The sequence below is a fragment of the Vreelandella sp. L-25 genome, from assembly GCF_056857535.1.
In genome coordinates, this window is sequence record NZ_JBSXNH010000027.1 from 1 (window position 1) to 47,943 (window position 47,943).

The window sequence follows — 47,943 nt, forward strand, 5'->3', positions numbered from 1 at the left end:
AAACGCTGGAAGCGGATCAAGGGGTTTAACCAACTGAAGCTGGTCGTGAATAACGTTCAGTTTCGGGATGGAGAACGGGTGGATGATCAATCCGGCAGAGACGCCGCCTGATGCTCATACACCAGATTTGACAATAACTCCAGAATATTGCCTTTGGATTAAAGCAGGACAAGCTGCCTAAAGCTGAAATTGAAGCGCGGGTTGCCCAGATGCTCAAACTGGTGCATATGGAGCGCTTCGCTAAGCGTAAACCCCACCAGCTTTCTGGCGGTCAGCGCCAGCGGGTCGCCTTGGCGCGCTCGCTTGCCAAACGGCCCAAGCTGCTGCTGCTCGATGAGCCCATGGGCGCGCTGGATAAAAAGCTGCGCACCGAAATGCAGCTGGAAGTGGTCGAGATCATTGAGCAGGTGGGTGTGACCTGCATCATGGTGACCCACGACCAGGAAGAGGCCATGACCATGGCCGACCGTGTGGCGATCATGGCGGATGGCTGGATTGAGCAGGTTGGCTCGCCGGTGGATATTTATGAAAGCCCTGCCAGCCGGATGGTGGCCGAGTTCGTCGGTACAGTGAACTTGTTTGAGGGTGAGATCATTGAGGACGCCGCTGACCACTGCCGCATTGAGTCACCTGCGCTCTCACGGCCGATCTATATCGACCACGGCATTACCACCCAGGCAGTAGACCGCCGGGTGTGGGCGGCGCTGCGCCCTGAGAAAATCTGGCTAACCCGTGAGCAGCCGTCGTCAGAGTACAACTGGGAAGCGGGCAAGGTGGATGATATCGCCTACTTGGGCGGCTATTCACTTTACTACGTGCGCACTGCTTCCGGGCAGATGATTAAAGTGAGCATGGCCAACACCGAGCGGCGCGGCGACCGTCCAACCTGGGAGGATAGCGTGTACGTTTATTGGGAAAATCATAGCGCTATCGTGCTGAACCGCTAATGCCCAGGTGGCTGACAGGAGATTGCCCATTATGATGCCATCTCGCATTGCAGGCTTTATCAAGCGGTTGCATTTAGGCCGACGCGCCGTGATTGCGTTCCCGCTGGTGTGGCTGACGCTATTTTTCCTACTGCCCTTTGCGCTGGTGCTTAAGATCAGCCTTTCTGAATCGGCCATTGCCATTCCTCCCTACGGGCCGCTGGTAGAGTATGCCGATCAAACGCTGAACATCTTTTTGAACCTAGGCAACTATCTGTTTTTGTTGTCGGATTCGCTCTATGTCGCCGCGTACTGGGGGTCGATTAAAACCGCATTTGTGGCGACAGTGGTGTGTTTGCTGATTGGCTATCCGATGGCCTACGCCATGGCCCGTGCCCCAGGGCGCTTGCAGCTGATTCTACTGCTGTTGGTCATGCTACCGTCGTGGACCTCGTTTCTGATTCGGGTATACGCCTGGATGGGTATTCTTAGCAATAGTGGCCTAATCAATAACCTATTGATGGGGTTGGGGGTGATTGATTCACCGCTGCGGATGATGAATACCCAGTTTTCGGTAATTGTGGGCATTGTCTACGCCTACCTACCGTTTATGGTACTGCCGTTGTATGCCCACCTGACGCGTTTGGATAACTCGCTGCTGGAAGCGGCCTCGGATCTTGGGTCGCGTAAGCTCAATACCTTTTTAAAGGTGACGCTGCCGCTCTCGATGGGGGGCATTATCGCAGGCTCAATGCTGGTGTTTATTCCTGCGGTTGGGGAGTTTGTGATTCCTGAGCTACTGGGCGGCCCGGATACCTTGATGATTGGTAAGGTGCTGTGGGAAGAGTTCTTCCTTAACCGCGACTGGCCGGTCGCGTCAGCGCTCGCCATGGTCATGCTGCTGCTGTTGCTTGTCCCCATTGTGTGGTTTCACCGTTACCAGTCACGGGAGCTTGAAGAATGATGAGATCGCGTCGACGCCCAAGTTTTACCACCGTGATGCTGGTGTTGGGTTTGCTGTTTCTCTATCTGCCCATGGTCGTGCTGGTGGTTTATTCGTTCAACGAATCCCGCTTAGTGACGGTATGGGCCGGATTTTCCACCCAGTGGTACGGCGAGCTGTTCCGTGACCAGCAGATTCTCTCAGCGGTTTGGACCAGCCTGGAGATTGCTTTCTTTGCCGCCAGTATGGCGGTGTGCCTAGGCACGGTCGCTGCCTTCGTCATGACGCGCTACGGCCACTTTCGCGGCAAAACGGCGCTCTCCAGCATGGTGACCGCGCCGCTGGTGATGCCGGAAGTGATTACCGGCCTTTCGCTGCTACTGCTATTTGTGCAAATGGCGCAGCTGATCGGCTGGCCCGCCGACCGTGGCATGGCCACTATTTGGATTGCCCACACTACGTTCTGTAGCGCCTACGTGGCGGTGGTGGTGGCGGCTAGGTTGCGGGAAGTGGACCGCTCTATTGAAGAGGCGGCGATGGATTTAGGCTCTCCGCCGGTCAAAACCTTCTTCTTCGTCACGCTACCGGTCATTGCACCCGCCCTCGCTGCAGGCTGGCTGCTGGCCTTTACGCTGTCGTTGGATGACTTGGTGATTGCCAGCTTTGTCTCTGGGCCGGGGGCCAATACGCTACCGATGGTGGTGTTTTCCTCGGTGCGGATGGGCGTGTCGCCGAAGATCAACGCGCTGGCGACGCTGATTATTCTGACCGTATCGTTGGCGACACTTCTGGCGTGGTACTTCATGCGCCGCAGCGAGGCCAAGCGCCAGTCAGTGATACAGCAAGGGGAGGGGGTTTAAGCTTTTTAATCCAACGCTACAGCACGTCGTCGTCACGTCCAGTGATGACGGCGTCTAGCTCTCCGGTCATTGGTGACACAATGACCTGTAGCTGGATGGGCGCGCAGCACTGATGGCAATCTTCCCAGGTGTCGTGGCTACCCTGAGAGGTATCGATCACAAAGGTGAGTGGCGTATCACAGTAAGGGCAGTGGAAATCATGATTAATTAGTGCGTCGTCGTGCATGGTTGTTGCCCTTTTCAGCGTTACACTCAATGTCATTGACAGCTTAGTGTAGCAGTGCTGTTTGCAAGCAGGCACCTGATCAACGAATCAGGTAGGATAATGACGAGTTTTCCCGAACCACCTAGCGAGATAAAAGCGATGATGAAACGGTACATGGCAGTTGCGGCCTTAGCGGCCTTCCCGATGGTTGCCCAGGCGGAAACACCTAATGTTACGCCCGGCGAGTGGGAGTTTGTCAGCGTGACTAGCGTCAGCGGCGATATGCAGATTCCCGATCAAACGGAAACCGAGCGTCAGTGCATTACCCAGGAAGAGCTAGAGGGTGCTGATTTTGGTTTTATTGAAGAGGAAGAGGGCTGCGAACTGCTCAACCAGGATATGAGTGCCGACGGCCTCTCCTACAGCATGGTATGCCGCGCTGAGGGTGGCGAAGCGACCATCGACGGCGAAATGCGCTTTATGGGCGAGCAAATTGAAGGCACTGTGGATATTCTGACTCAGTCTCCCATGGGTGAGCTGACTATGAACACCGTGATTGAAGGTGAGCGTATCGGCGATTGCGAATAAGTACAGCCGTTGTGACGTTTAAACACTAAGGGCGCCTCGTTGGCGCCCTTAGTGTTTTTGGGGATGCGTTATCGCTCTGGCGTATCAAGCGGCGTATGTTGAGCCGTAGGCGCGTTGGCGATCTCCTCTTCGAGCTGGCGCTTCACTGCTCCAGGCGAGCCAGAGTGGCGGGCCAGCAGGTCGTACGCCACGGGCACCACAAACAGTGTGAAGACGGTAGCGGCGCCGACACCGGCCATAATCACCGTGCCGATCACCAAGCGCGACTCCGCCCCTGGCCCGCTGGAGATAATCAGCGGAATAGCACCGGCCATGGTGGTCACGGCGGTCATCAAGATGGGGCGTAGGCGGGTCACCGAGGCCTCAATCAGCGCTGAGCGAAATGCCTGCCCTTCATCCCGCAACTGGTTAGCGAATTCGACAATGAGAATGCCGTTTTTGGCCGCCAAACCAATCAGCAGTACCAAGCCCACCTGGCTATATATATTCAGCGACTGACCGCTGAGCAGCAGTGCAAGCAGCGCTCCGCTCATGGCTAGCGGCACCGTGAGCATAATCACAAACGGGTGGATGAGGCTTTCGAACTGGGCGGCCAGTACCAGGAATACCACCACGGCACCCAGCACCAGCAGGAACATCGTCGCACCGCTCGCCTGCTGGAAATCCCGGGATGGTCCCGCCACGTTAGTTTGTACTTCTTCCGGCAGAATGGTATCGGCGGTGTCTTGCAGGTATGCCAGCGCTTCGCCCAGCGGGTAGCCATCGGCGAGGTTCGCTTCAATGGTAATGGCGCGCACGCGGTCAAAGCGGTTCAGCGTGCTGGCGCCGGCAAAATCAGACAGCGTGACCAGGCTTGCCAGCGGAATGAGCTCCCCTGTGCGTGCTGAGCGCACCTGAATGTTATCCAGCGCGCGCGGGCTGTTTTGGCGACTACGGTCGCCTTCCACAATCACATCGTACTCTTCGCCGTCGTCCACATAGCGGGTAACGTTACGGCCACCCAGCAGCACTTCCAGCGTGCGGCCAATCTCGGTCACGGTCACACCTAGCGAGGCGGCACGCTCGTAATCGATATCGACCCGCAGCTGCGGCTGGGTTTCGTCGTAGTTGCTCTCGATGGCCGTCAAACGTGGGTTGTTTTCCCGCACATGATTAATCAGCCGGTCACGCCAGCGGGCTAGGTCTTCGTAAGTGCCGCCGCCCAACACAAACTGCACCGGCTTCTGAGTGCGCTGACCAAAGCCCTGGCGCATCACCGGGAAGGCTTGGACGCCAGGGAGCGAGCTGAGCTGCTGGCGCACATCGGCCATAATCTCCCAGGCGCTGCGACGGCTGCCCCAGTCCGCCATATTGACGATGATAAAGCCGCTGTTGAAGTTTTCGATATTACCGAAGCCACGCGGGGCACGAACCACCACGCGCTCAAGCTCGCCGCTCTCTACAAAGGGGGTGAGCCGCACTTCGATCTCATCCATGTAGTCCATCATGTAGTCGAACGTGGCTCCTTCCGGGCCGTTGACCAGCACGATAAAGTTACCGCGATCTTCTTGCGGAGTGTATTCATTGGGCAGCGCTGTGGCGAGCCACGCCGTTCCGGCAATGAGTAGGGCAAACAGGGCCACGACCAGCCATTTGGCCGTTAGTACGGCTTCTAAGGCTCGCTGGTAGCGGCGTTTGGTGCCATCCAGCAGCCACTGCACGCCTTTTCCAATGCGGCTATCGTGCATGCCGGGCTTGAGGATTTTAGACGCCATCATGGGCGTTAGGGTCAATGCGAGCAGGGTAGAGACGACCACTGCTGCTGCCATGGTGAGGGCGAACTCCGAGAACAGCCGACCAATATCGCCTTGCAGCATGCTCAGTGGCACAAAGACGGCGACTAACACTAGGGTGGTGGCGATCACCGCAAAGGCGATTTGCCGCGTGCCGCGAAAGGCGGCGACTAGCGGCGTCTCGCCATAGTCGTGCATGCGTCGGTTGATATTTTCGAGCACGACAATGGCATCATCAACAATCAGCCCGATGGCCAGCACCAGTGCGAGCAGCGTCAGCAAGTTGATGGAAAAATTCATGGCTGCCAGTGCTGTAAATGCACCGATGACGGCAATCGGCACTGTGACGGCGGGGACAAGGGTAGTGCGAAGATTGCCCAGGAACAGAAAGATGACCACCACTACGAGTCCCATGGCGATAAAGAGGGTCATGACTACCTGTTCAATAGCACCGGAAACGAACACCGAGGCATCATAGTTCAGCGTGAGCGACATCCCCTCGGGCAGGGTGCCTTGTAGCCGCCCAAGCTCTTCTTGCACTGCCTCAGAAAGCTCAATCACGTTGGCGGTGGACTGCATGATCATCCCCAGCCCCACCATAGGCACGCCGTTGGCTCGGAAAACGGAGCGGTCTTCCACAGAGCCTACTTCCACCCGGGCGACATCCGATAAGCGCACTAGATAGCCGTTATTGCTTTGGGCAAGCGCTAAGCCTTGAAAGTCTTCAGCAGTGGCGAAACTGCGCGGCAAGCGGACAATAAACTGGCGGTCATCGGATTCGATAGAACCCGCAGGCAGCTCGACGTTTTCAGCACGTAGAGCGTCCTCCACATCGCCCACGGTGAGGCCACGGGCTGCTAATGCGTTACGGTCCAGCCATACACGCATGGCGTAATCCTGGCCGCCGCCCACGCGTACTCGGGCAACGCCCGGCTGTACTGAAAGGCTATCGACGAGAAAGCGGTTGGCGTAGTCGGTGAGTTCGGCAATCGAGTAGTCCGCCCCCGATAGGCTTAGCCAAACAACAATCTCTTCGCTGCTGTCGGCTTTAGTGACTTCAGGATTGTCGGCGTCGTCCGGCAGGTTGCGCAGTGCGCCTGAAATGCGGTCGCGGATATCGTTCGCCGCAGCGTTGATATCCATAGTGATGGCGAACTCGATCTCGATCCGCGAGCGGCCATCCTCGCTTTGGGAGGTGATCAGCTCGATGCCCTCCACCCCGGCAATGCGGTCTTCTAATACTTGGGTAATGCGTGTTTCTACCACGCTGGCCGAGGCACCGGGGTAGCGGGTATCAATACTGACAATAGGCGGGTCAACCGTGGGGTACTCTTGCAGCGGCAAGCGGTTAAGGGCCAGCAAGCCAAAAGCAATAATCAGTGCGGCAATTACCATGGCCAGCACTGGCCGCTGAACGGAAATATCGGATAAACGCATTAGCGATCAGCCTCCAGCAGCGAGCGAATGTCCGTGCTGTCGTCGGCAACGCCTAGCAGGCGAACTTCTTGACCCTCACGGGCTAGCTGCAGACCATGAATCACCACCAAATCGCCTTCGCTAATGCCTTCTAGTACTTCTACTTCCCCGCTGCGGCGCTCGCCGATAGCTACTTCTCGGCGCTCTAAGCGTGGCGCATTCTCCTGCTGTTGAATCACCATCACAAAGTGGCGGTTGCCGCTAGGCTGAATCGCGGCTTCAGGCAGCACTAACGCATCGCGTACGCGCTGCTGCACGATGACTTCCATCAGCATGCCAGGGCGCAGCTTTAAATCAGGATTGGTCAACTCGGCACGCACGCTAACGCTACGGGATACCGGGTCAATCCTTGTGCCAATGCTGGCAACGTCGCCGCGAAATACCTCGTCTGGGTACGCCGCCGTGGTGGCACTAAGACTTAACCCGGCGGATAGCCGCCCCAAAAATACCGCTGGTACGGTAAAATCGAGTTTCATTACATCTAGCTTATCTAGCGTCACCAACGCCATGCCGGGGGTGACGAGGGTGCCCACACTGACGTCACGAAATCCTACGCGGCCGCTAAACGGCGCGTGTATTCGGTAATTTTCCAGTCTAGCTTCCAGGGCTTGGGCATCGGCTTGTGCTTGGCGCAGCTGGGATTGAGTGTCTTCTACGTCTGCTCTAGCCGCTAAGTTGCGCTGCTGCAGCTGCGAAGCGCGGTCAGAAGCGTTTCGCCGCTCATCGGTAATGGCCTGGGCGGCTCTTAGCAGTGCTTGCTCTTCGGCGTCTTCCAAACGAACCAGTAAACGACCGCGCTCTACCTGCTCGCCATCATCGAAGTTAATCTCTGCAATGGTGTCGGTTACGGTGGCCGATAAGGTCACGCTTTCATCAGCACGTAAGGTGCCTAGTGCTTCCAGCGGGTCGGACCAGGTCTCTGTCTCAACGTAATAACCAATCACAGGCGGCTTTGATTGTGCGCTGGCAATAGAAGCCCATCCAAGGAGTAGCACGAGGCAGCAAAAGGAGCGTTTAAAAGCGATCATAAGTGTCTCAGTATTATTGAAATATTCCGCAATCGGCGATGATAGTAAGTCATTACCTGCAACATTGTTGGGGCGAATGTTGAGGCGAATAGGTAGTATCTTGTGCATTTCTTATACATGAGTTTTTAAAATGTACAGTAGTTTGGCGCTTCTTACCTGTTAAAATGCCCGCCTTTTCACTCTGGGAGCCTCAGTTATGGTCTACGACGTCGTAGTCATTGGCGCAGGTGCCGCTGGTTTAATGTGCGCGGCACAGGCTGGCTATGCCGGGCGACGCGTTTTGGTGGTCGACCATGCGAACAAAGCGGGTAAAAAGATTCTTATGTCTGGGGGAGGCCGCTGTAACTTTACCAATCTTGATACAGCGCCTGGACACTTTTACTCTGAAAATCCTTATTTTTGCATTTCTGCATTAAAACGTTATCGCCCAGAACACTTTGTATCGCTGGTAGAAACCCATGGCGTTGAGTATGTGGAAAAAGCGCCAGGGCAGCTATTTTGCGCAGATTCCGCCAAAGAGATTGTGCGGGTACTCTTGGCCGAGTGTGAGTGGGCCGGGGCGGAGATTAAACTGAGCACATCCGTTTCTCGGCTGGAGCGGCAGGGCGAGGGCATGCGGTTGGCCACGTCTCTGGGCACGATTGATGCAGGGGTGGTGGTCGTGGCGACCGGAGGGCTTTCCATTCCTACCATGGGGGCGACCGGCTTTGGGTACGATATTGCCCGCCAGTTTGGCTTAGAGGTGCTGCCCACGCGCCCCGGCCTAGTGCCATTTACCCTAAGCGATAGCTGGAAAGAGCGGGCGGCGGGGCTTTCTGGCGTTAGCGTGCCCACGGCAGTGAGCTGCAAAGAGAAGCGCTTTGTCGAGCCGATGCTGTTTACCCATCGAGGGCTATCCGGCCCTTCTATGCTACAAATTTCCAGCGTATGGGAGCCGGGTAGCGCAATCTCCATCGACCTCTTGCCGGGCGAAGACGCGGCTGACGCTTTGCGCCATGCGCGCCAGGAAACCCCTAAGCGGCTGCTGTCGACCTGGCTAGGCGAGCGTTTCCCCAAACGCTTTGCCCAAGCGCTGCTGGAGTGGTATCCCGACTCTCACTTGGCCAGCCCGCTGGCGCAATACAGCAACGAAGCGCTCGAAGCTTGGGCCCAGCGGCTAAATCAGTGGCAGCTAAAACCAGCAGGCACCGAAGGGTGGCGCACGGCCGAGGTGACGATGGGGGGTGTCAGCACCGACGCCATTTCATCCAAAACCTTTGAAGTAAAGGATCTACCTCAACTGCGCTTTATTGGGGAAGTGCTGGATGTGACGGGCCAACTAGGCGGTTATAACTTTCAGTGGGCCTGGGCAAGCGGTGTGGCCTGTGGACAAGCGTGTTAGGTGTCATCGACACGCATTAAACAAGCCGCTGTGGTAAGTGAGCCGCAGCGGCTTGTCGGATAATCCTTGTCGCAGGCGTAGCGGTCAACGGACGATTATGTCGCCACTTTGGCAAGGAGCTTCAGCTTTCGAAAGAGCATGTAACCTGCCAGTGCCTTACGACCTAGCACCATGGCACCGCCTGGATGACGTGCAATGCGTAACGCAGCAATGCCGCCAATGGCGTAAAGCGGCAGTTTGACGCTTTTCCAATGACGTTCCAGCGGGGAAGAGGCATGTAGCAGCGTGTCGCTATCGACCAGTATGTCGATACGCTGCTGCTCCAGTTCGGCGAGCAGCGCCGCCTTGCGCTCTGCGCGACTGAGTGGTTTAACGACGCTATCGTGACGGGTCATCCTCATTCACCTCCAGCAGTGCACGGTCGGCGGCAAGCTGCTTTAACGTCTCTTTTAGCAGTGTATGGCGCTTGGCCTGACGCATAGCAATCACCGCTAGCAGTATGCTTAACGCGATGAGCACACCAGCACTGACGCTAATTGCCGTTAATCGATAAGTATCCCAGAAGAGAACCACCACCAGCGCCGTAAGCGTGGCAACGCCTAATAGCAGGAGCAGTAGACTGGCACCCGCAAGTAACAGCAAAACCAGTAAACGCGCGCGCTCTTCCTCTAGTTCCAAAACCGCCAAACGCAGGCGGGTCTCACTGTTGGCTACCAGTGATTTCAGCAGGCGTTTGGCGGCAGAAAAGACGCGTTGGGTGGGACCCAAAGCCATTAGCGACGCCCGAGCAGCATACCAACGACAAGGCCAGCAGCGGCGCCAATACCGATGCTGGTCCAGGGGTTTTCATGGACATAACGGTCACAACACGCTGCCTGTTCGGAGAGCGTTTCGCGGGTGTCTTCGTAGAAACGTTCTCCGCGGGCTTCTAGGCGAGTACGAGTATCTTTTAAACGTCGCTCGGCACGCTCACGCAGATCGCGCATTTCGCTGCTGGCGTCTTTGGAGGTTGCGTTCACCAGCTCTTCGACTGTTTCGCTGAGGTGACGCAGGTCTTCTTTCAACTGGTCAGCGCGTGCGGAGGTATCTGTATTACGTTTTGCCATGATGTCTTCCTTTGACGAGTAAATGAGTGACGACTTCAGCATAGCAGCCGCCACCTGATAGACAACCCTTGTCGTTTAACGGTTCAGCCCGGTGGCGCTAAATAGTGGGTTAAGACTAAAACCAAGGCTTAAACGGTGCACGCGATTATCGTAATCAATCATGCTTTCACCGTAGCCATAGTAGTACTGTACATGGGCGCGCACACCGTTAAACGCTGGCCAACTATAGTCAACCTGGGTGCCGTAGTTACCCGTGCTTGGATTGCCACGCAGTTGCCCCGCGAATTCATGGTTATTTTGTAAACGCTTGGCAAGACGAATATCCCCATAGCCGACAAAACGCTCGATATCCGGGTTGTTGTCGTCACCATCCGACTCCGGCACGCGCCAGTGCGGCGCCAGAGTCAGTGCCCAGTCGCCGCGCTGCAAGGTGCTTTCCAGGTACACACGGTTCCAGCTCCGTGACAGCGGGTCCGAACGGCCATTGGATTGGTGGTTGAAGGCGATGCGGTTGCGCGTATTCACCCAGCCCAGAGCGCTCCAGGCGCTGTCGAAGTCGATGAACACCTCGGGCTCGTAGTTGGTTTCCCGGAAAGGGGAGGAGGCGTCAGTGTTGTAGGCCTGCCACCAGCTTCGCTGAGTGTAGGCAAAATAGACGTCGCCAACGTTGCCAAAGATGTCTTCCGCCAGATTGAACTTGGCGCTGAACTGGAACTTCACTTCGTTATTGTTAGGCCCGGACGCATCGGTCACTTCACGAAAGTTGTTGGCGTCCTGGTTAGTGTTATAGCTCACCGGAAACAGGTAATTGGTACGGTGGGTGGTGATGGAAAACGGGTTACGCGACGACTCCTGCTCCCACTGGCGACGATCACTCAGGTCCTCCAGAGCAACTTCTTCCGGCAACTGCTTGGGAGGAACGCCTTGGGCTGCTTCCTCAGGTGAGTCAATTTGCTGCAGTTGCTGGCGCAGTTGATAAAGCTCGGTATTCAGTGCACGAATACGCGCTTCAATCTCTTCTTGGGTGTCGGCCTGGGCGCTCTGGCTGAGCATATCAGCACTTACCACCACCACTAGGCCGGTTAACAACAGTTTTTGGATAACCATCAACGTGGCTCACAAATTAAGGAATAAGGAAAGAGGTGCCAGCGTCGTTTCTATACATGCCGCTCGTACAAGTCAACTGTCGATATCCCGCTAGCTAACTGGATTGCGCAACGACTGCTAACCCCCGACAATGGGAATCTTGCCCGATTCGGCGGGCTTACATGTCAATGAGGCATAAGTAACGTGGTGAGAAATGCCATGAAAGCCGTCATTTGCTGCCTATACATGGTAGCGATGCTGGCCAGTCCCGCAACCGCTCAAACTATTGCGGTTGAGCGCGTCCCTCCTGAAGCAGAGCTAACTGAGCGCTTGGCGGCCATTGAGTCGCTAGATGCCGAATTAACCGCCGACCAAAAGCGTGACCAGGCGGCGCTGACCGCAGCACTGCAGGCCTATGAGCGCCTCAAGGCCATCGAAGAGCGCCAGCAGGCGTTAGAGCAGCGGGTGAATCAGGCACCAGAGTTATTGCTGCGTTTAGAGCGCGAGCTTAATGATGCCGAAGAGGAGAGCCAACAGCTTTCGGTCAATCACCTCAGTGATATGCCGTTAGAGGTATTAGAAGCCGAGCAGGCTGATGCTGTGATGGAGCTGCAGCAACTGCAGAGCCAGATGGCAGAGGTGAACTCCCAGCTGTTAGCTGCTCAGACGCTACCCGAACGGGCACAGCAGGCCATTTCCGATGCGCTACAGCGCGCGGAAACGCTACGCCGTGAGCATGATACTCGGGCTGCGCTGCTGGCGGATCGTCAGCTTTCGGCTCGCGAGGATGCACAGCTCATCCAGTGGCGCTTAGAGCGAGTGCTGGCAGAGCAAGAGGTCAGCCTGAATCAGCGTGAATTAAGTGCCAACAGCCGCCTGCGTGAACTGGCTCAACAGCGCCGTGACCTGCTGGCCCTGCAGATCGATCAGCAAGAGCAGCAGCTTAGCCTGCTGCAGGGCGTGATCGACCGCCAGCGACGCCTTCAGTCTGAGCAGGCCATCGCCGACGCCGCCAAAAATGACCCGCTCATCGCGGAAGGTCATCCCGTCGTGCTGAATGCTCAGCAGGTCAATCAAACGCTAAGCCTGGAGCTGCTGCGGGCGACGGACCGTGCCAATGGCATTGTGCGTGAAAACATCGAGGCGCAGCGTCAGTTAGAGCATGTTCGCCAGCTGCAGCGCAGCCTCAATGAGCAGATGGAAGCCATTCGCGGCAGCCAGTTGCTCTCTCGTATTCTCCGCGAGCAGCGCCAGTCGCTGCCTGCCGTAGTGCCCCGGCGCGATTTGCAGGATGAGATTGCCGACCTGCGCTTGAAACAGTTCGATCTTATTCGCCAGCGCGACCAGCTCCGCCAAGGGGAGCGGTTGGCTGCCCAGCGCCTTGAAGAGGCGGGGGTCGAGGTAACTCCAGGGCTGGTGGACTCGTTGACGCGGCTTTATCAGTCCCGCCGTGAGCTGGTGGAGCAACTCGAGCAGGCCTACGGCAGCCTGTTGAGTTCAGCCATCGAGCTACAGCTCAATCATCAGCAGCTGCTCTCCACTACTCATGATCTGCGCGCCACCATTGATGAGCAGCTGTTTTGGGTGGCCAACAGCCGCCCGTTGGATGTGAACTGGCTACGTCAACTGCCCAGTTATCTCACGCAGGAGTGGCATGAAGGGGAGTGGCGCGCGGTACTGCCTACCCGCTGGCGGGGGCTCTCTTGGGATATGCTAGTAGGCGCGCCGCTGCTGTTGCTGAGCGTGGTATTGATTGCGCTGCGCGGGCGTATCAAAAAGCGACTAGCGCTGATTCATTCACAAATTGGTCGTTTGAAAAGCGATACCCAGCTACACACCCCCAAAGCGGTGTTGCTCAATGCGCTGCTAGCGCTACCCGGGCCGTTAGCACTGGCGGGTGCGGGCGTTGCCCTGCACACGGCGGAGGGTGGCCTTGCGCTGGGGTTAGCGCCTGCGCTGCTGCAGCTTGGTTTGAGCTGGTTTGTGGTAGCCCTTGGGCGGCGACTGCTGGTGCCCGACGGCGTCGCCGAGCGTCACTTTACCTGGTCACCGGCGTACAACGCGCGGCTGCGTCGCTTGTTGATTGGGCTGGGCATGGCGCTGGTACCGGTCGTGGCCATTGCGGCCATGTCCGAGCAGATGGAAACACCGCTGGCTCAGCGCCCGGTGGCGATGGCGCTGTTCATGAGCGGGCTGCTTGCGATGGCCTGGTGGCTGGCGCAGCTTATTCTTGCCCATGTGCCGATTTTTGGTGTGCGGCTTTTTAGGCTGATATTGGGTCTGGCGATGGCGGCTGTGCCCTTGGTGCTGCTTGGGTTAGTGGCATGGGGATATGAGTATACGGCGCTCAGATTAGTGGCACGCTTTGCCATTACGCTCTATTTATTGGGGCTTTGGGTGGTTGTTGAGGCGACGGTGGTGCGCAGTTTGGCAGTGGCCGCCCGTCGGTTAGCTTATCGTCGTGCGTTAGCCCGCCGCCGTGCGCAAGTACAAGAGGGTGCTGAAGGCGGGCTCGAGGTAGTCGAAGAGCCGCCGCTGGATATGGAAAAGATCAACGCTCAGTCGCTGCGGCTCTCCAAGCTGATTCTGCTGATTGGTTTCAGTGCGCTGCTCTATTTGGTGTGGTCGGATCTGCTCTCGGTATTGGGTTACTTGGACCAGGTATCGCTTTGGGACGCGGGCGAAGGCGATCTGGTCGATGATGCTCTCTCCATTTCGGATTTTTTTACGGCGCTGCTGGTAGTGGCTGTCACGTTCATCATGGCGAGGAACCTGCCAGGACTACTCGAAGTCATGGTGCTCTCTCGCTTGGCGCTCAAGCAGGGCAGCGCTTATGCGATTAGCTCACTGCTCTCTTACACCATCGTAGGCACCGGGATCGTTATGTCGCTGGCGACCTTGGGGGTCTCTTGGGACAAGCTGCAGTGGCTGGTGGCGGCGCTGAGTGTGGGTTTGGGGTTTGGCTTGCAAGAGATCTTTGCCAACTTCATTTCGGGATTGATCATTCTGTTCGAGCGCCCCATTCGTATCGGCGACACCATTACGCTAGGGAACCTTCACGGCACGGTCAGCCGGATTCGCATTCGGGCGACCACGGTGACCGACTTCGACCGCAAAGAGATCATCATTCCCAACAAAACGTTCGTGACCGACCAACTGATCAACTGGTCGCTCTCCGATAACGTGACCCGCGTGGTGCTCACCTACGGCGTCTCCCACGGTTCGGATTTACCACTCGTGCATAGACTGTTACGTCAGGCTGCCGATGAGAACGCACGCGTATTGGATGACCCGGAGCCGCAGGTGTTCTGCCTAAGTTACGGCCCTCACAGCCTCAATTTCGAACTGCGTATTTTCGTCAATGACTTGTTAGACCGCCTGTTTGCGGCCGATGAGGTGAATTGCCGGGTGGATGAGCTGTTCAAGGAGGCGGGAGTGAAGATCGCCTTTGAACAGCTCGATGTTTGGCTGCATCCTGAGCAAGGGGAGTCGGTGAAAGTGCAGTCCAAGCTGACCCTCCCGCCTGCTTCGTTGAGCTAACCGCTAGGGCTTGCTGGCGAGAAGAAGAAACTCCCGATTGCCGTCGCTGCCGGTAATCGGGCTCTCTTGCCAGTGACTGATGACGAGGCCGCACTGCTCGCAGGCGGTGCGTATTTTTTGTTCCACCTCTGCGTAGCGACGAGGTTCTCGCACGACGCCGCGTTTATCCAGCGCACCGGGGTCTAGCTCAAACTGTGGTTTTACCAGCGAAAGCAGCTGCCCGCTAGGCGGCAGTAGGGCGGCAATCTCATGCAGAATCAGCGTCTGTGAAATAAACGATACATCCATCACCGCAAGATCAATCGGCCGTTCGGCAAGCGTGCTCAAAAGTGCCTCTGAGGTGCTCATATGACGGGCATTGAGTCCTTCCAGGCAGGTTACTCGTGGGTCGCTGCGTAAGTGGCTGGCAAGCTGGTCGTGGCCGACTTCCACGCCTACTACATGGCGTGCGCCAAATTGCAGCGCGCAGTCAGTAAACCCGCCTGTGGACTGGCCAATATCCAGCACGCCTTTATCCTCTAAGCGCATGGCTAACGCCTGTAGAACGCCTTCTAGCTTTAGCCCTGCGCGTGAGGCGTAGCGCTCTTCTGGGTCCTCCTCCACGCGGAGTGGGGCATTGGTCGGCCATTTTTCAGAGGGTTTGCTCAGCAAGGTGCCGTCGCTTAAAAAAACGCGCCCGTTTTTGATCAGCCGTTGGGCACGGGTACGAGAACTGGCCAGTCCTTGGCTGACCAGTAATTGATCGAGTCGTATCATCTTGGTCGTATCTGTAGTGTTTGGGAGGCCCCGTATTACTGGGGCCATTAGTCGGCCTGCAGCTCAGTAGGGGAAGCGTGTGGCTCCCCAGCTACGGTGCAGAAAGCCCTTAACGCGCTCTAGTTCTTCATCGGTCACCGTGGCCAGCTCGCCTCTTTCTAGAGGGGCGTAGTGGTAGATATAGAGCCGCGAAGTGAACTGCTCAAATGGCAGAGAGGCTTCGCCAAAGCGCTCGCCGTTGCCGGACGTGCTAGCTCGTTGAGCTTGGCATCTTCAGGTGAAGAGACCTCTTGGTGGTTTGTCACATAGACTCCTTACCCTTGCCGTAGCGGGGATTATACATAGAAGTCGAGATCCTCTTGGCGTTTTAAAAGATCACGGATGGTATGCGCGTCCTCACCTTTAAAGTAGATCAAGCCCCAGTGGGTACCATACACAATAGGCGCTACCACCGGCTAATTAGTGGCCTGTGAGGCTGTCAAATAAGGAAAGCGCCGTTTTCGATGATGTCTGCTAAAGGGGCAACCCCGGAGTATGGTAGGCTAGGCGCGGTAACGTTACCTTCAAGTGGCAAGAGGATTAGGCCAAGATGGCGGCCAAGCCGATCTACCGTGTGGTGGTTCACCAGCAGGGTGAAATTTGGGATTTATACGTCAGAGAGATCTTTCAGAGCGAACTCTGGGGCTTTATTGAAGTCGAGGAGTTTGTCTTTGACGATGCGTCGCGAGTGGTGGTGGATCCAGGAGCGGAAAAACTGCAGCGAACCTTTGAGGGTGTGAAGCGTAGTTACCTGCCTCTTAACGCCATTGTGCGGATTGATGAGGTAGAGCGTGAAGGCCCCCTGAAGGCCGTGAAAAGTGATGCTCGCGTCGCAGAGTTTCCTCGTCCCTTCCCGTTACCGCCCCGCGGGGAAGGGTAAGCGCTTTAGACACGCGCAACGCTTTGAGCGATACGCGCGGTGGCTTCGTCGGCCATGCGCGTTTTTATGATCAGGACATGACGTCATGCAAGTAGATAAATTTCGCAGTAATTGTTATGCCGCCGCAGTTGGCGTGCTGCTAAGCATGAGCAGCCAAGCGGCATTCGCTCAATCCGATAACCAAGCCTGGGTCAGCGATGAGCTAAGTACCTACGTGCGCAGTGGGCCGACAGATGGTTATCGCATTGTGGGAACGCTCAATGCAGGCGAGCAGGTGGAAGTGCTGGAAACCAGCGGTGATTACACCCGGGTGCGCAGCAATAGCGGCGATACGGTGTGGGTTTTGAGCAATGAGCTTCAGCAAACGCCTAGTGCTCGTCAGCAATTGCCCGAGCTGCAGGCCCAGGTGGAAGAGCTGACCCAAGAGCTTGACGGTATCAACGATACCTGGGAGCAGCGGGTCTCTTCCATGACCGCCACGCTTGATGTTCGCGAGCAGCGCATCGCAGACCTGGAAGCGAGGAACCTTGAGCTGGATAACGAGGCAGAGCAGTCACGCCAACAGGTGCGAGCGCTGCAGGCACGTCTGGACACTCAAGAGGAAGACTTGCTGATGCGCTACTTTATGTACGGTGGCGGTGTGGCGGGCGCTGGCCTGCTGGTGGGGCTGATTGTGCCGCACTTGCCGCGCCGTCGTAAAAAGCGTGACCGCTGGTTCTAAACAGTTAGGTTTTTAGGATAGTAAGAGGGCATGTCCATGGAGAATTCCTGGCGGCAGCGTTGGCAAGAGGGACGGATAGGCTTTCACCTGGAGGAGACCCACCCGGCACTGTTGAAGTATTGGCCAACGCTAGGCGTGCCCTCTGGAGCCAAGGTGTTGGTGCCGCTATGTGGGAAGAGCTTAGATATGCGCTGGCTCGCGGACCAAGGGCACCCGGTGTTGGGCATAGAGCTTGCCCCGGAGGCTATCGAGCAATTTTTGGCCCAGCGTAGTGGCGGTATCTCTCGTTATACTCAGGCAGGCTTTGAGGTGTGCCGGCAGGGTAACATCGAGCTCTGGTGCGGTGACTTCTTTCACCTGCATATTCAGCAGGCGGCTGAAGTGGAGGCTTTTTACGATCGTGCATCGCTGATTGCGCTGCCACCGGCTACCCGCGAACGCTACGCTTTCCACTTGGCTCAGTTGGTGCCACCGGGAGCGAAAGGGCTGCTGGTGGGGTTAACCCACGCCGATGGCGATGCCGGGCCGCCATTTAGCGTGCCGGATGAGGAAATTGAGCGCCTGATGGCGCCCAATTTCCGCATAGAGCGGTTAGCGCACCTGCCCGCCGATGCCCGTGGCCGAAGTGAAAGCATCTGGGCGCTTGAGCGGCGCGGGCCACGGGTTTAATTATCCCCCTTAACGGGCGAGAAGCCGACCCAGCTCTGGGTCGCTGAATGCCCGGTTTAGGCCATCGCTAAGCAAGTCGTTCAACATCCGCGTATTGGCATCTTCACCCGGTTTAAGCGCATAACCTTGGGTGCGACGTGACGTATATGTCCCGGTATACGTCGTGCCCTGGTTCTGCGCGATGGCCCGGAAAACCCCTTCAATGCGCGCTTCATCAATTAGCGGCTGCCCGCTGTCGCCACGGCCATAGTGCAAGCTGGCAAGTTCCAGAGTCAGGCTGGGGCGGCCTTGGGCGGCTTCGCGGGTAGGGGTAAACCCCATATCGCGTGCGGCACGCTCCGCTTCGGCCTGTAGGCGCGGAATCAATTCATGGCTGCTTACTATAATCTGCGCCGTCGACATGTTGCCGCCCGTGCGCGTACCAATGACTTCACTCGGCCGGGCGTCGACGGCCACCACGGTCACTTGCTGACCCGAGCCGGTTTGCGGCACGTTAGCGCTACGGGTGGGGTTTAGCTGTAGGTATTGAGGACTTGCACAGCCTGCCAGCAATAGGGTGGTTAACAACGCACCAGACGCGCGTAAAAAGTGACGCCGACGCATAAAACTCTCCGCAATCATTGTGGTTAAACGATAAACATACCTGTCGCAACAAGGTATTAAAAAGCAAAGCGTTAAGAAACAAGGCATTGCAATAATCGCGGCAGTATAGCGTTGTGCTAGCCTGCCGCGCTAGCAGTCCCTAAGCCACTCGTGCCTGCTGCTCAGGTGTTTTAGCGTCTTCTTTAAAGCGATGCCACTGGCGCGGGTGAGCAAACAAGCGCTGCCCCCGGCGCATGTGCAGTCGCTCGAAATCGGCGTGGCGAACGGTGGCTAGCCACGGTTTTGCCAGCCAGTCGGCCTCTAGCTCTACGCGTACTTCGGCACCGACCGGGGAGATAGCGGTAATCGTCACCGGCAGGTGGCTTTCAGCGCTGGGTTCTTCCGCCAGGCGCACCTCATGGGGGCGCAGCAGCAGCTCTTCATCGCCATCGGGTAAGTCCACGTTGAGGTGCGCATCGCCGCAGGTCAGCACGCCATCGCGAACGCGGCCCTCTAGGTGGTTCACATCACCCAAAAACTCAAATACAAAGCGGTTCTTCGGTGCGCGGTAGAGCGTATCCGGCGTGTCGATTTGCTCGATACGGCCGTTACTCATCACCACCACACGGTCAGAAAGCTCCAGCGCTTCTTCCTGGTCGTGGGTGACGAACACACTGGTAAAGTTCAATTCGTCGTGCAGGCGGCGCAGCCAGCGGCGAAGGTCTTGGCGAACCTTGGCATCCAGGGCGCCAAACGGCTCGTCTAGCAGCAGGACGTCAGGCTCTACAGCAAGTGCGCGAGCCAGCGATACGCGCTGCTGTTGCCCACCCGAGAGCTGGGCAGGCAAGCGGTTGGCTAAGTGCTGTAGCTGCACCATCTCAAGGAGCCTGAAGACTCGCGCCCGAATTTCACCGTTGGAGGGGCGGCGCTTTTTCGGCATCACCGTAAGGCCAAACGCCACGTTGTCATAAACGCTCATATGGCGAAACAGGGCGTAGTGCTGAAAAACAAAGCCGATGCGGCGGTCGCGCACATGCACGTTGGTGACATCGCGGTCGCCAAATAGAATCTTGCCGGGCTGCGGAGAGCGGTCGGCGTTCTCTAGGCCAGCAATGATACGCAGCAGGGTGGTTTTTCCCGAACCGGAAGGACCTAGCAAGCCCACCAATTCACCTTCGTGAATGTCCAGGTTGATGGGCTCAAGCGCCTGGGTGTTGGCAAAGTGCTTGGCAATATTCTGTAAGCGAATACTCATGTGTATGCCTCCCGGCGCGATGCGCGCCATTCAAGGCCTGCCTTGGCCGCAAGAGTTAACAGGGCAATCAGGGCCAGCAGGGCGGCGCTCGCAAACGCACCCACGGCGTTGTAATCCTGATAGAGCTGCTCAAGGTGCAGCGGTAGCGTATTGGTTTGCCCACGAATGGCCCCTGAGACAACCGAGACCGCGCCAAATTCACCCACCGCGCGGGCGTTGGTAAGGATGATGCCGTAGAGCAGTGCCCAGCGAATGTTGGGCAGCGTGACCCTCCAAAACGTTGTCCAGCCAGAAGCGCCCAGCGTTACGGCGGCTTCTTCTTCCCGTGAGCCTTGGGCCTGCATAAGCGGGATTAATTCACGCGCCACAAACGGGCAGGTGACGAAGATGGTGACCATCAAAATGCCCGGCCAGGCAAACATCAGCTGAATATCGTGGCTATCTAACCATCCGCCAATCCAGCCGTTGCGGCCATACAGCAGTAGATAAATTAAGCCAGCGACGACAGGGGAGACGGCAAACGGAATATCAATCAGCGTTTGCAGAATGCGCCGCCCTGGGAAGCTAAAGCGCGTCACCAGCCATGCCAGCGCAACGCCAAACACCAAGCAGATGGGGATGGTCATTAACGCGATGACCAGCGTGAGACCAATGGCGTGTAGGGTGAACGTATTGCTCACGTTCGCCCAAAACACCGCCACACCTTGGGAGAACGCCTGAGCAAAAATAGCCACCAGCGGCAGCAGCAGAAATAGCGCAGACAGCAGTAGGGCTGCGCCAATTAATAAGCGCCGCACTAAAGGCGCATCACCAATCCGGCGCATTATCCTTTACCTCCATGCAGACGACGCACAAAGCGGCCCTGCCAGATATTGATGGCGAGCAGCAGCGCCAGCGAGACAAACAGCACCACCGAGGCAATGGCAGACGCCCCGGCGTAGTCATACTCCTGCAGTTTGACGAAGATCATCAGCGCGGTAATTTCGGTTTCATAGGGCATATTGCCTGCGATAAAAATAATCGCCCCGAACTCACCCAGCGAGCGCACGAAGGCAAGCCCGGTGCCGGTGACGAGCGCTGGCCAAAGGTGCGGCATAATCACTCGGCGAAACGCCACGCCATCGGTGGCGCCCAGGGACATCGCGGCTTCGTCCACTTCGGCAGGCAAATCTTCCAGCACCGGCTGCACCGTGCGCACCACAAAGGGAATACTGGTGAAGGCCATCGCCAGGGCAATCCCCACCCAGGTGTAAGCGACCTGAAGCCCCATGGGCTCGATGATGTTGCCGACCCAGCCATTGCCCGCATAGAGCGTCGCCAGAGTAATGCCCGCAACGGCGGTGGGCAGGGCAAAAGGCAGATCCATCAAAGCATCGAGTAGGCGTTTGCCAGGGAATTCATAGCGCACCAGCACCCATGCCAGCAGTAGGCCAAACACTGCGTTCACCAGCGCCGCCACGGCTGCCGCGCCGATGGTGACCATATAGCTGGCGACGACGCGACCTTCGGTGATGATGGCAAAGTACTCGGCCAGGCTCAGTTCAGAAAGCTGGCCAAATAGTCCGGTAATGGGCAGTAGCAGTACCAGCGAAATAAATAGCACGCTGATACCCATAGATAGGCCAAAACCCGGCAGCACGCGCGTGCTGCCGGATCGCCAAAATGCTAATTGGCTCATGGGGTTCCGTTAACGACGTTGCAGTTGATCAAGCAGAGCACCGCCTTCGAAGTGGTTCTCCATCGCTTCTTCCCAGCTGCCGAACACGGTTTCGACTTCAAATAGCTCGGTGTCGGGGAACTGGTCGGCAAACTCTTCTACCACAGTGTCGTTATGGACACGGTAGTTAAAGCCTGCCAACTGACGCTGGGCATCTTCGCTGTAGAGATACTCTAGGTAGCTTTGGGCTAAGTCGCTGTTGCCGTTACGTTCGGCGTTTTCACCCACCACCGCGACCGGGAATTCCGCCAGAATGCTCACCGGCGGGACGATTACTTCGTAGTCATCGCTGCCGTATTCGCTGCGGATGTTGTTCACTTCAGACTCAAAGCTGATCAGTACGTCGCCAATGCCGCGCTCGATAAAGCTGGTTGTGGCACCGCGACCGCCGGTGTCGAACACCGCTACGTTGCGCAGGAAGGTGCGCATGAAGTCTTGGATCTTCTCTTCATCGCCGTCGAATTCATTCTCGGCGAAGCCCCAGGCAGCCAGGTACGTGTAGCGGCCGTTACCGGAGGTTTTCGGGTTCGGGAAGACCATTTGTACGTCTTCTTTAACGAGGTCATCCCAGCTTTCGATGCCTTTCGGGTTGCCTTTGCGCACCAGGAAAGCGGTGGTGGAGTAGTAGGGCGAAGCGTTGTTCTCAAACGCATCCTGCCAATCCTCAGCCACCAAGCCTGCATCGGCTAGTGCTTGAACGTCGGTGACTTGGTTAAACGTCACTACGTCCGCACGTAGGCCCTGCATAATGGCGCGCGCCTGGGCAGAGGAGCCACCGTGGGACTGGCTGATAGCGATCTCTTCGCCATGCTCCTCTTCCCACCACGCCTGGAACTCCGGGTTAATCGCGGCGAACAGCTCGCGGGCGATGTCATAGGAGGAGTTCAGCAGCTCGCGCTCCTGAGCAACGGCGGCGCTGGAGAAGGTCATGCCAGAAACGACGGTGCCAACGGCAACGGCCAGTAGGCTACGGCGAAGGCCGGTGCGGAAAGAGGAGGGTAGCGTCATTATAGACTCCTTGATTCTGGGGGCGATTTAGTCGCGATGACGCTAAGGTTAAACCTAGGATTGTGGAATTACAATCGTGTTTTATATTCTATTTGGAAATATCTGTTTAAGGATATGCATTGACGGCAAGCGTGCTGCATGGCCGTCACGTGTAATAGGGCTTCGTGTGTGGCTCTGGTAAGATGGCCCCTTTATTTTTATTACCTGAGGACCCCTTCATGAGCGCTGCACAGGATTTTTTGATTGCCCCTTCGATACTCTCCGCTAACTTTGCGCGGCTGGGCGAGGAGGTTGATAACGTGCTGGCGGCCGGCGCCGATGTGGTTCATTTCGACGTTATGGACAACCATTACGTGCCGAACCTGACTATTGGGCCGATGGTATGTAAGGCGCTGCGCGACCATGGCGTGACGGCACCCATTGATGTGCATCTGATGGTGAAGCCGGTGGATCGCATGATTAGCGATTTTATTGAGGCGGGTGCCAGCTACATCACTTTCCACCCCGAAGCCTCTGAGCATATTGATCGTTCGCTGCAGCTGATTCGTGATGGTGGTTGTAAAGCGGGGCTGGTGTTTAACCCGGCCACGCCGCTTTCGTATCTTGATTACGTGATGGATAAGGTTGATATGGTGCTGCTGATGAGCGTCAACCCCGGCTTTGGCGGCCAGTCGTTTATCCCCGGCACGCTGAACAAGCTGCGTGAGGCACGTGCGCGTATCGACGCTTCGGGCTTGCCCATTCGCTTGGAGATTGATGGTGGCGTCAAAGTCGACAATATCGCGGATATCGCCGCCGCCGGTGCCGATACCTTTGTAGCGGGTTCAGCGATCTTTAACGCCCACCAGGCAAGCGACCCCCACGGCTACGACAGCGTGATTCAGCAGATGCGCGCGGAGCTGGCCAAGGTTCGCTGATAGTTATCGGGTTTACCTACCCGTTATGCTGAGTAAGCCTGAGTGGGAGGCCGCTTTAGCGGGCGAATGGCGCCGCTAGGCGCCTTAGCAGAGCCCCCGTCGCGAGCTGAAGCTCCCTCCCATGACCGCTAACTATGCTTAACTGAATGGTATTAGGGTAGATCTCCCGCCCTTTGCATGTCTTTAGTGAAGTTTCATGCGTGGTTTGAGGTAGCGGTTTAATTTATCCACCAACCATGCAAGCCCGGTTTTTGGCGCACCGTGAATAGAGAGTTGATGCATGCGGTAGAGCGATGCATAGGCTTGGCGCGCCAGCCAGCCCTCCAGAAAAAGCCCGCGAGAGGCGGAGCTGCGCATGAGGTTACCTACCGCGTCGTAACGGGCCAGGGATACAAGCGAGCCGTGATCGCGATAGTGAAATTCGCGCAGCGGCTTCTTCTCCAGGCAATGCTCCAGGTTTTTAGCCAATAGCTTGGCCTGCTGATGGGCGGCCTGAGCGCGAGGCGGCACCGTTGCATTATCGCCTTGGGGGCAGCAAGCGCAGTCGCCCATTGCAAAAATATGCGGGTCGTCTACGCTCTGCAGTGTCTGCTTGACGTTGATCTGGTTGCGCTTGTTGGTGCTTAAGCCCAGCTCAGTAAGAAACGGCGGCGCTTTAATGCCAGCGGCCCATACGTTGAGATCGGTTTCGATCACCTCACCGTCGCCTGTGACCAGCTGATACTCCTGAGCTTCTTGAATTGCCGTGCCCACATGTACGGTGACCCCCATGCTCTCCAGCTCTTGCTGAACGGTTTGGCTGATGCGCTCAGATAAACCGGGGAGCAGACGCGGTGCCGCTTCAATCAAATGCACGCTAATGGTTTGGTGATCCACCGCCGTGACGCCGTAGGCATTGAGCAGGCGCGAGGCGTCGAGCAGTTCGGCAGAAAGCTCCACCCCTGTTGCACCGCCACCCACAATCCCAATGGTGAGCTGGGTGTTCTGACGCAGCTTGGGGTCGGTATAGCGCAGGAAGGTATTAATCATATCCCGCTGGAAGGCTTTGGCCTGCTGGGGAGAGTCAATAAAATGGCAGTGCTCTGCGACCCCCTTGGTACCAAAATCATTCGAGATACTGCCAAGTGACAGTACTAAATAGTCATAAGTGAGCTGGCGGGCGGGCAGTACCTCCACGCCATCTTCATCTTCAATAGGTGCCAGGTGAATGACCTTCTGTTCCCGATCAAGACCGTTGAGCGAGCCGCGCTGGTAGCGGTAGTAGTGGGCTGAGGAGTGCCCGCGATAATCCACTTCATCCATGCTGGAGTTTAGCACCCCGGTGGCTAGCTCATGCAGCAGCGGCTTCCATACGTGGGTGGCGTTGCGGTCAAGCAGGACAATCTCAGCGCGCTTTTTTTTACCTAGCGTGTGTCCAAGACGGGTGGCTAGGGCTAGCCCGCCCGCGCCGCCGCCCACAATCACAATTCGGGGAATGGCCATTACTCTCTCCTTGGCAAATATAGCCACAGCATAGAACTTTATGTGGTGTATGACGAAGGGCTAAGTAGGTAAGATGATCAAATTAATCGACACTGTTGCCAACTAGCAGCCTAAGCACATAAGTGAGGCCACGCGTGCATACCATTTTGCAAGCAAAGCGGTTAATCGCCTTTGATTTAGACGGCACGTTAATCGACTCAGTGCCCGATTTGGCCGTTGGCGTGCAGCGGGCGCTGCAAGAAGTTGGGCTGGCGCAGCCGAGTGAAGATCAGGTGCGCGATTGGGTGGGCAACGGCGCACAGGTACTGGTAGAGCGAGCGCTGTCCTGGGCACTCAACGCCGCACCGGAGGCAGCGTTGCAACAAAACGCCTACGAAGCGTTTATGCGCCATTACGGGGCCGCGCCCAATGCATTAACCAAACTCTACCCGGACGCGTCTGAAGCGCTTCATGCGCTGCATGAGGCGGGTTTTGTGCTGGCCTTGATTACCAATAAACCCGAGCGGTTCATTGCGCCTATTTTAAGCCACTTTGGTGTGCTGGCGCTGTTCACGTCTACCGTGGGCGGCGACTCGCTAGCCGAGAAAAAACCCAGCCCGTTGCCGCTTCTGCATGTTGCCCATACGCTGGATATTGCCCCCTCGGCGAGCGTGATGGTGGGGGACTCTCGTCATGATATCGCGGCGGGTAAGGCGGCGGGCTTTACGACGGTGGCACTGCCATATGGCTATAACCACGGCGACCCCATCGAGCAGAGCCACCCGGATCTGATAGTGGCATCGCTTCGCGAGCTGGTTAGCTAGCGCCTACTCCTCGGCCCTGGCACCTCCCAGCGCTTCATGCAACAGCTCGGCATTGTGGCGCAGCATTGCCGGGTAGTTGTAGGCGGGGCCATCGGTATCACTCAGCGTATCCACATAGAGCGGGCCTGCTAGCGTAAGGCCAGCCTCTCGCGCTAGGGCATCCATATGGATATAGGGCGTCGTGCTTTCATAAAACAGCGCGGGCGGACGTTTGTCGGTTAAGCGTTTGCTCATGATTTCCATAGCCTGGGCGCTGCCCAGTGTCTCGCTGCCTAGGCCCCAAATCGCGGCATACTCAAAGCCGTAAGCGTGGGCAAAATAGCCAAAAGCCGCTTCACTGGTAGTGAGTATACGATTGGTTTGCGGAATCCCCTCCAGGCGCTCTTGTATCTGCTGGTCGAGTAGGGTAAGCGCCTCCCTGGCTTGCACCGCTCGAGCCTGAAAAGCGGCTGCTTTGTCGGGATAGCGTACGCTTAGGGTGTGAGTGATTACCTCGATATAAGCGGCAGCTCCTTTGGGGTCCATCCACATATGGGGGTCCGGATTGCCTTTATGCTGACCCACTGGAATCGTCAGCGGCGCATAGTTGGCGCTTTCGGCCAGAGCCATTAGCGTTAGCGTGTCGTTGGCCATCGCTTCTACATGACGGATCCATGGCTCTAGCCCGTGGCCGTTGTAAAACACAATATCGGCCTCTTCCACTGCAAGTACGTTAGGGGGCGTCAGCTCCCAGCGGTGAACATCATCGCCCTCCGGTACAATCGTCGTGATGCTGATATCATCGCCTGCGACACGCTTGACTAAATCTTCGATGACCGAAAACGACGCTATCACTTTAATCGAAGTGGCCGCGAATGCCTGGGGGGTGATGAATGTCGCCACTAATAAGAGCGTGATTATCCAGGGTGCCCGCTTGTCCATACCACGCTCCTAACCTATTAAAATGACGGCAAATCATAAAGAGTGTCCTGCTTTGTTGCTAGAGCCATTGCCGCGCTTTGCTTTAGAGCAAAGCGTAGTGCCAACTCCTGCAAACGAAGTGGTTTCACCCACGCCTGTTAACCTCTATGCTTTAAAAAAATGCCGCTTAATAACGACATGGTGGACAAAATAGCTACTATCTATGTTCGCCTAGCCCTAAGCCTAGTCCTCTTTTGACAAGCGTAGCTTTTTTTAAATCACTCTTTTGAACAGCTTTCTGGATAGCGTGTCATGACCCCTCAAAATGGTATGTCCTCTCGCCGCCGCGGGTACCCTAAAGGGCGTGATGTAGCGCCTGTCGCACTGGCGGCGCTGCGTGACCTGTTAGGCGATGAGCGCCAGACGCCAAGCCTAAAGCGTCGCGACCTGTTGATAGAGCATCTACACGCCATTCAGGATGCCCACGGCCACTTATCGCTTGTGGAACTGCGCGCCCTGGCAGCCTATATGAACCTGCCCATGGCAGCGGTGTACGAGACGGCGACGTTCTATGCCCATTTCGATGTGGTGCACGACCACCAAGCGCCCCCGCCGGATACCACAATTCGCGTCTGTGATTCTCTTTCCTGCCAATTAGCGGGGGCCAGTGCGCTGCACAAAGCATTAGAGGCCCGCGTTGATCCTGACTGTGTACGGGTGATCCGTGCGCCCTGCATGGGCCGCTGCGATACCGCGCCGGTGGCAGAAGTGGGCCATCACCATGTGCTGTATGCCACCGCAGAAGGCGTCGAGGCCGTGGTGGATACCGGCCACTTTCACCCTGAAGCGATTTTGTGGCAGCGCCTTGACGCCTATCAGCAGGCAGGCGGTTCCCAGTTACTGGCCCATGTGCGCAGCGGTAAGATCAGCATTGATGAGGTGCTGCAGGCGCTTGAAGCGTCGGGCCTGCGAGGCTTGGGAGGCGCGGGCTTCCCTACGTTTAAAAAGTGGCAGGCGGTGCGCCAAGCCGCCGGGCCGCGCTACTGCGTGATTAACGCTGATGAGGGCGAGCCGGGGACGTTTAAAGACCGCTACTATTTAGAGCGCGCGCCGCATCAGTTTCTTGAGGGCGCGCTGATTAGCGCTTGGGCGATAGAGGCCGAGGCGCTCTATATCTATCTGCGCGACGAATACCCCGGCCTTCACCGTGTGCTCCATGAAGCGATTGCAGAGCTTGAGCAGTCGGGCATCGTCGCGCCTGGATTCATCATCATGCGCCGGGGCGCGGGCGCTTATATCTGCGGTGAGGAGTCGGCGCTGATTGAATCCTTGGAGGGCAAACCGGGTAAGCCGCGCCACCGCCCGCCTTACGTAGCCCAGCAGGGGCTGTTGGGCCGCCCCACGCTGGTCAATAACGTTGAAACCGTTTATTGGATTCCTGCCATTTGGCACAAAGGGGCTGAGTGGTTTGCTGGGCATGGGCGCAATGGTCGACGAGGCCTGCGCAGTTTTTCTGTCTCCGGGCGAGTGAACAAGCCCGGCGTGTACTTGGCGCCAGCAGGCATCACGCTGCGCGAGTTGATAGAGGAGTATGCAGGCGGCATGGCGGAAGGGCATACGCTGGTCGCTTATCTGCCCGGCGGCGCCTCGGGTGGCATTCTGCCCGCCAGTAAAGCCGATGTGCCGCTGGATTTCGACACGCTGCAGGCGCACGGCAGTTTTATTGGGTCAGCGGCGATTATCGTGCTCTCTGAGCAAGACAATCTTCAGGCGGTGGCCACCAACCTGCTGGCTTTTTTTGCCGATGAATCCTGCGGGCAGTGTACGCCTTGCCGGGTAGGCAGCGAGAAAATGCTCAGCTTGCTAGAGCAACCCACATGGGATGTGCAGGCGCTCACTCGACTGGCACAAGTGATGCAGGACGCCTCGATTTGCGGCCTGGGGCAAGCGGCTCCAAATCCTGTATTGGGGCTACTCAAGGATTTCCGCCCTGCGCTCGCCCAACAGCAGATTATTGTCAGCGATGCCGCTGAAGGGAGTGCACCATGACCGCTTCGTTCACTATTGTATTGGATGATCAAGAAGTCACTGCCTACCCCGGAGAAACCCTTTGGCAGGTGGCCAAGCGCGCTGGAGAGAGCATTCCCCACCTCTGTTTCAAAGACGCCCCTGGCTACCGCGCCGACGGCAACTGCCGGGCCTGTATGGTGGAAGTGGAAGGCGAGCGCGTGCTGGCGGCAAGCTGTATCCGCGAGGCCAAACCCGGCATGGTGGTACACAGCGCCCACTCGCCCCGTGCCACACAAGCGCGTGAAACGGTATTGGAACTGCTGATGGCCGACCAGCCCAGCCGCGCCCAAAGCCCTGACCGCTCCAGCCACTTCTGGGAAGTAGCCGACCAGTTAGCGGTCGACGAAGCGGCCGTTAAGTCGTGGCTACCGCCACGCCGTAAAGCAGCCGTCAACCATGCAGCGGCTGCGCCAAAGGTGAGCCAGCCAGATACCAGCCACCCGGCGATGCACGTTAACTTGGACGCCTGCATTACCTGCAACCTATGCGTGCGCGCCTGCCGCGAGGTGCAGAGTAACGATGTCATCGGCATGGCGCAGCGGGGCGCCGCCGCCACCGTGGTATTTGATTTTGCCGACCCGATGGGCCAGAGCACCTGCGTAGGCTGCGGCGAGTGCGTGCAAGCATGCCCCACCGGCGCATTGATGCCCGCCACCGTGGTCAATGCCGCAGGTCAGGGCGATTCTCAAAGCCAGCGGCAGGTGGATTCCGTGTGCCCCTACTGCGGGGTGGGCTGCCAGCTGACGTACCATATTAACGACGATGCCCTGGCCTATGTGGAAGGGCGCAACGGCCCCGCTAACCAGAACCGCCTGTGCGTGAAAGGCCGATTTGGGTTTGATTACGTGAGCCACCCGACACGCCTGACCAAGCCGCTGATACGCTTACCTGGGATTCCCAAGGCGCTCGACTCTACCTTTGACCCTGCCAATCCATTTAGCCACTTCCGCGAAGCCAGCTGGGACGAAGCGCTGGAAATCGCGGCAGGCGGCCTAATGGCGATTAAACAGGCGCAAGGCCCCAAAGCGTTGGCGGGCTTTGGCAGCGCCAAATGCTCTAACGAAGAGGCGTGGCTGTTCCAGAAGTTGGTGCGTACCGGTTTTGGCAGCAATAACGTGGATCACTGCACGCGGCTTTGCCATGCCAGCTCCGTTGCGGCGCTGATGGAGTGCTTAGGCTCTGGCGCGGTGACCGCTTCGTTTATGCAGGCGCTGGAGGCTGATGTGGTGATCCTTACCGGCTGCAACCCGGCGGTGAATCACCCCGTGGCGGCGACGTTCTTCAAGCAGGCAGCCAAGCGGGGTACTGAGATCATCATTCTCGACCCTCGCGGGCAGTCGCTGGACGCTTACGCCAGCATGAGTGTGCGCTTTACACCGGGGGCGGATGTATCGCTGTTCAACGCGCTGCTCCACGTGATCATCGCGGAAGGCCTGTATAACCAAGCCTACATCGACGCCCACACCGAAGGCTTTGAAGCGCTCAAGCAGAGCGTGGCTCACAGCACACCGGACGCCATGAGTGCGCTGTGCGGCGTAGCCCCCGACACTATTCGTGAGGTGGCGCGCCGCTACGCCAACGCCGAGAAAGCGATGATTTTCTGGGGTATGGGTATTTCTCAGCACACCCACGGCACCGATAATGCCCGCTGTTTGATCTCGTTGGCACTGGCCTGCGGCCACACCGGTCGCCCCGGCACAGGCCTGCACCCGCTGCGCGGTCAAAATAACGTGCAGGGTGCCTCGGATGCGGGGCTGATTCCTATGATGCTGCCGGACTACCAGCCTGTGGGCGATAGCCAGCTGCGTGCCGCGTTTGAAGAGCTATGGAACACGCCGCTGAGCGATGAGCCTGGGCTAACGGTGGTGGAAGTGATGAATGCGATTCACGCAGGCGAGGTGCGTGGTATGTACATTGTGGGTGAAAACCCAGCGATGTCCGACCCGGATCTTACCCACGCCCGCGCCGCGCTGGGTAAGCTTGAGCATTTGGTGGTGCAGGATCTGTTTATCACTGAAACTGCCCAGTTCGCCGACGTGATTCTGCCTGCTTCTGCGTGGCCCGAAAAAGACGGCACCGTGACCAACACTAACCGCCAAGTACAGCTGGGCAGGGCGGCATTACCGCTGCCAGGAGAAGCTAAGCCGGACTGGTGGATCATCCAAGAGATCGCTAACCGCTTTGGGCTGGGCTGGCGCTATCAGCACCCGCAAGACGTGTTTGCCGAAATGCAGCAGGGAATGCACTCGTTCAACCACATTAGCTGGGAGCGGCTAGCGCGGGAGAACTCCGTCACGTACCCCTGCCCAGCCGAGGATGCCCCCGGCCAGGACGTGGTCTTTAGCGACACCTTTCCGCGCGCTGGCGGGCTGGCTAAATTCGCCCCCACGCGCCCGCTACCGCCGGACGAGCCGGTGGATGATGAGTACCCGACGGTACTGACCACCGGTCGCCAGTTAGAGCATTGGCATACGGGTACCATGACGCGGCGTGCTCAGGTGCTCGACGCCCTAGAGCCAGAAGCGGTCGCCAGCCTCTCACCGGGCGAGCTCAACCGTCTGGGGGTAGTACCGGGCGAGAAGCTCACCATAACCACGCGGCGTGGAACGATTACGCTGACCGCCCGAGTGGACGATAAAATCCCCGATGGGATGGTGTTTGTGCCGTTTGCCTATGCCGAGGCCGCCGCCAATCTGCTCACCAACCCGGCCCTGGACCCCTACGGCAAAATACCCGAGTTCAAGTACGCCGCCTGCCGACTGGAGCGGGCAGCGGTGCCGCAGCCCCACTAAGCGCGCGCTGCCCCTGCAAGGAGCGTCTGGGTTGGGGTATCATCTCGCCTGTGCGGTTTTATTTATGTGATGGAGTAAGCGGGGCGATGGCGCAAGCGCAGGCAGTGCAACGGGTGTTGATGCTGGATAACTACGACAGCTTCACGTTTAACATCGTCCAGTACCTTAGTGAACTGAATGCCGAGGTGGTGACCTACCGCAACGATGAGATTACCCTGGAGCAGATGCGCGCCCTGGCGCCTACCCATCTGGTGATTTCGCCCGGCCCGTGTACGCCCAACGAAGCGGGCATTTCGCTAGCGGCCATCGAGCATTTTGCGGGCAAACTGCCTATTTTGGGCGTTTGCCTGGGGCATCAGGCCATCGGCCAGGTGTACGGCGGCAAAGTGGTGCGGGCAACCCAGGTGATGCACGGTAAAACCTCGGCCGTGGTGCACCGTGGGCAGGGCGTGTTCAGCGGGCTGGAAAACCCGCTGGAAGTGACGCGTTATCACTCATTAGTCGTTGAGCAGGAGAGCCTGCCCGACTGCCTAGAAGTGACCGCCTGGACCGCCGAGGATGACGTAACGCCCGGGCTGATCATGGGCTTTCGTCATCGTACCCTTGATGTGGAAGGGGTACAGTTTCACCCTGAGTCGATACTCACGCGCCAGGGCCATGCGTTATTGGCCAATTTTTTACAACGCGGCTGATCGCCAAATTCATACGCTTTAGGGGCTTTCCTGCTCATGCAAATGCGAGACGCAATTAACGCGGTGATGCGCCGCGAAGACCTCTCTTTCAATGCGATGCACGCACTGATGCGCCAGATCATGACCGGCGAAGCCTCCGACGCGCAAATTGGCGGCCTGCTGGTGGGGCTGGCCATGAAAGGCGAAAGCGCTGAAGAGATCAGCGCCGCCGCCCAGGTGATGCGCGATTTAATGAAACGCGTCGAGCTACACACCGAGAACGTGGTGGATATCGTCGGTACTGGCGGCGATGGCGCGAACCTGTTTAATGTGTCCACGGCGTCTAGTTTTGTGGCCGCCGCTGGCGGTGCCCATGTGGCTAAACATGGCAATCGCAGCGTCTCCTCTTCTTCTGGCAGCGCTGATTTATTCGATATTGCCGGCATCTATCTCGACCTCAAGCCTGAACAAGTGGCGCGCTGTATTGAGCAGGTCGGCGTTGGCTTTATGTTCGCACCTAACCACCACCCCGCCATGCGCTATGCCATTGGGCCACGGCGGGAAATGGGCGTACGTACGCTGTTTAATATTCTTGGCCCGCTCACCAACCCCGCCAGCGCGCCCAATCAAGTGTTGGGCGTGTATTCTGCGGAGCTGGTGCCGCTGATGGCCGAGGTATTGCGCAAGCTGGGTAGCCGCCATGTCATGGTGGTGCATTCTGAAGATGGACTGGATGAAATCTCTCTGGCAGCGCCCACTCTGGTGGCAGAGCTAAAAGATGGCGAGATTACCCAGTACACCATTACGCCGGAATCCCTGGGCATCGAGCGCCAAAGCCTCGCCACCCTTAAAGCATCCAGCGCGGAAGATAGCCTGCGTTTGGTGAAAGCCGCACTTAGCGGTGAAGGAGCGGCGGCAGATATGGTGGCACTCAACGCCGGGGCGGCGCTCTACTGCGCGGGCGTGGCCGATAGCTTGAAAGAGGGCGTGATGGTGGCCCAGGATGCCCAGGCCTCCAAACTACCGCTTGAAAAGCTCAGAGAGCTTTCGCACTTTACTAGCGTCTTTAAAGGGTAAAACTTCCAATGAGTGACCAGGCAACGCCGACTATTTTAACGCGCATTTTGGCCCGTAAAGACCAGGAAGTCGCTGAGCGTCAGCAAGCAGTATCTGAAGCGGATCTGCTAGCGCTAGCGGAGAAGCAGAGTGCGCCCCGTGGCTTTATTGAAGCATTGAATCAGCGTATTGCGGCAGGCGACGCGGCAGTCATCGCCGAGGTGAAAAAAGCCTCGCCCTCTAAAGGCGTGATGCGTGAAGAGTTTCACCCAGCGGATATTGCCAAAAGCTACGCCCAGGGCGGCGCAGCGTGCCTTTCCGTGCTGACTGATGCCGACTTCTTCCAGGGCCACGAGGATTACCTAATTGCCGCTCGCGATGCCTGCGACCTGCCGGTGATCCGCAAAGACTTTATCACCCACGGTTATCAGGTCACTGAAGCGCGCGCCATCGGTGCGGACTGCATCCTATTAATTGTGGCGGCGCTCAATGACGCTCAGCTGCGCGACCTGCACCAGCAGGCCAACGCATTGGGGATGGATGTGCTGGTGGAAGTTCACGATGCAGAGGAGCTAGAGCGTGCCCTGGCGCTGAACCTAAAGCTGGTGGGTATTAACAACCGCAACCTACACACTTTTGATACCAGCCTGAATACCACTCTGGATCTGCTGCCGCGTATCCCTGAAGGCGTGACCGTGATCACCGAGTCAGGCATTCACACGCGTGATGACGTAGAGCTAATGCGTGACCACGAGGTCAATGGCTTTTTGGTCGGTGAAGCGTTTATGCGCGAAGAGGACCCTGGTTTGGCCCTCAAGCGGCTGTTTTTCTAAACGCCCACACGGATATCAGCAAGCCCCAGCAGGCCAGCCGCGTTAGCGGCTGGCCTGTTTGATACTGGTCAGCAGAGCTTGCAGCGGGTGGGGCAGGGTTTGCGCTGAGTAGCGCTTCACCTGACTGCGGCAGGAGTAGCCGGTGGCCAGTAGCTTACCGCTGTTCTCCTCTGCTTCGACCTGGGGCTGCCACGACTGAGCGTAGATTGTTTTGGAGGTAGCGACGTTACGGGTCTCATGGCCGTAGGTACCGGACATGCCGCAGCAACCGGTAGCCATCAGCTCAAGCTCTAAACCAAACGCCGCAAACACCTGCTGCCACGCTTTCGGGCTGCCCGGCGCGTTGGTTTTTTCGGTGCAGTGGGAAAGCAGCTTAAAGCCTGGGTCTTTGAGCGTTAGCTGGCCGGGGGCGAGGGTGTTGACGCGGGTGGCTAGCCACTCCTGCAGCATCAGTACGTTCGGCACCTTATCGCCGCCCAGCGCTTTAACGTACTCCTGGCGGTAGGTCAGCGTCATGGCTGGGTCGATGCCTACCATGGGCACCTCGAACTCACTAAGCGCGCGAAGGCGTTTGGCCTGCTTCTCTGCCGTGCGCTCAAATGCACCCAAAAAGCCCTGTACGTGCAGCGGCTTGCCGTTGGCGGAAAACGGCATGACGAACACGCGCAAGTTTAGCCGCGATAGTAGCTCTACCACATCCATCACCAGCTTGGCTTCAAAGTGGGTGGTGAAGGCGTCTTGCACAATCACGACGCTGTTGGCCCGCTGCGGCTCGGTGAGTAGCGCAAGCGATGTGGGCGTGGCTTCCGCAACGCCCCAGGCGCGCAGCTGCTTTTTCACGCTAGCGCGAGATAGCGCGGGGGAGTCGCTAATGCCGAGCCCTTTCTGCATGAGTTGCTCTACCCAGCGCTGGCCAAGGGCGGCGTTATACAGCGGAGCCATCTTGGTTAACGCAGGCAGCATAAATTCAGTGCCGCCAATCACGTAGTCGCGTAGCGGGCGCAGATAGCGGCCGTGATACACCTCTAAAAACTGTGAGCGGAACTGCGGTACGTTGACTTTGATCGGACACTGGCCCGCGCAGGACTTACACGCCAAGCAGCCCGCCATGGCGTCGTAGACTTCATGGGAGTAGTCGTGGTGCTGCTGGCGGCTAACAGTGTTCATCACCCGCTTGGGGAAGCTTTTGATAAAGCCCCAGGTGCGCTCGGCTTTCTTTTTGCGCGACTCTTCCACCACGTCGATGCCCGCTTGCGACTGCAAGCGCAGCCACTCACGAATCAAGCTGGCGCGGCCTTTAGGGGAGTGGCGGCGGTCGCGGGTGGCCTTCCACGAGGGGCACATGGGGTCGTCCACATCGTAGTTGTAGCAAGCGCCGTTGCCGTTGCAGTACACCGCTGCGTCATAGGCCTGCCAGGCCCGCTCGTCAATGGTGCGGTCGAGCTGGCCGCGCATGGGCACGCCGTCGACAGTGAGCAGTTCCGGGTCGCTCTCTTTGGCGATCAACGTGATACTTTCAGAAGGTGAAGCGATCTTGCCGGGGTTGAGCTGGTTGTGCGGATCGAAGGCCGCCTTGACTTGCTGCAGGCAGGGGTAAAGCTCACCGAAAAACTTCGGCCCGTACTCGGAGCGCACGCCTTTACCGTGTTCGCCCCACAGCAGCCCGCCGTACTTCTGGGTGAGCGCAGCGACTTCGTCAGAAATCTCGCGAATCAGCGCTTCCTGGGCGGGGTCTTTCATATCCAGCGCCGGGCGCACGTGCAGCACCCCCGCATCCACATGGCCAAACATGCCGTAGGAGAGCTTGCGTGCATCTAGCGCGGCGCGGAACTCGGTAATGAAGTCGGCCAAATGTTCCGGCGGAACGGCGGTGTCCTCCACGAACGGCAGCGGACGCTTCTCCCCCTGCACGTTACCCAGCAGACCTACCGAGCGTTTGCGCATGGCGTAGACTTTCTGAATCTGCGGGCGGCCTTCCGCCAGGGTGTAGCCTAGCCGCTCCACGGTGGCATCCTGGCTCAGGTGCTGGGTAAACGCTGTTACACGCGCTGCGAGCTGTTCGGGGTCATCGTCGTTGAACTCGATCAGGTTGATGCCCTGAATGGGCGTGCTGCCCGCCGGGAAAAATTCCGCCACGCTGTCCCAAACGAAGTCTTCCATCGCCAGTTGCAGCACGGTGTCGTCGATGGTTTCAATGGAGGTGGGCGATGCGCTGGCGGTCATCAGCGCCTTGGCATCCCGCAAGGCAGCCATAAAGCTGGGATAGCGCACGTTGACGAGCGTAGAGTGCTTGGGAATCGGCAAGACGTTGAGCACGGCTTCGCTCAAAAAGCCCAGGGAGCCTTCCGAACCGCACAGCAGGCTATTCAGGTTGAGCCGCCCATCTTCGCGCAGGTGGGCCAAGTCGTAGCCGGTCAGGCAGCGGTTGAGCGGCGGGAACGTCGCCTCGATCAGTTCGCGCTGTTGGTCGATAATCGTCGCGGCGGTTTGATGTACTTTACCCAGCACACCTGCTTGCGCTAACGCCTGCTGCTCCTCATCGGCGCTCAGCGGGCGGCTGTGTAAATGCTGCCCGCCGAGCAGAATCGTATCCAGCTCTAACACGTGGTGGCGAGTTTTGCCGTACTGGCAGCTCCCCTGGCCGCTGGCATCGGTAGAGATCATACCGCCAATGGTGGCGCGGTTAGAGGTGGAGAGTTCAGGGGCGAAAAACAGCCCGTGGGGCTTCAGCGCGGCGTTGAGCTGGTCTTTGACCACGCCTGCCTGTACCCGCACCCGGCGGGCTTCCACGTCAATCTCAATGATTTGGTTCATATGGCGGGAGACATCCACCACGATGCCATCGGTCAGCGACTGGCCGTTGGTGCCGGTGCCGCCGCCCCGCGGGGTGAGGACGATATCCCGGTGGGGCAGCTCGGAGGCGAGCTTGGCAAGGCGCTCTAAGTCTTCGGCGTGTTTGGGAAACACCGCCGCCTGGGGAAGGCGCTGGTAAATCGAGTTATCCGTCGCCAGCACAGTGCGGTTGGCGTAATCCGGTGCTATTTCACCTTCGAACCCGCGCGCGCGGAGGTCTTCGATAAAACGCACGTAGTGGCTGCCAATTCGTTCGAAAGGGGCCGTGCGAGAATCCAAGGATGCAATCATAGGAGGTTGAGCCGTCACTGCTGGAAGCGGATAGGGGATAGCGCTACTTTACCGCAGCTACTGCGGCGGTGCATCTTGATGGGGCATCTCAGTGGCTGTCTAACGCCTCTTTGACGAGCGTTGCACAGGCGTCGTTCATGGGCAGTGTCAGGGCCAGCGCATGCGCTTGCGGCGACATCTTGCCCCAGGTCTTTTGCACAATGCGCACCATGTGCTCGTGCTCCACCTTGCGGGAGAAATCGGCGAAGTAGTTTTCTAAGAACACTAGGCAGGCGCAGTCCTCTAGGGCTTGCACATCGCTATCGCGCCCCAGGCCTTGCTTGCGAATCATGCTGGCGACGCGTTTGGCCTCCTCTTGGGAATAGCCCGCCTCTTCCATGATCGCTGCCGTGGTATCGCCTGCCTGGGCACTTTGGTCCCGCCGCCAAGTTAAGTAGCCAATACGACCTTCTGGGTAATCGCTTCGCGGCAGCTGCCAGCGCTGCAGATGCTGGGCGCGCACGGCAATGCGCAACAGTTCGCTCGGCGTCTCCTGCAGTCGCTCTAGCCACTGGCTCATACGCTGGGCATAGATAAGTTCTTGTGGCTGAGAAGTGCCATCTGCGAGAGTGGTTGGCCGTGGGTCTTGAGCATGGAGCGCATCAATAGCGGCAAGGGTGTGTTCAAAGGCAGAAGACATATCGGCTCGCTTGGTTCAGTGGTCAGAGTGACATCCTAGCAGCTTGTAGTTCGGTATAAAAAAGCGCCCGCTACCAAGGGGAGCGGGCGCGAGGGATAGCCTAATCGATTATTAAGAGCGGCTGGTGTTGTAGATTTCTTCGTTGAGTTCGCCTTCGCTTTTACCTACCAGCGTGGTGACCATCAGATCGCCTGCGACGTTAACACTGGTACGCGCCATATCCAGAATGCGGTCAATACCCGCAACCACGGCAATAGCTTCAAGGGGTAGGCCAATTTGTGCCATCACGATGGAGAGCATAATCAGGCCTGCACCAGGAACGCCTGCAGTACCAATCGAGGCCAGCGTGCCGGTGGCTACGATCATGCCGTAATCCATCATGCTCAAATCAGTGCCGGTCATCTGAGCAATAAATAGCACCACCACGCCTTGATACAGTGCGGTGCCATCCATATTGATGGTGGCGCCTACGGGCAGTACAAAGCCGGACACCCCTTCCGATACGCCCAGGTTTTTCTGTGCGCAGCGAATTGAGACGGGCAGGGTGCCTGCTGAGGAAGCAGAAGAAAACGCCACCACGATGGCATCCAGGCTGCCTTTTAAGTAGCGCACCGGGTTCAAACGTCCCATCAGAGAAATAAAGCCAGAGTAGATAACAAGCACATGTAAAATGCTGGCGAGATAGACCACGCCGATCAGTTTGGCGAGTGGGAGCAAAATTTCTAAGCCATACTGGCCCGATACATGGGCAATCAAACCAAACACCCCGAATGGCGCAAACGCCATCACGAGGCCAGTGAGTTTATACATGGCTTCCGCGAAGCTATCGAAGACCTTCATCACCGGCTCGCCTTTTTCACCGATAAGCGTTAGCGAGATGCCCAAGCCAATGGCAAACACAATGATCTGCATAATGTTGCCATTAGCCAGGGCATCAATCGGATTGCGCGGCACGAGATTAATGAGAATCGACATTAGCGATGGTGCTTCGTTAGCCGAGACTTCAGCGTCGAAACTTAGCCCGACACCCACCCCAGGCTGCAGCAGGGTAGAGAGCACAAGGCCAATGCTGATGGCAAAGGCAGTGGTCACCAAGTAAAGGATAATGGTGCGAGCCCCAATACGGCCCATCTTCTGTGGATCGCGCATGGAGGTAATACCCACCACCAGCGTCGAAAAGACCAGCGGCACAATCAGCATCATAATGGCGTTGATGAAGATGTCGCCCAGTGGCTTAAATACACTCGCTGTTTCGCCGAGCAGTGCGCCTGCCAACACCCCGAGCGCCAAACCTGCCAGGATTTTCTGCCATAGAGCGATACGTCGCCACCAACCAAATTTTTCTTGCGTTGCGGTCTCCTGCATAAACTTTCTCCTTTTCTATAACCCGTTGTTAGTGATTCTTGCTTTAAAGCGGCGGGCACTCTATCACTTTTGGCTAATAAGGGGGGATATGCGTAAGGGTCATGGTGCATACCCGTCAACGACTAAGTTCAGCATGGTGGTGCGCTGCCATAGCCCCAACTCGCGCTTTTGCCTACAATAGACCCCTTTGTCACGGCCTTTGAGAGCCGTGTTTCACTGAATTCTGGCCAAGGGATAACTCATGCTCGATCCGAAACTGCTGCGCGGCGATCTTGATGCAACTGCGCAACAACTGGCCCGCCGGGGCTTCGAACTCGATAAAGCGGCACTGCAGGCGCTAGAGTCGCGCCGTCGTGAGTTGCAAACCCAGACCGAACAGTTGCAGAACGAGCGTAATATGCGCTCCAAAGCGATTGGTAAGGCCAAAGCCAATGGCGAAGATATCCAGCCGCTGCTGGATGAGGTGAGCGACTTAGGTGACCGTTTGGATGCTGCTAAGCGCGAGCTGGCCGAGGTACAGGCTGAGTGGGATGACGCGATTAGCGGTATTCCCAACCTGCCCCATGAGAGCGTGCCGGAAGGCAAGAACGAAGACGATAACGTGGAGCTGCACCGCTGGGGCACGCCGCGTGAGTTCGACTTTGAGGTGCTGGACCATGTGGATTTGGGTAAGAAGTCCGGCTATCTCGATTTTGAACTGGCGGCCAAGCTGACCGGCGCGCGCTTTGCAGTGATGCGCGGGCCCATCGCTCGCCTGCATCGCGCGCTGGCGCAGTTTATGCTGGATACGCAAACCCAGCAGCACGGCTATGAAGAGTGCTATGTGCCTTACATGGTGAATCGCGATTCGCTGATGGGTACGGGCCAGCTGCCCAAGTTCGGCGAGGATCTGTTCAAGCTGAACGACGAGCGGGAGTACCACTTGATTCCCACCTCAGAAGTACCGCTGACCAACTTCGTGCGTGATGAGATCGTCGAGCTGGCTGCGCTGCCGATGAAGCTCACGGCGCATACTCCATGTTTCCGTTCGGAAGCTGGCGCTTATGGGCGCGATACCCGTGGCATGATTCGTCAACACCAGTTCGATAAAGTCGAGATGGTGCAAATTGTGGAGCCGGAGAAGAGCTATGAAGCGCTGGAAGAGATGCGCGGCCATGCAGAAGCCATTCTGCAGGCGCTTGAGTTGCCGTATCGGGTGGTGACGCTGTGTACGGGCGACATGGGCTTTGGCGCGGCAAAAACCTACGATTTGGAAGTGTGGCTGCCGAGCCAAAACACCTACCGGGAAATCTCCTCTGTGTCTAACTGCGAAGATTTCCAGGCGCGTCGGATGCAAGCCCGTTACCGCCACCCTGATTCCAAAAAGCCTCAGCTACTGCATACGCTCAATGGTTCGGGTTTAGCAGTAGGGCGTTGCCTGCTGGCGGTGCTCGAAAACCACCAGCAGGCGGATGGGTCGATTACTGTTCCGGCTCCCCTGCAGCCCTATCTAGGCGGCCTCGAGCGTCTTGCCCTCTAAGCGCCCACTCGACGTTCACCCCGGCATCGATGCGAATGGTGCCGGGGCGGTAGTCGCTGGCTGAACCGCTGCCCATAGCGTCACTTTCGGCGCGCATGGCCATCATGCGGGGTTGAAAAACCGGCGCTTGGGTCTCTTCAATGTGTTGAACAGGGCCAAGCGTGACATCTAGCGTGCTCGCCATAAGGTCGGCTTTATGGCGGGCTTTTTCTAACGCTTTTGTCAGTGCTTCGTCGGTGGCGGCGTCGCGATCCTGCAGGTCAAACTGCACACCATCTAACGCATTTACACCAGCGTCAATCAAAGCGTCCAGCACATCGCCTAATTGGTCTATATTAGTTAGCTCAACGCTGAAGGGGCGTTCTAAGCGGGTGCGCATCAGCGTCTCTTGTTCGCCGTTGTCGTTGCGCGGGCCTGCGACATGCTCAGGATACACGTTCAGGGAGCCTGCATTGATGGCGCGTTGCTCAATGCCAATCTCTTCCATGGCGGCAATCAGCTCGCTGGCACGCTGCTCAAGCCGCTCGCGGGCGCTGCCCAGGGCTTCGCTATCGGTGTCTTCTAAGGTTGAAACCGCTGGGGTGTTTTCCCACAAACGTGCAGAGAGCGTGGCTTTATCGGGTTCAACTTCCACCCATGACTGCGCCTGAACGTGAAGGCTTGGCGGAGCAGGCGGCGCGGCGTAAGCCATAGGGGTAGTCAATAGGGCAAACAAAGCGCTACCCACGAGGCCGTAGCGGAGGCGTTTAAAGTGTTGCGTTGCTGTATTCATAGGTCACTTCCTTGCTAAGAGAGCCAATGAGCAGAGTAGGCTAACTAATATTGTGTATCGCTGTTTGGAAGGAAAGGTTGCCATAAAGTTCGCTGGCAAAGAGTAGACGGAAAACAGTTGCTTTTTGTGGATGACGCTTCGAATTCAAGTTCATTTTAACCTTTTCACTTACTATCCTAGCCTGTTCCTACTTTGTCATGGACGCCTCGCGCCCATGAATTGTGGCTATTTACCCCTTCGGGAGAAAGTCGATGAAGGCAAGCAAGCACTCGCCCAGAGCGTTGCTGTGTTCAGTACTATTGTCCATTCCTCTGTTCGGTCAAGCGGAGACTGTGAATTGGACAAATTGGCTCACTGGCCAGATAAGCAAACATCCGGATGTTATGGCGGCGACAGAGCAGGCGGCAGCCCGGAATCAGGATGCTGAGGCAAGCGAACAACCGCTGTATAACCCGGAGCTGTCTGTTGGAGCAGACAGAACGGGCAGTGACAACAACTTTGTGGCAGGGCTATCACAAACGATCGATTGGTCTGATCAACAGGGTGCGCTAAAGGACAAGGCAAAGCTGATCAGGCTTTCCGCTGAAGCTGATTTGAACGAGGCGGTTTTGGCACAAACGTCCGAGTCGCTGTTTGCGCTTGTCGAGTGGCGCGCGGCGACGCGTGCCGAAGAAATTGCGGAATCCCAGCAACACCGTCTGAATGCCTTGCTGGAGCAGGTTGAGCAACGCCAGCAGGCGGGCGACCTGGGGAGTACCGATGCAGAGTTGCTTTTTTTAAGCCTTTCTCAGCAGCTCAGTGAACTCGCCCAGGCAAAGGCCGCAGTTGATCGAGCAGAAACTCAAGTTAGAGAACGTCTGCCGGACTGGAGGCCTCAGGATGGGGGAATCCCCGGGCACATTTGGCCGGCTCTTGCTTCCAGGGTCGATAACGACAATTTGCTGGATCATCCGTCAATTGCTGCTGCCCGCGCGAGGTGGCAGGTGCTGCGGAGCGAAGCCGAGGTGGTCAGTCGCAGAGCGACGGCATCTCCCACGGTCGGGCTGAGCGGAGGGCGTGATGGCGGTGGGAACCTGGTTGGCCTGACGTTCTCGATCCCTCTGAACGTCCGTAATAACTACAGCGCTGAAACCCGGGCTGCGAATCGACGGGCTCTGGAGGCCGAAGCGCGGTTTCAGGCGCTCTACCGGAAACGACAATATGACCTGGCAGGCGCTCGCGCTTCCTGGAAGCGATACGACAAGCAACTCCGTCGATGGAAAGAACTATCCCAGGGGCGTGTACAGCGAAGTGCCGATTTGCTTGAGAAGCAGTGGCAGGTCGGCGACCTCTCCACCTCTGAGTATCTCCAGGCGCTGGGCCAGCGCGCGGAGAGCCTGAAAACCGGTATTGAACTGGAAAAGCAGGCGCAGTTGGGTCTGATTGAGCTCTTGAGCCAGTCTGGCGAACTGATCACCCTCTTCCAATACTAGTCTGGAAACTGGATATTCATTATGAAAAAAGCTCTGATTTCAGTATTCGCATTGACGTTGCTTACAGCCCCACTTTCTTTTGTACAGGCAGAGGAAGATGCTCATCAGGAAGCCGGTCATGATCATGCTGCCAGTGGCGACGATCATCAGGAAGTCACCGGTGAGGAGGGCGAGTATAAGGAAGATCATGGTGAAGAAGGTGAGCATGAGGAGGAAGGTGAGCATGAGGAGGAAGGTGATCATGAAGAGGAAGGGGGGCACGGCCACGAAGACGAGAACGGTGGCCATGAAGAAGCGGCCACCGCAAGCATCAATGCCAAACAGAAAGAGCTCGCCGGCATTGAAGTAGCAACCCTTGAGAGCAAGCGCGTTGACTATGAAATCTACGCTCCCGGTGAGCTGCTGACCAACGGCTATACCAGCTATCACGTGTCCCCCCGGGTTGCCTCAGTGGTGCTGCGGCGTCACGTGGAACTGGGTGAGCACGTAACCAAGGGCCAGCCGCTGGTAACCCTGTTCAGTGAGACGGTGGCACAGGCGCAGGCGGATTACAGGAAAGCTTTTCCTGAATGGAAGCGAATCAGCGGGCTGGGTCGTTCCGTGGTTGGCGATCAGCGGTTCAATACAGCGAAAGCCAACATTGAAGCAGCAAGGGCGACTCTGCTTGCTTACGGGCTGAACGATGATGACATTGGTGCGTTGAAGGCCAGCGGGGTGGATAGTCTCGGTGAATACATGCTCAGGGCTCGCGTGGATGGTGCAGTACTGACCGATGAGTTTGAGCAAGGACAAAGAGTTGAGGCTGGCCAGCCGCTGGTGACTCTTGCTGATGAGAGTGAGCTTTGGGTAGAAGCCCATCTGCCAGCAAGCTCCGACATTGTTCTAGAGAAGGGCGCGGAAGCCGAAGTCAGGGCAGCGGGTCGTGTGGGCGTGGCAACGGTGTCCCAGGAAGCCCACACCATTGATCCTGTGACCCGCACGCGGATTGTCAGGCTGGAGCTGGACAATCCTGAAGATCGTTTTCATCCAGGAATGTTCGCAGATGTGTATTTTCGTTTTAAGACCAGCGAGCCGGTGCTTGCCGTGCCGGAGACTGCATTGATGCGTGGCGCGGACGGCGACTGGACGGTCTATGTGGAAGAGGCCGAAGGCGAGTATGAACCCGTGGAAGTGGAACTGGGCCGCTCAATAGGCGGGCTCCGTGAGGTTTCCGGCCTGGCTGCGGGCCAACGAGTCGTTTTGCGGGGCGCATTTTTTGTGGCCTCTGAGATTGCCAAAGGCGGCTTTGATCCGCACAACCACTGATTCCGGGAGTCATTATGTTCAACCGAGTAGTCGACTGGGCGGTTCAGAACCGCCTGTTGGTTCTTATTGCGCTTGCAGTGCTTATCGCCACGGCCGCGTTTCAGATACCAAAACTGAATCTTGATGCTTTCCCCGACGTTACAAACGTCCAGGTCGCTGTTAATACAGAGGCGCCCGGACTTGCGGCTGAGGAAGTCGAGCAGCTGATCACCTATCCCATTGAATCGGTGATGTATGCGTTGCCGGATGTTGAGGAGGTTCGGTCCATCTCCAAAACCGGGTTGTCTGGTGTCACCGTGGTCTTTAAAGAGGGCACGGATATCTATTTCGCGCGCCAACTGGTTTTCGAGCGGTTGCAGGCCGCGCGGGAGCTGATTCCGGACGGGGTCGGGGTGCCTGAAATGGGGCCGAATTCGTCCGGTCTTGGCCAGGTCTACCAGTACTTGCTGATAGCGGACCCGGATTCGGGGTACGACGCAATGGAATTGCGCAGCTTGCACGACTGGCTGGTCAAACTGTTGCTGATACCGGCTGAAGGGGTTACGGAAATCCTGTCGTTTGGCGGAGAGGTCCGCCAGTACCAGGTTAACCTGAACCCGGCGCGAATGCTGTCCTATGACTTATCACAGAACGATGTCATGGAAGCCCTGGAGAACAACAACTCCAATGTTGGGGGCTGGTATATGGGCCGCGGGCAGGAGCAGTTGGTTATTCGCGGTATGGGCTGGCTGGGTAATGGCGAGCAGGGGCTCGAGCAGATCCGTCAGGTGCCCGTTAAAACCAGTGATGGCATTACAGTGACAGTGAACGATGTCGCCGAGGTAGCGCTGGGCACTGAAATTCGCCAGGGTGCGGTAACCATGACCCGGAAGGATGAAGCCGGTCAGGTTGAACAACTGGGTGAAGTGGTTTCTGGCATTGTACTCAAACGAATGGGGGCCAACACAAAAGCCACCATCGACGGCATCGAGGCCCGCATTGATCGCATAAATCAGGCGCTTCCGAGTGGGGTTCGTTTTGAGCCCTATTACAACCAGGCGGATCTGGTGACCAAGGCCGTAGAGACGGTGACCAATGCGCTTTTGTTGGCTTTTGTGTTTATTGCGATTGTGCTTGCCCTGTTCCTGATGAATCTGCGGGCAACAACGCTGGTGCTGCTTTCAATACCGATTTCCATCGGGATTGCCCTGATGATCATGGCCTGGTTCGGTCTCTCGGCCAACCTGATGTCTCTGGGCGGTATTGCTGTGGCAATTGGCATGCTGGTGGACGGCTCTGTTGTTATGGTCGAGAACATGTTCAAACATCTGGCGCATCCCGATGCTGAGCATGACGCCCACCGGAATGAGTTGGCTGAAGGCGACCCCGATCCGCTGGATGCATCGCACGATGATCATGGCGTTGCGCTTAGACTCCAGGAAGCCGGTCGGGAAGTGGCGCGGCCGATCTTTTTCGCGACGGCGATTATCCTGGTCGTTTTCATGCCTCTGTTCAGCTTTGAAGGTGTGGAAGCCAAGCTGTTCCAGCCAATGGCAATCAGCATCATGCTGGCTATCGTGTCGGCGGTGATCGTCGCTCTGGTGGTTGTACCCGCGCTGGCGTCATACATGTTCCGTAAGGGTATCCGGGAGCGGGAAAGCTTCATTCTAAAACCCCTGGAAAAGCTCTATCGCATGGGGCTTGCCTGGTCACTGAAGCATAGCCGCGTGGTTGTTGGCGCGGCGGCGGTTCTTGTTGTGCTGGCGGCGCTGGTTGTTCCACGACTGGGCACGGAGTTCGTGCCTGAACTGGAAGAGGGAACGATCAACCTCCGGGTGACTCTGGCTCCCTCATCAAGCCTCGATACGGCGCTTGAAGTGGCGCCAAAACTGGAGGCCATGCTGATGGAGTTTCCAGAGGTGACTTACGCTCTGTCCAGGGCTGGCCGAGCAGAAATAGGCGGCGACCCGGAGCCAGTTAACAACATAGAGATCTATATTGGCTTAAAACCAACTTCGGAGTGGACCAGCGCCAGTAATCGCTATGAATTGCAGGCTCTGTTTGAGGAGAAGCTCGAACAGCACCCGGGACTACTGTTTAACTTTTCTCAGCCTATCGCGACTCGGGTTGATGAATTGTTGTCAGGTGTTCGTGCGCAGTTGGCCATCAAACTCTTTGGCCCGGATCTCGACGTACTGGCGGAGAAAGGCCAGCAGATTGAAGCGGCGGTCCGAACAGTTCAGGGAACACGGGATGTGGCCATGGAGCAGATTGCCGGTGAAGCGCAGTTGGTGGTTCAGCCAGACCGTCAGGCACTTTCCCGGTACGGACTCGCCGTGTCTGATGTGATGAGTGTCGTCCGGGACGGACTGGGTGGTGCCGCCGCGGGCCAGATCATCAACGGAAATGAGCGGTACGATATCTATGTGCGCCTGGCCAAACGTTTCCGGGAAGACCGGGATGCCATTGCTGATCTCAGGTTGCAGGCGCCTTCCGGAGCCTGGGTGAGACTCGGTGATGTGGCCGATGTGTCTATTGAGTCTGGCCCGCCCCAGGTGCGCCGCGACGACGTTCAGCGCCGTGTGGTCATTCAGTCTAATGTGCAGGGTCGTGACATGGGCAGTGTGGTTGCCGATATTCAGGATACCATCGCGACAGAAGTGAACCTTCCCCCCGGCTATTCGGTGGATATTGGTGGTCAGTTTGAAAACCAGCAACGAGCTCAGAAGCGATTGACCATTGTGGTACCTGTATCTCTGGGCCTGATCGCGCTGTTGCTGTACTTTGCTTTCAGTTCGGTTGGTCAAGCGCTGTTGATTCTGGTCAACGTGCCGCTTGCCGTTATTGGTGGCGTCTTTTCACTCTGGATCTCCGGCCAGTATCTTTCAGTGCCCAGTTCCGTTGGATTTATCACACTGTTTGGTGTGGCGGTGCTTAACGGGGTCGTTATGGTCGAAAGCATCAATCAGCGAATACAGGATGGGTTGAACGTGGATACTGCGGTGTTTGAAGGTGCCGTCTCCCGTTTGCGTCCTGTCTTGATGACAGCAATAACCTCGGCACTCGGTTTGATACCGATGCTATTGTCGACGGGCGTGGGTGCGGAAATCCAGAAGCCATTGGCCAGCGTGATTGTAGGTGGTCTCGTGACTGCAACTTTCCTGACACTCTTTGTTTTGCCGGTTCTGTTCGGTCGCTTTTCAAGAGCCAAGGTGAGTGATATCCAACGGTAAAAAATGGGAGAAGCCGCGCTGCGTCATCGACGGTTGCCTTTCTGGAGGTTTTCTAATCCGGAAGTGGCAGTAGAATGACAATGCTGGCTCCTCCGTTTTTTGAGGTACCCATGTTCATCTGTCCGAGGTTGTCTTCGACAATCTCGGACACGATGGACAATCCGAGCCCAAAACCGGCGACCGTTTCATCCAGCCTGGTACCCCTGTTCATGACAGTGGCTGCCGCCTCGGGAGAAATTCCGGGGCCATCGTCCGCTACTTCTATGGAGAGTCCTGATGACGTGCGGGCGATTGTAACGTCGACGGTTGTCTGGCACCACTTCCCGCCATTTTCGAGTAAATTGCCAAGTAGCTCTGAAAGATCCTGTCGCTCCATTGGCCAGCTGAAGTTTTCAGGTAAGTTGGTGTGGAGG

At 57.4% G+C, this 47,943-nt stretch carries 39 protein-coding genes and 1 pseudogene; 20 read left to right on the forward strand and 20 right to left on the reverse strand.

What is annotated here, in order from left to right; genetic code table 11:
- Positions 1-140: 140 nt before the first annotated feature.
- The 3 genes and pseudogenes from AC13CN_RS01650 to AC13CN_RS01660 all read left to right on the forward strand — a co-directional run.
- A pseudogene (locus AC13CN_RS01650) lies at positions 141-947 on the forward strand (TOBE domain-containing protein); the annotation flags it as partial.
- Positions 948-978: 31 nt separating this feature from the next.
- Positions 979-1,890: an ABC transporter permease subunit gene (locus tag AC13CN_RS01655; protein ID WP_062359153.1), complete on the forward strand. Its 912-nt coding sequence runs from the start codon at positions 979-981 to the stop codon at positions 1,888-1,890.
- Positions 1,887-2,729: an ABC transporter permease subunit gene (locus AC13CN_RS01660; RefSeq protein WP_054644978.1), complete on the forward strand. Its 843-nt coding sequence runs from the start codon at positions 1,887-1,889 to the stop codon at positions 2,727-2,729. Before AC13CN_RS01655 ends, AC13CN_RS01660 begins: the two co-directional genes overlap by 4 nt.
- 16 nt (positions 2,730-2,745) lie before the next feature.
- Here the strand turns inward: AC13CN_RS01660 and AC13CN_RS01665 are convergent, their stop codons facing one another.
- Positions 2,746-2,955 carry a zinc ribbon domain-containing protein gene (locus AC13CN_RS01665; RefSeq protein WP_054644977.1) on the reverse strand — a complete coding sequence of 70 codons (210 nt, stop codon included), beginning with the start codon at positions 2,953-2,955 and terminating at the stop codon, positions 2,746-2,748.
- Positions 2,956-3,108: 153 nt separating this feature from the next.
- Between AC13CN_RS01665 and AC13CN_RS01670 the strand changes: the two genes are divergently transcribed.
- Positions 3,109-3,522, forward strand: a complete 414-nt coding sequence (locus AC13CN_RS01670) for a DUF3617 domain-containing protein (protein WP_228168693.1) — start codon at positions 3,109-3,111, stop codon at positions 3,520-3,522.
- 68 nt (positions 3,523-3,590) lie between these two features.
- Here the strand turns inward: AC13CN_RS01670 and AC13CN_RS01675 are convergent, their stop codons facing one another.
- Both AC13CN_RS01675 and AC13CN_RS01680 read right to left on the reverse strand, forming a co-directional pair.
- A complete protein-coding gene (locus AC13CN_RS01675) occupies positions 3,591-6,731 on the reverse strand; it encodes an efflux RND transporter permease subunit (protein WP_172515631.1) in 3,141 nt (1,046 codons plus the stop codon).
- On the reverse strand, positions 6,731-7,798 hold the full coding sequence (locus tag AC13CN_RS01680) for an efflux RND transporter periplasmic adaptor subunit (RefSeq protein WP_172515632.1): 1,068 nt from the start codon (positions 7,796-7,798) through the stop codon (positions 6,731-6,733). Before AC13CN_RS01680 ends, AC13CN_RS01675 begins: the two co-directional genes overlap by 1 nt.
- Before the next feature lie 196 nt (positions 7,799-7,994).
- On the opposite strand from AC13CN_RS01680, the gene AC13CN_RS01685 reads away from it, so the two are divergent.
- Entirely contained in the window at positions 7,995-9,179 is a 1,185-nt protein-coding gene (locus AC13CN_RS01685; RefSeq protein WP_228168694.1) for a BaiN/RdsA family NAD(P)/FAD-dependent oxidoreductase, read from the forward strand.
- A gap of 95 nt (positions 9,180-9,274) precedes the next feature.
- Here the strand turns inward: AC13CN_RS01685 and AC13CN_RS01690 are convergent, their stop codons facing one another.
- The 4 genes from AC13CN_RS01690 to AC13CN_RS01705 all read right to left on the reverse strand — a co-directional run bounded on the left by AC13CN_RS01690 (position 9,275) and on the right by AC13CN_RS01705 (position 11,392).
- Complete coding sequence (locus AC13CN_RS01690; RefSeq protein ID WP_137093870.1) at positions 9,275-9,574, reverse strand: YqjK family protein; 300 nt, start codon at positions 9,572-9,574, stop codon at positions 9,275-9,277.
- Complete coding sequence (locus AC13CN_RS01695) at positions 9,558-9,953, reverse strand: phage holin family protein (RefSeq protein ID WP_228219070.1); 396 nt, start codon at positions 9,951-9,953, stop codon at positions 9,558-9,560. Before AC13CN_RS01695 ends, AC13CN_RS01690 begins: the two co-directional genes overlap by 17 nt.
- Complete coding sequence (locus AC13CN_RS01700) at positions 9,953-10,285, reverse strand: ElaB/YgaM/YqjD family protein (RefSeq protein ID WP_044628207.1); 333 nt, start codon at positions 10,283-10,285, stop codon at positions 9,953-9,955. The genes AC13CN_RS01695 and AC13CN_RS01700 overlap by 1 nt, the downstream gene beginning before the upstream one ends.
- A gap of 75 nt (positions 10,286-10,360) precedes the next feature.
- A complete protein-coding gene (locus AC13CN_RS01705; protein ID WP_172515642.1) occupies positions 10,361-11,392 on the reverse strand; it encodes a phospholipase A in 1,032 nt (343 codons plus the stop codon).
- A 198-nt stretch (positions 11,393-11,590) separates the two neighbouring features.
- On the opposite strand from AC13CN_RS01705, the gene mscK reads away from it, so the two are divergent.
- Positions 11,591-14,911, forward strand: a complete 3,321-nt coding sequence (gene mscK / locus AC13CN_RS01710; RefSeq protein WP_301272790.1) for a mechanosensitive channel MscK — start codon at positions 11,591-11,593, stop codon at positions 14,909-14,911.
- Between the two features lie 3 nt (positions 14,912-14,914).
- Here mscK and AC13CN_RS01715 read toward each other — a convergent pair whose 3' ends face one another.
- Positions 14,915-15,667 carry a TlyA family RNA methyltransferase gene (locus tag AC13CN_RS01715; RefSeq protein ID WP_253027829.1) on the reverse strand — a complete coding sequence of 251 codons (753 nt, stop codon included), beginning with the start codon at positions 15,665-15,667 and terminating at the stop codon, positions 14,915-14,917.
- A 589-nt stretch (positions 15,668-16,256) separates the two neighbouring features.
- On the opposite strand from AC13CN_RS01715, the gene AC13CN_RS01720 reads away from it, so the two are divergent.
- The 3 genes from AC13CN_RS01720 (at position 16,257) to AC13CN_RS01730 (ending at position 17,976) form a co-directional block, all read left to right on the forward strand.
- Entirely contained in the window at positions 16,257-16,586 is a 330-nt protein-coding gene (locus AC13CN_RS01720; RefSeq protein WP_009100748.1) for a DUF1820 family protein, read from the forward strand.
- An 85-nt stretch (positions 16,587-16,671) separates the two neighbouring features.
- On the forward strand, positions 16,672-17,307 hold the full coding sequence (locus tag AC13CN_RS01725) for a TIGR04211 family SH3 domain-containing protein (protein ID WP_054644975.1): 636 nt from the start codon (positions 16,672-16,674) through the stop codon (positions 17,305-17,307).
- A gap of 36 nt (positions 17,308-17,343) precedes the next feature.
- Complete coding sequence (locus tag AC13CN_RS01730) at positions 17,344-17,976, forward strand: thiopurine S-methyltransferase (RefSeq protein WP_044628259.1); 633 nt, start codon at positions 17,344-17,346, stop codon at positions 17,974-17,976.
- A gap of 9 nt (positions 17,977-17,985) precedes the next feature.
- On the opposite strand, the gene AC13CN_RS01735 is transcribed toward AC13CN_RS01730, so the two are convergent.
- The 5 genes from AC13CN_RS01735 to cysP form a co-directional block, all read right to left on the reverse strand.
- Positions 17,986-18,579 carry a YajG family lipoprotein gene (locus AC13CN_RS01735; protein WP_044628202.1) on the reverse strand — a complete coding sequence of 198 codons (594 nt, stop codon included), beginning with the start codon at positions 18,577-18,579 and terminating at the stop codon, positions 17,986-17,988.
- A 139-nt stretch (positions 18,580-18,718) separates the two neighbouring features.
- Positions 18,719-19,813, reverse strand: a complete 1,095-nt coding sequence (locus tag AC13CN_RS01740; RefSeq protein WP_044628201.1) for a sulfate/molybdate ABC transporter ATP-binding protein — start codon at positions 19,811-19,813, stop codon at positions 18,719-18,721.
- On the reverse strand, positions 19,810-20,637 hold the full coding sequence (cysW, locus tag AC13CN_RS01745) for a sulfate ABC transporter permease subunit CysW (protein WP_062374278.1): 828 nt from the start codon (positions 20,635-20,637) through the stop codon (positions 19,810-19,812). The genes AC13CN_RS01740 and cysW overlap by 4 nt, the downstream gene beginning before the upstream one ends.
- Positions 20,637-21,491: a sulfate ABC transporter permease subunit CysT gene (gene cysT, locus AC13CN_RS01750; protein WP_044628199.1), complete on the reverse strand. Its 855-nt coding sequence runs from the start codon at positions 21,489-21,491 to the stop codon at positions 20,637-20,639. Before cysT ends, cysW begins: the two co-directional genes overlap by 1 nt.
- A 9-nt stretch (positions 21,492-21,500) precedes the next feature.
- On the reverse strand, positions 21,501-22,538 hold the full coding sequence (gene cysP / locus AC13CN_RS01755; RefSeq protein ID WP_172416027.1) for a thiosulfate ABC transporter substrate-binding protein CysP: 1,038 nt from the start codon (positions 22,536-22,538) through the stop codon (positions 21,501-21,503).
- Between the two features lie 218 nt (positions 22,539-22,756).
- Between cysP and rpe the strand changes: the two genes are divergently transcribed.
- Positions 22,757-23,455, forward strand: a complete 699-nt coding sequence (gene rpe / locus AC13CN_RS01760; protein WP_054640885.1) for a ribulose-phosphate 3-epimerase — start codon at positions 22,757-22,759, stop codon at positions 23,453-23,455.
- Between the two features lie 183 nt (positions 23,456-23,638).
- Here rpe and AC13CN_RS01765 read toward each other — a convergent pair whose 3' ends face one another.
- The gene (locus AC13CN_RS01765) at positions 23,639-24,937 is read right to left on the reverse strand and encodes an NAD(P)/FAD-dependent oxidoreductase (RefSeq protein WP_062359145.1); all 1,299 of its coding nucleotides are present in this window, start codon (positions 24,935-24,937) and stop codon (positions 23,639-23,641) included.
- A gap of 134 nt (positions 24,938-25,071) precedes the next feature.
- Between AC13CN_RS01765 and AC13CN_RS01770 the strand changes: the two genes are divergently transcribed.
- Complete coding sequence (locus AC13CN_RS01770) at positions 25,072-25,740, forward strand: phosphoglycolate phosphatase (protein WP_058577628.1); 669 nt, start codon at positions 25,072-25,074, stop codon at positions 25,738-25,740.
- Between the two features lie 3 nt (positions 25,741-25,743).
- Here the strand turns inward: AC13CN_RS01770 and AC13CN_RS01775 are convergent, their stop codons facing one another.
- On the reverse strand, positions 25,744-26,661 hold the full coding sequence (locus tag AC13CN_RS01775) for a metal ABC transporter solute-binding protein, Zn/Mn family (RefSeq protein ID WP_483052977.1): 918 nt from the start codon (positions 26,659-26,661) through the stop codon (positions 25,744-25,746).
- A 291-nt stretch (positions 26,662-26,952) separates the two neighbouring features.
- Between AC13CN_RS01775 and AC13CN_RS01780 the strand changes: the two genes are divergently transcribed.
- From AC13CN_RS01780 to trpC, 5 genes are all read left to right on the forward strand, one after another.
- The gene (locus tag AC13CN_RS01780) at positions 26,953-28,689 is read left to right on the forward strand and encodes an NAD(P)H-dependent oxidoreductase subunit E (RefSeq protein ID WP_172515646.1); all 1,737 of its coding nucleotides are present in this window, start codon (positions 26,953-26,955) and stop codon (positions 28,687-28,689) included.
- Positions 28,686-31,502 (forward strand): formate dehydrogenase subunit alpha, encoded by a 2,817-nt coding sequence (fdhF, locus tag AC13CN_RS01785; protein ID WP_062374268.1) that lies wholly within the window; start codon positions 28,686-28,688, stop codon positions 31,500-31,502. Before AC13CN_RS01780 ends, fdhF begins: the two co-directional genes overlap by 4 nt.
- Before the next feature lie 86 nt (positions 31,503-31,588).
- Positions 31,589-32,194 carry an anthranilate synthase component II gene (locus AC13CN_RS01790; RefSeq protein WP_172416033.1) on the forward strand — a complete coding sequence of 202 codons (606 nt, stop codon included), beginning with the start codon at positions 31,589-31,591 and terminating at the stop codon, positions 32,192-32,194.
- Positions 32,195-32,230: 36 nt separating this feature from the next.
- On the forward strand, positions 32,231-33,250 hold the full coding sequence (trpD, locus tag AC13CN_RS01795; protein ID WP_044628137.1) for an anthranilate phosphoribosyltransferase: 1,020 nt from the start codon (positions 32,231-32,233) through the stop codon (positions 33,248-33,250).
- A gap of 8 nt (positions 33,251-33,258) precedes the next feature.
- Positions 33,259-34,062: an indole-3-glycerol phosphate synthase TrpC gene (gene trpC / locus AC13CN_RS01800; protein WP_074210787.1), complete on the forward strand. Its 804-nt coding sequence runs from the start codon at positions 33,259-33,261 to the stop codon at positions 34,060-34,062.
- Positions 34,063-34,104: 42 nt separating this feature from the next.
- Here trpC and ydiJ read toward each other — a convergent pair whose 3' ends face one another.
- From ydiJ to AC13CN_RS01815, 3 genes are all read right to left on the reverse strand, one after another.
- Positions 34,105-37,206 carry a D-2-hydroxyglutarate dehydrogenase YdiJ gene (ydiJ, locus tag AC13CN_RS01805; protein ID WP_253556854.1) on the reverse strand — a complete coding sequence of 1,034 codons (3,102 nt, stop codon included), beginning with the start codon at positions 37,204-37,206 and terminating at the stop codon, positions 34,105-34,107.
- Positions 37,207-37,294: 88 nt separating this feature from the next.
- Positions 37,295-37,885 carry a DUF4202 domain-containing protein gene (locus AC13CN_RS01810; protein WP_137094475.1) on the reverse strand — a complete coding sequence of 197 codons (591 nt, stop codon included), beginning with the start codon at positions 37,883-37,885 and terminating at the stop codon, positions 37,295-37,297.
- A gap of 111 nt (positions 37,886-37,996) precedes the next feature.
- Entirely contained in the window at positions 37,997-39,250 is a 1,254-nt protein-coding gene (locus AC13CN_RS01815) for a dicarboxylate/amino acid:cation symporter (protein WP_044628133.1), read from the reverse strand.
- Between the two features lie 241 nt (positions 39,251-39,491).
- On the opposite strand from AC13CN_RS01815, the gene serS reads away from it, so the two are divergent.
- Complete coding sequence (gene serS / locus AC13CN_RS01820) at positions 39,492-40,769, forward strand: serine--tRNA ligase (protein WP_062374236.1); 1,278 nt, start codon at positions 39,492-39,494, stop codon at positions 40,767-40,769.
- Here serS and AC13CN_RS01825 read toward each other — a convergent pair.
- Positions 40,711-41,541, reverse strand: a complete 831-nt coding sequence (locus tag AC13CN_RS01825) for an SIMPL domain-containing protein (protein WP_089674915.1) — start codon at positions 41,539-41,541, stop codon at positions 40,711-40,713. The genes serS and AC13CN_RS01825 overlap by 59 nt on opposite strands.
- 251 nt (positions 41,542-41,792) lie before the next feature.
- Here AC13CN_RS01825 and AC13CN_RS01830 point away from each other — a divergent pair, with 251 nt between their 5' ends.
- The 3 genes from AC13CN_RS01830 to AC13CN_RS01840 are packed head-to-tail and all read left to right on the forward strand — an operon-like array spanning position 41,793 to position 47,530.
- The gene (locus AC13CN_RS01830; RefSeq protein WP_062374231.1) at positions 41,793-43,013 is read left to right on the forward strand and encodes a TolC family protein; all 1,221 of its coding nucleotides are present in this window, start codon (positions 41,793-41,795) and stop codon (positions 43,011-43,013) included.
- A gap of 21 nt (positions 43,014-43,034) precedes the next feature.
- Positions 43,035-44,318, forward strand: a complete 1,284-nt coding sequence (locus AC13CN_RS01835) for an efflux RND transporter periplasmic adaptor subunit (protein ID WP_062374228.1) — start codon at positions 43,035-43,037, stop codon at positions 44,316-44,318.
- 14 nt (positions 44,319-44,332) lie between these two features.
- Positions 44,333-47,530, forward strand: a complete 3,198-nt coding sequence (locus AC13CN_RS01840) for an efflux RND transporter permease subunit (protein ID WP_483052978.1) — start codon at positions 44,333-44,335, stop codon at positions 47,528-47,530.
- A 52-nt stretch (positions 47,531-47,582) separates the two neighbouring features.
- Here AC13CN_RS01840 and AC13CN_RS01845 read toward each other — a convergent pair.
- A partial coding sequence (locus AC13CN_RS01845; protein WP_483052979.1) for an ATP-binding protein occupies positions 47,583-47,943 on the reverse strand: 361 nt, incomplete at its 5' end.

Bases quoted from the DNA above. Each gene is read 5' to 3' on its own strand.
- AC13CN_RS01695 (WP_228219070.1), bottom strand. From the start codon at position 9,953: ATGGCTTTGGGTCCCACCCAACGCGTCTTTTCTGCCGCCAAACGCCTG.
- AC13CN_RS01655 (WP_062359153.1), top strand. From the start codon at position 979: ATGATGCCATCTCGCATTGCAGGCTTTATCAAGCGGTTGCATTTAGGC.
- AC13CN_RS01735 (WP_044628202.1), bottom strand. From the start codon at position 18,579: ATGCGTCGGCGTCACTTTTTACGCGCGTCTGGTGCGTTGTTAACCACC.
- AC13CN_RS01680 (WP_172515632.1), bottom strand. From the start codon at position 7,798: ATGATCGCTTTTAAACGCTCCTTTTGCTGCCTCGTGCTACTCCTTGGA.
- mscK (WP_301272790.1), top strand. From the start codon at position 11,591: ATGAAAGCCGTCATTTGCTGCCTATACATGGTAGCGATGCTGGCCAGT.
- rpe (WP_054640885.1), top strand. From the start codon at position 22,757: ATGAGCGCTGCACAGGATTTTTTGATTGCCCCTTCGATACTCTCCGCT.
- fdhF (WP_062374268.1), top strand. From the start codon at position 28,686: ATGACCGCTTCGTTCACTATTGTATTGGATGATCAAGAAGTCACTGCC.
- trpD (WP_044628137.1), top strand. From the start codon at position 32,231: ATGCAAATGCGAGACGCAATTAACGCGGTGATGCGCCGCGAAGACCTC.
- trpC (WP_074210787.1), top strand. From the start codon at position 33,259: ATGAGTGACCAGGCAACGCCGACTATTTTAACGCGCATTTTGGCCCGT.
- AC13CN_RS01835 (WP_062374228.1), top strand. From the start codon at position 43,035: ATGAAAAAAGCTCTGATTTCAGTATTCGCATTGACGTTGCTTACAGCC.
- AC13CN_RS01730 (WP_044628259.1), top strand. From the start codon at position 17,344: ATGGAGAATTCCTGGCGGCAGCGTTGGCAAGAGGGACGGATAGGCTTT.
- AC13CN_RS01675 (WP_172515631.1), bottom strand. From the start codon at position 6,731: ATGCGTTTATCCGATATTTCCGTTCAGCGGCCAGTGCTGGCCATGGTA.
- AC13CN_RS01740 (WP_044628201.1), bottom strand. From the start codon at position 19,813: ATGAGTATTCGCTTACAGAATATTGCCAAGCACTTTGCCAACACCCAG.
- AC13CN_RS01690 (WP_137093870.1), bottom strand. From the start codon at position 9,574: ATGACCCGTCACGATAGCGTCGTTAAACCACTCAGTCGCGCAGAGCGC.
- cysT (WP_044628199.1), bottom strand. From the start codon at position 21,491: ATGAGCCAATTAGCATTTTGGCGATCCGGCAGCACGCGCGTGCTGCCG.
- AC13CN_RS01660 (WP_054644978.1), top strand. From the start codon at position 1,887: ATGATGAGATCGCGTCGACGCCCAAGTTTTACCACCGTGATGCTGGTG.
- AC13CN_RS01780 (WP_172515646.1), top strand. From the start codon at position 26,953: ATGACCCCTCAAAATGGTATGTCCTCTCGCCGCCGCGGGTACCCTAAA.
- AC13CN_RS01765 (WP_062359145.1), bottom strand. From the start codon at position 24,937: ATGGCCATTCCCCGAATTGTGATTGTGGGCGGCGGCGCGGGCGGGCTA.
- AC13CN_RS01790 (WP_172416033.1), top strand. From the start codon at position 31,589: ATGGCGCAAGCGCAGGCAGTGCAACGGGTGTTGATGCTGGATAACTAC.
- AC13CN_RS01705 (WP_172515642.1), bottom strand. From the start codon at position 11,392: ATGGTTATCCAAAAACTGTTGTTAACCGGCCTAGTGGTGGTGGTAAGT.
- AC13CN_RS01840 (WP_483052978.1), top strand. From the start codon at position 44,333: ATGTTCAACCGAGTAGTCGACTGGGCGGTTCAGAACCGCCTGTTGGTT.
- AC13CN_RS01830 (WP_062374231.1), top strand. From the start codon at position 41,793: ATGAAGGCAAGCAAGCACTCGCCCAGAGCGTTGCTGTGTTCAGTACTA.
- serS (WP_062374236.1), top strand. From the start codon at position 39,492: ATGCTCGATCCGAAACTGCTGCGCGGCGATCTTGATGCAACTGCGCAA.
- AC13CN_RS01670 (WP_228168693.1), top strand. From the start codon at position 3,109: ATGGCAGTTGCGGCCTTAGCGGCCTTCCCGATGGTTGCCCAGGCGGAA.
- AC13CN_RS01715 (WP_253027829.1), bottom strand. From the start codon at position 15,667: ATGATACGACTCGATCAATTACTGGTCAGCCAAGGACTGGCCAGTTCT.
- AC13CN_RS01810 (WP_137094475.1), bottom strand. From the start codon at position 37,885: ATGTCTTCTGCCTTTGAACACACCCTTGCCGCTATTGATGCGCTCCAT.
- AC13CN_RS01685 (WP_228168694.1), top strand. From the start codon at position 7,995: ATGGTCTACGACGTCGTAGTCATTGGCGCAGGTGCCGCTGGTTTAATG.
- AC13CN_RS01815 (WP_044628133.1), bottom strand. From the start codon at position 39,250: ATGCAGGAGACCGCAACGCAAGAAAAATTTGGTTGGTGGCGACGTATC.
- AC13CN_RS01775 (WP_483052977.1), bottom strand. From the start codon at position 26,661: ATGGACAAGCGGGCACCCTGGATAATCACGCTCTTATTAGTGGCGACA.
- cysW (WP_062374278.1), bottom strand. From the start codon at position 20,637: ATGCGCCGGATTGGTGATGCGCCTTTAGTGCGGCGCTTATTAATTGGC.
- AC13CN_RS01825 (WP_089674915.1), bottom strand. From the start codon at position 41,541: ATGAATACAGCAACGCAACACTTTAAACGCCTCCGCTACGGCCTCGTG.
- AC13CN_RS01700 (WP_044628207.1), bottom strand. From the start codon at position 10,285: ATGGCAAAACGTAATACAGATACCTCCGCACGCGCTGACCAGTTGAAA.
- cysP (WP_172416027.1), bottom strand. From the start codon at position 22,538: ATGACGCTACCCTCCTCTTTCCGCACCGGCCTTCGCCGTAGCCTACTG.
- AC13CN_RS01725 (WP_054644975.1), top strand. From the start codon at position 16,672: ATGCAAGTAGATAAATTTCGCAGTAATTGTTATGCCGCCGCAGTTGGC.
- ydiJ (WP_253556854.1), bottom strand. From the start codon at position 37,206: ATGATTGCATCCTTGGATTCTCGCACGGCCCCTTTCGAACGAATTGGC.
- AC13CN_RS01720 (WP_009100748.1), top strand. From the start codon at position 16,257: ATGGCGGCCAAGCCGATCTACCGTGTGGTGGTTCACCAGCAGGGTGAA.
- AC13CN_RS01665 (WP_054644977.1), bottom strand. From the start codon at position 2,955: ATGCACGACGACGCACTAATTAATCATGATTTCCACTGCCCTTACTGT.